This is a genomic window from Brevibacillus sp. 1238, from assembly GCF_029892995.1.
In the GTDB taxonomy this organism is placed as follows: domain Bacteria; phylum Bacillota; class Bacilli; order Brevibacillales; family Brevibacillaceae; genus Brevibacillus; species Brevibacillus parabrevis.
Genome location: NZ_JARXWC010000010.1, coordinates 57,524 through 114,165, shown reverse-complemented (window position 1 = coordinate 114,165; position 56,642 = coordinate 57,524). Strand labels below are relative to the sequence as shown.

At 48.9% G+C, this 56,642-nt stretch carries 59 protein-coding genes, 2 tRNA genes and 1 pseudogene (1 of these 62 cut by a window edge); 39 read left to right on the top strand and 23 right to left on the bottom strand.

Features of this window, described 5'->3' with window-relative positions; translation table 11 throughout:
* The 5 genes from M2298_RS20675 to M2298_RS20655 all read left to right on the top strand — a co-directional run.
* Positions 1-273: the final stretch of a hemolysin family protein gene (locus M2298_RS20675; RefSeq protein ID WP_122964813.1), read on the top strand. It extends 1,050 nt beyond the left edge of the window; only the last 273 of its 1,323 coding nucleotides appear in the window; its start codon lies off the left edge, out of view; it ends in the stop codon at positions 271-273.
* A gap of 123 nt (positions 274-396) precedes the next feature.
* Positions 397-1,404, top strand: a complete 1,008-nt coding sequence (locus M2298_RS20670) for an ABC transporter substrate-binding protein (RefSeq protein ID WP_217023083.1) — start codon at positions 397-399, stop codon at positions 1,402-1,404.
* A gap of 90 nt (positions 1,405-1,494) precedes the next feature.
* Positions 1,495-2,547 carry an ABC transporter substrate-binding protein gene (locus M2298_RS20665; protein WP_122964815.1) on the top strand — a complete coding sequence of 351 codons (1,053 nt, stop codon included), beginning with the start codon at positions 1,495-1,497 and terminating at the stop codon, positions 2,545-2,547.
* A 28-nt stretch (positions 2,548-2,575) separates the two neighbouring features.
* On the top strand, positions 2,576-3,508 hold the full coding sequence (locus tag M2298_RS20660; protein WP_122964816.1) for an ABC transporter permease: 933 nt from the start codon (positions 2,576-2,578) through the stop codon (positions 3,506-3,508).
* Positions 3,501-4,298 (top strand): ABC transporter ATP-binding protein, encoded by a 798-nt coding sequence (locus M2298_RS20655; protein WP_063230093.1) that lies wholly within the window; start codon positions 3,501-3,503, stop codon positions 4,296-4,298. The genes M2298_RS20660 and M2298_RS20655 overlap by 8 nt, the downstream gene beginning before the upstream one ends.
* A gap of 9 nt (positions 4,299-4,307) precedes the next feature.
* On the opposite strand, the gene M2298_RS20650 is transcribed toward M2298_RS20655, so the two are convergent.
* Complete coding sequence (locus M2298_RS20650) at positions 4,308-5,537, bottom strand: MDR family MFS transporter (RefSeq protein ID WP_280649041.1); 1,230 nt, start codon at positions 5,535-5,537, stop codon at positions 4,308-4,310.
* 132 nt (positions 5,538-5,669) lie between these two features.
* On the opposite strand from M2298_RS20650, the gene M2298_RS20645 reads away from it, so the two are divergent.
* The 7 genes from M2298_RS20645 to M2298_RS20615 all read left to right on the top strand — a co-directional run bounded on the left by M2298_RS20645 (position 5,670) and on the right by M2298_RS20615 (position 12,121).
* Entirely contained in the window at positions 5,670-7,469 is a 1,800-nt protein-coding gene (locus tag M2298_RS20645) for an SgrR family transcriptional regulator (RefSeq protein WP_280649040.1), read from the top strand.
* A gap of 191 nt (positions 7,470-7,660) precedes the next feature.
* Positions 7,661-8,086 (top strand): TerB family tellurite resistance protein, encoded by a 426-nt coding sequence (locus tag M2298_RS20640; RefSeq protein ID WP_280649039.1) that lies wholly within the window; start codon positions 7,661-7,663, stop codon positions 8,084-8,086.
* 151 nt (positions 8,087-8,237) lie between these two features.
* The gene (gene surE / locus M2298_RS20635) at positions 8,238-9,050 is read left to right on the top strand and encodes a 5'/3'-nucleotidase SurE (protein WP_122964819.1); all 813 of its coding nucleotides are present in this window, start codon (positions 8,238-8,240) and stop codon (positions 9,048-9,050) included.
* On the top strand, positions 9,043-10,083 hold the full coding sequence (locus tag M2298_RS20630; protein ID WP_122964820.1) for a hypothetical protein: 1,041 nt from the start codon (positions 9,043-9,045) through the stop codon (positions 10,081-10,083). Before surE ends, M2298_RS20630 begins: the two co-directional genes overlap by 8 nt.
* 148 nt (positions 10,084-10,231) lie before the next feature.
* Positions 10,232-10,714 carry a hypothetical protein gene (locus M2298_RS20625; protein WP_063230099.1) on the top strand — a complete coding sequence of 161 codons (483 nt, stop codon included), beginning with the start codon at positions 10,232-10,234 and terminating at the stop codon, positions 10,712-10,714.
* A 92-nt stretch (positions 10,715-10,806) separates the two neighbouring features.
* Complete coding sequence (gene thpR, locus M2298_RS20620; protein ID WP_280649038.1) at positions 10,807-11,403, top strand: RNA 2',3'-cyclic phosphodiesterase; 597 nt, start codon at positions 10,807-10,809, stop codon at positions 11,401-11,403.
* 49 nt (positions 11,404-11,452) lie between these two features.
* The gene (locus M2298_RS20615) at positions 11,453-12,121 is read left to right on the top strand and encodes a hypothetical protein (protein ID WP_122964821.1); all 669 of its coding nucleotides are present in this window, start codon (positions 11,453-11,455) and stop codon (positions 12,119-12,121) included.
* A gap of 92 nt (positions 12,122-12,213) precedes the next feature.
* On the opposite strand, the gene M2298_RS20610 is transcribed toward M2298_RS20615, so the two are convergent.
* The 3 genes from M2298_RS20610 to M2298_RS20600 all read right to left on the bottom strand — a co-directional run bounded on the left by M2298_RS20610 (position 12,214) and on the right by M2298_RS20600 (position 14,449).
* Positions 12,214-13,092 (bottom strand): M23 family metallopeptidase, encoded by an 879-nt coding sequence (locus M2298_RS20610; RefSeq protein ID WP_122964822.1) that lies wholly within the window; start codon positions 13,090-13,092, stop codon positions 12,214-12,216.
* Positions 13,093-13,249: 157 nt separating this feature from the next.
* Positions 13,250-13,726: a chemotaxis protein CheW gene (locus M2298_RS20605; RefSeq protein ID WP_173599608.1), complete on the bottom strand. Its 477-nt coding sequence runs from the start codon at positions 13,724-13,726 to the stop codon at positions 13,250-13,252.
* Between the two features lie 201 nt (positions 13,727-13,927).
* Positions 13,928-14,449, bottom strand: coding sequence for an ADP-heptose synthase (locus M2298_RS20600; protein WP_217023076.1), 522 nt, complete (start codon positions 14,447-14,449; stop codon positions 13,928-13,930).
* Between the two features lie 112 nt (positions 14,450-14,561).
* Here M2298_RS20600 and M2298_RS20595 point away from each other — a divergent pair, with 112 nt between their 5' ends.
* On the top strand, positions 14,562-15,227 hold the full coding sequence (locus M2298_RS20595) for a TerC family protein (RefSeq protein ID WP_122964825.1): 666 nt from the start codon (positions 14,562-14,564) through the stop codon (positions 15,225-15,227).
* A 160-nt stretch (positions 15,228-15,387) separates the two neighbouring features.
* Positions 15,388-16,554: a tryptophan synthase subunit beta gene (trpB, locus tag M2298_RS20590; RefSeq protein WP_063230105.1), complete on the top strand. Its 1,167-nt coding sequence runs from the start codon at positions 15,388-15,390 to the stop codon at positions 16,552-16,554.
* Between the two features lie 66 nt (positions 16,555-16,620).
* Here the strand turns inward: trpB and M2298_RS20585 are convergent, their stop codons facing one another.
* Both M2298_RS20585 and M2298_RS20580 read right to left on the bottom strand, forming a co-directional pair.
* Complete coding sequence (locus tag M2298_RS20585; RefSeq protein ID WP_173597778.1) at positions 16,621-17,709, bottom strand: HD-GYP domain-containing protein; 1,089 nt, start codon at positions 17,707-17,709, stop codon at positions 16,621-16,623.
* 142 nt (positions 17,710-17,851) lie between these two features.
* Positions 17,852-18,469 (bottom strand): MerR family transcriptional regulator, encoded by a 618-nt coding sequence (locus M2298_RS20580; protein WP_122964828.1) that lies wholly within the window; start codon positions 18,467-18,469, stop codon positions 17,852-17,854.
* Positions 18,470-18,721: 252 nt separating this feature from the next.
* Between M2298_RS20580 and M2298_RS20575 the strand changes: the two genes are divergently transcribed.
* The 3 genes from M2298_RS20575 to fabI all read left to right on the top strand — a co-directional run bounded on the left by M2298_RS20575 (position 18,722) and on the right by fabI (position 20,566).
* Positions 18,722-19,447: a ZIP family metal transporter gene (locus tag M2298_RS20575; RefSeq protein ID WP_242775018.1), complete on the top strand. Its 726-nt coding sequence runs from the start codon at positions 18,722-18,724 to the stop codon at positions 19,445-19,447.
* 71 nt (positions 19,448-19,518) lie between these two features.
* On the top strand, positions 19,519-19,665 hold the full coding sequence (locus M2298_RS20570) for a hypothetical protein (protein ID WP_167470312.1): 147 nt from the start codon (positions 19,519-19,521) through the stop codon (positions 19,663-19,665).
* A gap of 127 nt (positions 19,666-19,792) precedes the next feature.
* Positions 19,793-20,566, top strand: coding sequence for an enoyl-ACP reductase FabI (fabI, locus tag M2298_RS20565; protein WP_280649037.1), 774 nt, complete (start codon positions 19,793-19,795; stop codon positions 20,564-20,566).
* Positions 20,567-20,706: 140 nt separating this feature from the next.
* On the opposite strand, the gene M2298_RS20560 is transcribed toward fabI, so the two are convergent.
* Entirely contained in the window at positions 20,707-23,181 is a 2,475-nt protein-coding gene (locus tag M2298_RS20560; RefSeq protein ID WP_280649036.1) for a UvrD-helicase domain-containing protein, read from the bottom strand.
* A 98-nt stretch (positions 23,182-23,279) separates the two neighbouring features.
* Complete coding sequence (locus M2298_RS20555; RefSeq protein ID WP_122964830.1) at positions 23,280-24,650, bottom strand: hemolysin family protein; 1,371 nt, start codon at positions 24,648-24,650, stop codon at positions 23,280-23,282.
* 244 nt (positions 24,651-24,894) lie between these two features.
* Between M2298_RS20555 and M2298_RS20550 the strand changes: the two genes are divergently transcribed.
* Together M2298_RS20550 and M2298_RS20545 are read left to right on the top strand one after the other, a co-directional pair.
* Positions 24,895-25,668 (top strand): YitT family protein, encoded by a 774-nt coding sequence (locus M2298_RS20550; protein WP_280649035.1) that lies wholly within the window; start codon positions 24,895-24,897, stop codon positions 25,666-25,668.
* 33 nt (positions 25,669-25,701) lie between these two features.
* Positions 25,702-26,610 (top strand): MBL fold metallo-hydrolase, encoded by a 909-nt coding sequence (locus M2298_RS20545; protein ID WP_280649053.1) that lies wholly within the window; start codon positions 25,702-25,704, stop codon positions 26,608-26,610.
* Here M2298_RS20545 and M2298_RS20540 read toward each other — a convergent pair.
* Positions 26,580-26,939: a hypothetical protein gene (locus M2298_RS20540; RefSeq protein WP_122964833.1), complete on the bottom strand. Its 360-nt coding sequence runs from the start codon at positions 26,937-26,939 to the stop codon at positions 26,580-26,582. The genes M2298_RS20545 and M2298_RS20540 overlap by 31 nt on opposite strands.
* 108 nt (positions 26,940-27,047) lie before the next feature.
* Here M2298_RS20540 and M2298_RS20535 point away from each other — a divergent pair, with 108 nt between their 5' ends.
* Positions 27,048-27,893, top strand: coding sequence for a PHP domain-containing protein (locus M2298_RS20535; protein WP_173597772.1), 846 nt, complete (start codon positions 27,048-27,050; stop codon positions 27,891-27,893).
* A gap of 718 nt (positions 27,894-28,611) precedes the next feature.
* Here M2298_RS20535 and M2298_RS20530 read toward each other — a convergent pair.
* The 4 genes from M2298_RS20530 to M2298_RS20515 all read right to left on the bottom strand — a co-directional run bounded on the left by M2298_RS20530 (position 28,612) and on the right by M2298_RS20515 (position 31,431).
* Positions 28,612-29,034, bottom strand: a complete 423-nt coding sequence (locus tag M2298_RS20530; protein ID WP_122964835.1) for a DUF3995 domain-containing protein — start codon at positions 29,032-29,034, stop codon at positions 28,612-28,614.
* A gap of 636 nt (positions 29,035-29,670) precedes the next feature.
* On the bottom strand, positions 29,671-30,189 hold the full coding sequence (locus M2298_RS20525) for a TetR/AcrR family transcriptional regulator (protein WP_122964836.1): 519 nt from the start codon (positions 30,187-30,189) through the stop codon (positions 29,671-29,673).
* Positions 30,190-30,386: 197 nt separating this feature from the next.
* Complete coding sequence (locus tag M2298_RS20520; protein WP_122964837.1) at positions 30,387-30,839, bottom strand: GNAT family N-acetyltransferase; 453 nt, start codon at positions 30,837-30,839, stop codon at positions 30,387-30,389.
* A gap of 82 nt (positions 30,840-30,921) precedes the next feature.
* Complete coding sequence (locus M2298_RS20515) at positions 30,922-31,431, bottom strand: YjcG family protein (RefSeq protein ID WP_063230116.1); 510 nt, start codon at positions 31,429-31,431, stop codon at positions 30,922-30,924.
* Positions 31,432-31,576: 145 nt separating this feature from the next.
* Here M2298_RS20515 and M2298_RS20510 point away from each other — a divergent pair, with 145 nt between their 5' ends.
* Positions 31,577-31,735, top strand: a complete 159-nt coding sequence (locus M2298_RS20510; protein ID WP_167470313.1) for a hypothetical protein — start codon at positions 31,577-31,579, stop codon at positions 31,733-31,735.
* Positions 31,736-31,737: 2 nt separating this feature from the next.
* On the opposite strand, the gene M2298_RS20505 is transcribed toward M2298_RS20510, so the two are convergent.
* On the bottom strand, positions 31,738-32,442 hold the full coding sequence (locus M2298_RS20505; protein ID WP_122964838.1) for an alpha/beta hydrolase: 705 nt from the start codon (positions 32,440-32,442) through the stop codon (positions 31,738-31,740).
* Between the two features lie 246 nt (positions 32,443-32,688).
* Here M2298_RS20505 and M2298_RS20500 point away from each other — a divergent pair, with 246 nt between their 5' ends.
* From M2298_RS20500 to M2298_RS20490, 3 genes are all read left to right on the top strand, one after another.
* The gene (locus tag M2298_RS20500) at positions 32,689-33,288 is read left to right on the top strand and encodes a phosphatidylglycerophosphatase A family protein (RefSeq protein WP_122964839.1); all 600 of its coding nucleotides are present in this window, start codon (positions 32,689-32,691) and stop codon (positions 33,286-33,288) included.
* 803 nt (positions 33,289-34,091) lie between these two features.
* A tRNA-Ile gene (locus M2298_RS20495) sits at positions 34,092-34,168 on the top strand.
* A gap of 44 nt (positions 34,169-34,212) precedes the next feature.
* Positions 34,213-34,288, top strand: a tRNA-Val gene (locus M2298_RS20490).
* Between the two features lie 111 nt (positions 34,289-34,399).
* Here the strand turns inward: M2298_RS20490 and M2298_RS20485 are convergent.
* Positions 34,400-35,542 carry a site-specific integrase gene (locus tag M2298_RS20485; RefSeq protein WP_173599611.1) on the bottom strand — a complete coding sequence of 381 codons (1,143 nt, stop codon included), beginning with the start codon at positions 35,540-35,542 and terminating at the stop codon, positions 34,400-34,402.
* Positions 35,529-35,705, bottom strand: coding sequence for a hypothetical protein (locus tag M2298_RS20480; protein ID WP_173596927.1), 177 nt, complete (start codon positions 35,703-35,705; stop codon positions 35,529-35,531). Before M2298_RS20480 ends, M2298_RS20485 begins: the two co-directional genes overlap by 14 nt.
* Before the next feature lie 325 nt (positions 35,706-36,030).
* Here M2298_RS20480 and M2298_RS20475 point away from each other — a divergent pair, with 325 nt between their 5' ends.
* The 3 genes from M2298_RS20475 (at position 36,031) to M2298_RS20465 (ending at position 37,599) form a co-directional block, all read left to right on the top strand.
* Positions 36,031-36,153, top strand: coding sequence for a phage terminase large subunit family protein (locus tag M2298_RS20475; protein ID WP_217365150.1), 123 nt, complete (start codon positions 36,031-36,033; stop codon positions 36,151-36,153).
* Between the two features lie 39 nt (positions 36,154-36,192).
* Entirely contained in the window at positions 36,193-36,471 is a 279-nt protein-coding gene (locus M2298_RS20470) for a hypothetical protein (RefSeq protein ID WP_173596928.1), read from the top strand.
* 438 nt (positions 36,472-36,909) lie between these two features.
* Positions 36,910-37,599 carry a DUF1906 domain-containing protein gene (locus M2298_RS20465; RefSeq protein WP_173597061.1) on the top strand — a complete coding sequence of 230 codons (690 nt, stop codon included), beginning with the start codon at positions 36,910-36,912 and terminating at the stop codon, positions 37,597-37,599.
* Between the two features lie 52 nt (positions 37,600-37,651).
* On the opposite strand, the gene M2298_RS20460 is transcribed toward M2298_RS20465, so the two are convergent.
* From M2298_RS20460 to M2298_RS20450, 3 genes are all read right to left on the bottom strand, one after another.
* Positions 37,652-38,536, bottom strand: coding sequence for a hypothetical protein (locus M2298_RS20460; RefSeq protein WP_173596929.1), 885 nt, complete (start codon positions 38,534-38,536; stop codon positions 37,652-37,654).
* A 114-nt stretch (positions 38,537-38,650) separates the two neighbouring features.
* Positions 38,651-38,929, bottom strand: a complete 279-nt coding sequence (locus tag M2298_RS20455) for a hypothetical protein (RefSeq protein WP_173599827.1) — start codon at positions 38,927-38,929, stop codon at positions 38,651-38,653.
* 22 nt (positions 38,930-38,951) lie between these two features.
* Positions 38,952-39,155, bottom strand: coding sequence for a hypothetical protein (locus M2298_RS20450; protein WP_229049710.1), 204 nt, complete (start codon positions 39,153-39,155; stop codon positions 38,952-38,954).
* Positions 39,156-39,247: 92 nt separating this feature from the next.
* Between M2298_RS20450 and M2298_RS20445 the strand changes: the two genes are divergently transcribed.
* The 4 genes from M2298_RS20445 to M2298_RS20430 all read left to right on the top strand — a co-directional run bounded on the left by M2298_RS20445 (position 39,248) and on the right by M2298_RS20430 (position 42,811).
* A complete protein-coding gene (locus M2298_RS20445; protein WP_173596931.1) occupies positions 39,248-39,589 on the top strand; it encodes a hypothetical protein in 342 nt (113 codons plus the stop codon).
* 135 nt (positions 39,590-39,724) lie between these two features.
* Positions 39,725-40,564, top strand: coding sequence for a hypothetical protein (locus M2298_RS20440; protein WP_173596932.1), 840 nt, complete (start codon positions 39,725-39,727; stop codon positions 40,562-40,564).
* A gap of 461 nt (positions 40,565-41,025) precedes the next feature.
* A complete protein-coding gene (locus M2298_RS20435) occupies positions 41,026-41,436 on the top strand; it encodes a hypothetical protein (protein WP_173596933.1) in 411 nt (136 codons plus the stop codon).
* A gap of 250 nt (positions 41,437-41,686) precedes the next feature.
* Positions 41,687-42,811: a DUF4238 domain-containing protein gene (locus tag M2298_RS20430; protein ID WP_173596934.1), complete on the top strand. Its 1,125-nt coding sequence runs from the start codon at positions 41,687-41,689 to the stop codon at positions 42,809-42,811.
* Positions 42,812-42,932: 121 nt separating this feature from the next.
* Here the strand turns inward: M2298_RS20430 and M2298_RS20425 are convergent, their stop codons facing one another.
* On the bottom strand, positions 42,933-43,448 hold the full coding sequence (locus tag M2298_RS20425) for a hypothetical protein (protein WP_173596935.1): 516 nt from the start codon (positions 43,446-43,448) through the stop codon (positions 42,933-42,935).
* Positions 43,449-44,016: 568 nt separating this feature from the next.
* Positions 44,017-44,979 (bottom strand): hypothetical protein, encoded by a 963-nt coding sequence (locus M2298_RS20420; RefSeq protein ID WP_173596936.1) that lies wholly within the window; start codon positions 44,977-44,979, stop codon positions 44,017-44,019.
* 1,799 nt (positions 44,980-46,778) lie between these two features.
* Here M2298_RS20420 and M2298_RS20415 point away from each other — a divergent pair.
* The 5 genes from M2298_RS20415 to M2298_RS20395 all read left to right on the top strand — a co-directional run bounded on the left by M2298_RS20415 (position 46,779) and on the right by M2298_RS20395 (position 50,828).
* Entirely contained in the window at positions 46,779-47,018 is a 240-nt protein-coding gene (locus tag M2298_RS20415) for a hypothetical protein (protein WP_122964845.1), read from the top strand.
* Positions 47,019-47,367: 349 nt separating this feature from the next.
* Positions 47,368-47,691, top strand: a complete 324-nt coding sequence (locus M2298_RS20410; RefSeq protein ID WP_173596937.1) for a hypothetical protein — start codon at positions 47,368-47,370, stop codon at positions 47,689-47,691.
* Between the two features lie 807 nt (positions 47,692-48,498).
* Positions 48,499-49,152, top strand: coding sequence for a glycosyltransferase (locus M2298_RS20405; protein ID WP_173596938.1), 654 nt, complete (start codon positions 48,499-48,501; stop codon positions 49,150-49,152).
* Between the two features lie 126 nt (positions 49,153-49,278).
* On the top strand, positions 49,279-49,494 hold the full coding sequence (locus M2298_RS20400) for a WYL domain-containing protein (RefSeq protein WP_173596939.1): 216 nt from the start codon (positions 49,279-49,281) through the stop codon (positions 49,492-49,494).
* Between the two features lie 827 nt (positions 49,495-50,321).
* Positions 50,322-50,828, top strand: coding sequence for a hypothetical protein (locus M2298_RS20395; protein WP_173596940.1), 507 nt, complete (start codon positions 50,322-50,324; stop codon positions 50,826-50,828).
* Between the two features lie 543 nt (positions 50,829-51,371).
* Here the strand turns inward: M2298_RS20395 and M2298_RS20390 are convergent.
* Positions 51,372-52,163, bottom strand: coding sequence for a VanW family protein (locus M2298_RS20390; protein WP_173596941.1), 792 nt, complete (start codon positions 52,161-52,163; stop codon positions 51,372-51,374).
* Between the two features lie 321 nt (positions 52,164-52,484).
* Positions 52,485-55,373 (bottom strand): BMQ_0737 family morphogenetic spore coat protein, encoded by a 2,889-nt coding sequence (locus M2298_RS20385; protein WP_173596942.1) that lies wholly within the window; start codon positions 55,371-55,373, stop codon positions 52,485-52,487.
* Positions 55,374-55,521: 148 nt separating this feature from the next.
* Here M2298_RS20385 and M2298_RS20380 point away from each other — a divergent pair, with 148 nt between their 5' ends.
* The 3 genes and pseudogenes from M2298_RS20380 to M2298_RS20370 all read left to right on the top strand — a co-directional run bounded on the left by M2298_RS20380 (position 55,522) and on the right by M2298_RS20370 (position 56,511).
* On the top strand, positions 55,522-56,025 hold the full coding sequence (locus M2298_RS20380) for a hypothetical protein (protein ID WP_173596943.1): 504 nt from the start codon (positions 55,522-55,524) through the stop codon (positions 56,023-56,025).
* A gap of 181 nt (positions 56,026-56,206) precedes the next feature.
* Positions 56,207-56,290 (top strand): annotated as a pseudogene (locus tag M2298_RS20375) (ASCH domain-containing protein); the annotation flags it as partial.
* A gap of 11 nt (positions 56,291-56,301) precedes the next feature.
* The gene (locus tag M2298_RS20370; RefSeq protein ID WP_280649034.1) at positions 56,302-56,511 is read left to right on the top strand and encodes a GNAT family N-acetyltransferase; all 210 of its coding nucleotides are present in this window, start codon (positions 56,302-56,304) and stop codon (positions 56,509-56,511) included.
* The last annotated feature ends 131 nt before the right edge of the window (positions 56,512-56,642 follow it).

Genomic DNA, 56,642 nt, shown 5'->3' with positions numbered 1-56,642 from the left:
GAAGTAGAAAAGAACGACGGCATGTTGTCGCTTGACGGCAGAATGCTTTTGGAGGAAGTGGGCGACTACCTGGACCTCGATTTGGAATCCAGCGAGGTCGATACGCTGGCCGGGTGGATTTACATGCAAATCGACCATCCGCCCCGCGTAGGCGACCGGGTGCGGGAGGGCAAGTTCGAGTTTGTGGTGGGCGAAGTCGATCACTACCGGATTACCAGGGTTCTCGTGAAAAAAATGCCAAATGCAGAGGAAGAAACCGGAACGGAAGATTGATGAAAAAAGCTTTTCAGGACGCAATAATATGCTATAATGGGACACAAGTTGCACAAATGCAAGATGCCTTGTTACCAGAGGGTGATCAGGCACAGAGAGCAGAGCTTAGAGGAGGAAGTACAGATGAGACGAGCAGTCAGTATGGTACTGACCACTTTGCTGGCCATTTCTTTGGCAGCATGTGGCAATCAAACAGGTGGACAAAATGAAGCAACAGCGACCAGTTCCGGCCAAGGCCAAACGGTGAAGCTGGGCTTGACGCAATTCGTAGAGCATCCCGCTTTGGATGCGATTCATCAAGGAATCTTGGATGGCTTGAAACAATCCGGCTACGAAGAGGGCAAAAATCTGGAGGTTGACTACCAGAACGCCCATGGCGATATGAACAACACGGTATCGATTGCGCAGAAGTACGCCGGAGACAAGAAGGATTTGGTCGTAGCGATTGCGACTCCATCCGCTCAGGCTGCAGCCAAGGCGATTACCGACAAACCTGTTTTGTTCAGTTCCGTAACAGATCCGATCTCGGCTCAGCTGGTCAGCAGTCTGGAAAAACCGGACAAGAACGTGACTGGAACGAGCGACAAAGTATCGATGGAACAACAATTGAAGCTGATCAAAACCTTCCTGCCCCAGTTGAAAAAGCTGGGCGTGATCTACACCACCTCCGAGGTCAACTCTGAGGTACAGGTAAAAGAGCTGGAAGAGGCAGCGAGCAAAGAAGGCGTAGAAATCATCAAGGCGGGCATTTCGCAGCTTTCCGAGGTGCAATTGGCAGCTCAGGGACTTGCTGGAAAAGCTGACGCCATGTTCATTCCGATTGACAATACCGTCGTGTCCTCTTTTGAGGCTGTACTGGGAGCAGCGGAAGCGAACAAGATTCCTGTTTTTGCTTCCGACACAGACACCGTAAAACGCGGCGCAGTAGCCACGTACGGCATCGACTACTACCAGATTGGCAAGCAAACAGGCGAAATGGCTGCCCGTGTCCTCAAAGGACAAGCGGTTGCAGACACTCCTGTCGAAATTTCAAAGCAGGCCGACCTGTACATCAATGAAACAGCAGCCGGGAAGTTTGGTCTCACGATTTCAGAGGCACTCAAACAGCAGGCGAAAGAAATCACCAAGTAAAAAGAGAGCGTCAAGCTCTCTTTTTATTCTTTTAAAACTGTTTTATCCGTGTTAAAATTAGAAAAAATTTTTCAAGGGGGCATTTATCACATGTTCAAACAGAAAAAGACTATTAGAAAAATTCAGAGTTTTTTATTTCCTTTGCTGCTTTTGTCTGTTACCGCATGTGGACAGCAAAGCGCTACCCCGGCGAGCAACGAGCAGACTCCACCTGCTTCGAACCAGCCGGCGCCAGCTGCTGAAACCAAACAGTTTAAAATCGGGATTTCTCAGTTCGTAGAGCACCCGGCATTGGATGCAGCACGCGAAGGCTTTGTGGCGCAGCTTGCCAAAAACGGATACGAAGACGGCAAACAAGTGAAAATCGACGTCAAATCAGCGCAAGCGAGCATGGATACAGCAATCTCCATCGCGCAAAAATTCGAGTCTGACAAAGTAGACCTCGTACTGGCGATCGCGACGCCGACCGCTCAGGCTGCTGCCCAAACAAGCAAAGACATTCCGATCTTGTTTACGGCAGTAACCGATCCGGTAGAGGCAGGTCTGGTAAAAGCGATGGATAAACCGGGAGCAAACGTGACAGGTACTTCCGACATGAACCCGGTGGAAGAGCAATTGAAGCTGATCAAAGAATTGAAGCCAGATGCGAAATCAGTTGGAGTTATCTACAGCTCCGGCGAAGTGAACTCCAAAGTGCAGGTAGATGCGGCGAAAGCAGTAGCGGACAAGCTGGGCCTGTCCATTCAGGAAGCAGCGATCACCAGCGCAACAGAGGTGAAGCAAGCGGCTGAGTCGATGGTAGGCAAAGTAGACGCGTTCTACGTGCCGACAGACAACATGGTCGTATCGTCGATTGCAGCAGTCCTGAGCGTTGCCGAAGCGCAAAAAATTCCGGTCATCGCAGGGGAAGAAAACTCCGTGAAGAGCGGTGCGATTGCTACTTACGGAATCGACTACACCAAGCTCGGCGAACAAACAGCAGACATGGCAGCAAAAATCTTGAAGGGCGAAGCGAAGCCGGCAGACATGGCTGTCGAGATGCAGGCAGACATGAAGCTCGTATTGAACAAAAAAGCAGCGGAGAAAATGGGAGTGACCATTCCGCAATCCATGCTCGACCGCGCTGGCGAAGTGATCGAGTAATAATCGCAGCAACAGGAGGATTTCTTCTATGAATTTGGCAATAATGGGAGCCATCGAGCAGGGCTTGCTATTCGGAATTTTAGCTCTGGGCGTGTATTTGACCTTTCGCATTCTAAACGTACCTGACTTGACGGTAGATGGCAGCTTCGCCTTGGGCGGAGCGATCGCAGCCAAGTTTATCATCGATGGAACCAACCCGTACCTGGCTACTCTCCTGGCGTTCATCGTCGGGGGATTGGCAGGGGCATTTACCGGCGTTTTGCATACAAAAGGAAAGGTCAACGCACTGCTGGCAGGGATTTTGACCATGATCGCGCTGTACTCGATCAACCTGCGGATTATGGGAAAGGCGAATTTGCCTTTGCTGCGTGAAGATACGTTGTTCACCTATGTAAAAGATTTGAGCATTCCCGACTTGACGGTAGGCGGCGTCACTTTGCTGACTGGCGTATCCATCGTATTTTTCGTCGGAGTTCTCGTGCTCAAGCTGGTAATTGACTGGTTCCTGCACACCGACCTCGGCCTCGATCTGCGGGCGACAGGGGACAATCCAAAAATGATTCGCAGCTTCGGAGTGAATACGGACACGACCACGATTATCGGTCTGGCGCTGTCCAACGGTCTGGTAGCTGTGTCTGGCGCTTGGGTTGCCCAGTTCCAGGGCTTTGCCGATGTCGGCATGGGGATCGGGATGATTGTGATTGGTCTTGCTTCTGTTATTGTCGGGGAAGTGCTGTTCGGCAGCTCCTCCATTTTCCGCGTCACACTCGCTGTCATTCTCGGTTCGATTGTGTACCGTTTGGTGATTGCCCTGGCTTTGCAGGCGGGATTGAATCCGTCCGACATGAAGCTGATTACCGCCTTGATCGTGATTGTCGCATTGACTGTTCCGACCGTTGCCAAAGGAATCTGGAAAAAACAAGCGGTACGCTCGGTAAGGGGAGGAAACAGCAATGCTTAAAATTTCCTATGTCAACAAAGTGTTCAATGCGGGCACCGTCAATGAAAAAATCGCGTTGCGCAATGTAAACTTGCACGTCAAGCGCGGAGAGTTCATCACCGTAATCGGCAGTAACGGAGCCGGAAAGTCGACGATGATGAACATGATCTCCGGCGGGCTGTTCCCGGACAGCGGAACGATCACGATTGACGGCAAGGATGTCACGCGCCTGGGCGAGCACCAGCGGGCCGAATTGATCGGCCGGGTGTTCCAGGACCCGATGGCAGGTACTGCGCCGAACATGACGATTGAAGAAAATTTGGCGATCGCGCTCGGGCGTGGACGCCGCCGCACGCTAGGCTTCGGAGTGAACAACCACAAGCGCGAGTTGTTCCGCGAGCAGTTGAAGCAGCTTGACCAAGGACTGGAAAACCGTTTGAAAACAAAGGTGGGATTCCTTTCCGGCGGTCAGCGTCAGGCGCTCAGCCTGTTGATGGCTACATTTACGGAACCGAAAATTTTGCTGCTGGATGAGCATACGGCAGCGTTGGACCCGAAAAGGGCGCAGCTCATTGTCGAGCTGACCGACAAGATTGTCGCTCGCCACAAGCTGACGACGATCATGGTCACGCACAACATGGAGCAAGCGCTGAACATGGGGAATCGCCTGTTGATGCTGCACGACGGCGGGATCATTCTCGACATTCCGGATGAGAAAAAACGAACCATGAAGCCGCAAGACTTGCTGCGCGCCTTCGAGGCAGCCCGTGGCGGAGAGAGCTTCAGCGAAGACCGATTCTTGTTGACCTAACGCTTTTCATCAGCCTTCCTGCGCGAGCGGGAAGGTTTTTTCTTTGGCGGTCAAATAGCGGTGCATGGCGAACGCTCCAATGACCAGGATGCCAGCGACGATCGTGAACAGCAGCGTGCCGCCGTAGTGCAGCAAGACCAGACTGCCCAAATACGGGCCGCACATGCGGGAAATATCCCAGTGTGTCCCGGTGATGGCAAAATATCGGCCGCGCATCGAGGATGGCGCAATCCGCGTGACAAAAGCGAGCAGTTGGGTCAAGCCGACGCTTTCGCCGATGACGAGCAGCACTTGCATGGCGAGCAGAAGCGGCAAGGAATCGATGTAGGCATAACCGAGAGCGACGAGGAAGAAGCAGCCGTATGATGCGGTGATGAGCCAGCGAGCGGGCATGTGCTGTGTCCACTTGACGAGCAGAAATTCAAACAGGATGAGCAAAATCCCCTTCACAGCGATGAGCAAGGCGAGAGCTTGCAAATAGTCGGGCAGCGTATTTTTCATGTGCAGCTGCAAATTTGTTTCGGTTTGCGCATAGAACAGACTGATCGGCAGTGAAAGCGTCATGATCGCCAATGCCGGGCGGTATGCCTTCCATGCTCCTCTACTGAAGCGTGGCGCTTTCTCGTGAGCTGCTTCCGCCCATTCCGGCAACGGCGTTTGCGGGATTTTCCACAAGACCGCCGCCGCGTAAACGAAAAGCGAGATCGCGGTAAACAGAAAAGCCATCGCCGGATTGTACTTGTAGAGAATCACGCCAAGGAGTGGCCCGATTGCCGCCCCAATGCTTGAGGACGTATTCAACAGAGCAAAAGCACTTGCCATTTGCCCAGGCGGGATCGTATCGGCCAGATGGGCGCGGCTTGCCGGGATGAACAGGGAGCGGCCAGCGCCGTTGAGCACGTACAGGACGGCAAAAGCGGCGATAGAATCGGCAAAAGCCATCCCGAGCATGGCGAAGCCTTGAATCAGCAAGGCAACGAGCAGCATCGTTTTGCGCCGAATCCGGTCAGTCAATCCGCCCGCGAACAAGGTCAGCAAAATCTCGGAAAACGGCTGCAAGCCGATCACCAGCATGGTGAGTGTGACGGAGCCGCTGATGTTTTCGCTCAAGTACAGGACGAGAAAAGGCGCGATCATCGTGCTGGACAGGGAAGTGAGCGTTTCCCCGAACAGACGAACCCACAGCAAGGCAGGGTATTCCGCGATAAAGTTGCGGAAGGAAGCGGGTAGCAGATGCATAGACGTGTGTCCTTTCTCCGGAGGTTCCGGCTTGGTGGTTGGTTCTTCGAATTGTAAGCTGGCGGACGACACAGAAAAAGCGTACGATTAGGGGAATCATTTTTTCATGTTTTTTATTGGCGGTGAAATGAGATGCAACTGGTTGAACAATATCTTCGTTTATGTGCGCTGAGGCCAACCGTTTCGGTCGGTCGTCCGCTGGAGATCACGCTGGCAGAAGTCGCGGCGATTTTGTGCTGTACGCTGCGCAATGCCACATTGACATTGAAAAAAATGCAAGCCCGCGGCTGGCTCGGCTGGCAGCCGGGACGAGGCAGGGGGAATCATTCCGTTCTGACCCTCCTTTTGGAACCGGCAGATTTGCTGCTGTCTGTAGCCAAGGAGCTTGCCCAAACAGGGGAAATTCGCGCGTCCCAGGAACTGATGCAGCAATACGGGGAGGCGTGGCCGACTTTTTCGCAAAATTTTTCACTCTGGATGAAAAGTCAGTTTGGAGCGCGGGTGACGCGGGAAAAGGGTAGTAATAGCCGAGTCGATACATTGCGCTTGCTGCTCGATCGCCCGTTTGAAGCACTGGACCCGATTCACGTTTTGCTGCGTTCGCAAACGCATTTGGTCAAGCATCTGTTCGATACGCTTGTCCGGTTTGATCCGCTCACGAAGCGAATAGAGCCGCAGTTGGCCTTTCATTGGGAGACGGACGAGAGCGGAAAGCACTGGACGTTTTACTTGCGAAAAGGCGTGCTGTTTCACCATGGCCGCCTGCTGACTGCTGACGACGTCCGTTTTTCCTTGCTGCGCCTGATGGAGCAATCGTTCAAGCATCGCTGGCTGGCTCGTTCTATCGAGTCGGTAAACGTCTGTGATGACTATGTCGTGACGATTGAGTTGAAAGAGCGGGATGAGCTGTTCTTGCAAGCGTTGAGCAAAGAACAACTGTCGATTGTCCCGCGTGACTACACCGAGCAGATGGGAGAGCAGTTCTCGCGGTTGCCGGTAGGGACAGGGCCGTTTCGCGTTGTGCGCCACGACGATTCCATGCTTGTCCTTGAGGCGTTCGCGCCGTATTTTGCCGGGCGGCCGTTTTTGGACAAAATTGAAATCTGGTGCGTCCCTGGCATGGGGCAAGCGGACTGGGCAGATGAGAGCGTGCTGACTGTGGCGAAAGCGAGTTCGCTCCAGGAAGCGGAGGCAGAGCCTGCGTGGAACGAAGTCGCCCGTCAGGAGAAATGCTTTCAGTACGTCAGTTTGAATGCAGCCAAAAAAGGCCCTTTGGCGGACGCTTCCTTTCGCAGCTTGCTTGCGGAGCTTTTGGCTGGCCCTGCGCTCAGGGAGGAGTTGCAAGGCGGCAGGGAGCAGGCGGAAGTATGGGGAGGATATCGGCAGACGGCAGGCTCCACTCCAGACGATCCAGCGGAAATCGCTCGCCTGGTAGATGCAAGAGGCTACGGCAAAGAGACGCTCAGCCTGTACACTTATCCAGACGCGGATCACATCGAGGATGCCGAATGGATTCGGGACAAGGCCAAAGCGTACGGCATTCCGATCGAGATTCAGTACGCCACTCCGGAAGAACTGGCTTTACCGGCCTTGCTGCAACACGCTGATCTCGTCGTCGACAGCGCCAATGTGGACGAGCGAACGGAGCTGTCGCTCGTCGAGTTTTTGCTGGCAGAAGCTTTGAGCATCACGCACCATCTGACTGCACACGGCAAAGCGGAGCTGGAACGGCTGATTCGCAGCTTGGGGCAAACTACGCTGACAGAGGAGCGTCAGACGATTGTGCGCACGATGATGGAAAAGCTGATGGCTGATCATATTTTTGTGCCCCTGTACGCCAATCGCGTCGAGATGAAAGCACACCCTCGTCTGTCGGGAATCAGCCTGGACGCGTACGGCTGGATCGATTTTCGGACGGTCTTTGGGCGATAATCGCATTCTCTGCCTTTGTTCATATAGGGAATGGCCGACTTCGCCCGCAAATGTGGCGAAATCGCGCCTACCAGCCAAAGAGAAGCAAAAATTTGTCACACATTCATATGAAACCGCTTTCCTTTTTTATCGTATTATTAGATGTATATATCATCGTTTGTTTATTACTTGTTCGGAGGAGGAACGACACGTTGTATACCAAAACGGAAAAAGACAAACATATTTTGTTTGCATCCTTGCGCTTGATGATTTGCGTCGGGCATGCCGACGGTTATATAGGTTCCCGGGAAGTTGACCGCATTCATGACATTGTCAATTCGGAACATTTTACGCTAAAAGAGCGGCAAATCCTCATGGATGACATCGATTACCCGAAACGTCCCGAGGTGATCGTAGAAGACATGGTCGACCTGAGCCAGAGCGAGAAGCTCGTCATGATGCGCAAGCTGTACCATATGGCGCTGATTGACCGGAAGCTGTCGCCGCTGGAGACGAAGGAAATCGCGCGCATCGCTTGCCTGATCGGCATTTCCCAGGAGAAGCAGGCGCAAGTGGAAGAATGGATTCGCGAAGGGATCGCCTGGCGCGATCGCTGGAAAGTGATCGTCGGCGACTAATTACGACCCCAATCGCATTGGGGTCTTTTTTATTGTCCAGATGTGTCGCAAGTTGCGGGCGGGAAGCTTGGCTTGGCAAAGCTTTCTAAAGTACAATAAAAGGAAGTGTGAAGCAAATGCGACTAGGCGCCACGATGAAGGAGGAGATCTTATGTTGCGAATTTTAGTTACGAATGATGACGGCATCGAGGCATTGGGCATCAAGCGGCTGGTGGAAGCGCTGCTCGTACTGGACCAGGCAGAAATCTTTGTGGTGGCTCCCGATGAGGAAAAAAGCGGCGTTGGCCACGGGGTGACCTATCGCACGCCACTGGCAACGGAAAAACGCGACTTTTACGGTCTTCCCGTCAAAGCGTGGGCGGTGAACGGCAATCCCGCCGACTGCGTGAAAGCCGCCTATCATTTGCTGTTTGCGGCAGAAGAAAAGCCCGATATCGTGTTCTCGGGAATCAACGTAGGGACGAATTTGGGGCGCGACATATATTACTCCGGCACATGCAGCGGGGCCAGAGAAGCGGTTATTTTGGGAGTTCCCGGCGTTGCCCTGTCCTATGACAACTGGTACGACCAGGAAAATTACGGCGACGTCGTACAGATGATCGCGCCGCTCGTGAAAGATTTTGCGGAGCGAGCCGGAAAAGGCGAATTGGCGCCAGAAGTTTTCTGGAATATCAACATTCCGCACGTCCCGCTTGCGCAAGTCAAAGGGATTGTTCCGGCGACGCTTTCGCTGCATCATTATGAGGACAAGTACAGCGAAGCAGCAGAAGGATATTTTTTGATGCGGGAGTACCCGCAGGTGATGCCGATTGCAGAGCCGTATGACTACGACCTGGTGAAGCATGATTACATCGCCGTCACGCCTGTCCATATCGATGCCACGGATCGTTCGCTGCTCAAGCAGATGGACGGCTGGCCGCTGATGCAGCCATGGGAAAAGCAGGGGGAGCAGCCAGATGAATGAGGAGTTCAATCCCGTGCTTGCCCCGGACCCGGCTCTGCGCTCTCCCGTCAAGGAGACGCAGGGCGAGGTTCTCGATAAGCACGATTTTTTCGACTTGTACCAGCTCGCCAGCGAAGCGGGGCTGCCTTATTTTGCCCGCATGAACGGAACAGGAGAGGTCGAGCTGTACCTGGTGTTTGAATCGGTGGACGCTTTTGTCGAGCAGACGCGGGATGCTGTCTCTGTTGAGTTCAAGACGTATCAAGGCAAGCTTTTGGGCGTGATCTGGACGCTGTCTGATCCGCTCCAGCCGCTCGGCTTTCCGCTCACTTTTGACATCCAGCTTGCGGAGCAGCGGGGAATGGCGTTGCGAATGCTGGAACAGCCTTGTACGCTCCTGCACTATTTGGCTTACGGGGAAGGCGAGCTGACGCATATTTACTCCGAGTCCATCTTTTTTTCCGCAGGAGAAGTCGAGCGCACCCGGGAAATGATTCGTTCCCTTTTTGAAGGGAAAGTCGAGACGATCCCGCAGGAAGCGCAGGTGCGCGAGGAAGAAATGCGAAGCATCGCGGCACTGTCTTTTCCCGACACGGTTTTCACGGAAGAAGGGCTGGCTTTTGTCCTCGACTACAGACGGATGCAGGCCGTACATGGCGAAGAAGGCGCCCAGCACCTGCTGATGAGCACCGTTCGCCAGGCTGTCTGGGTGATGCGCAGACACGCGCGCAGCGAGGTGCGGGAGTCCGCGTTTACCGTATGGGTGGCGGAGCGCGGCGAACTGCTCGATCTGATTGTCACCCCAGGGCTTGGGCACTTGTTTGAGGTCATCCACATGGCAGAGGAGGACGCCAATCCGTTTTCCCGCTTCCTGTTGACGCTGCCGGAATATGTGGAGACAAAAGAAGTTTCTGCGCTCGGTCTGGGCGCGTATCCGCTTTTGCGCTATGAAAATGGCGTACTCTATCATTTGGAGCTGGACGAAAATGTACAGGCGCATCTGCAAACCCTGTTCGTGAAAGCGTTTCCGGGCATGCCTGTTCCGTATCAGTAAATGTTGCAACATTGTGAAATAGCATTTTCATAGGAATCTTTTGCCCTTCGATGAAATAAGGGTAAATAAGTCATTTTTCAACAAAGGATACGACAAGGGGAAGTACGAAGTAATAAAGCAGATAATCCGTTGGGGAGAGGTGACGACGATGTACGCTGTAGAGCCCGATTTGTTCCAGGCTGTTTCCGATTGCGCTCACCGTTTTCAAGGGGAGATCGAACAATTGGCAAAGCGTCATGCACTAACGATTGAGGGAGGTCTGCCTGCGCTTGAATTGCAGGTGCAGCCCCAATGCCAGGCTTTGCTGGAGTACAACTTGTGGGGGGAAGCGGGACTCGTCGCGATCCACGGCAAACTAAACTTGCGGGGCGGAGTAAAAAAAGATTCATTTTCCATCATGATGAAATTCTCGCTGTCTCATGATCCGGAACTGGACATCGAGGGCAAGAAACTGCGGATTGAGGAAATTTTGTACGGCGAAGCTGACCTGTTCTGGAACATACCTCCGGCGGGGCATGTCGGGCACGTCGAGCTGACACTTCGCTTCACCTATCAACCTGGCTCTGGACGACTGGGCGAATATGTGCGCAGCGTTTTGGGCATCGTAACCGGAAAGATGATGGCTGCCTAAAGCGGCGTAGATGGTAAAATGGCTCTCCGTCACAGGAGGGCTATTTTTCGTTGAGGCAAGAAGGCAGTCAAAAGGAGGACGAAAAGACGTCTATGCGTTTGTTCGTGGCATTGGATATTCCAGAAGAAGCGGTTCAATATATTTCCGCTGTCCAAGAACGGCTCAAGCCGGAAGTGATGGCAGACAGATGGCAGCCGCTGCACAATCTGCACCTGACTCTGCATTTTCTCGGAGAGGTGGACGAGCGGCTTGTCCCGGCTGTTTGCGAGGACATGGACATCGTCAGCGCGATTATCGAGCCGTTCACCTTGCGCATCGGCGGCTTTGGCGCATTCCCGCACGCCCAGCATCCTCGCGTCTTGTGGCTCGGACTGCGCGGGCAAACGAATCCGCTGAAGCAGTTGCATCTCTTGCTCGCCAGACGTTTTGAGCTGCATGAGGGCGTGGCGTATGACCGCAAGCGCTATCGGCCGCACATCACGCTTGCCCGCGGGCCGCAGGCAGGAAGCGAAGGACTGCCGCTCATGGACTGGAACGAGCGGTTTTTGGCTCCCGATTCGCCGCGCTGGAAAGTACGGCATGTCTATCTGTACCGTTCGGAGCTTTTGCCAGAAGGAGCCGTGCATACCGTGATTCATACGAGCACGTTTGATAAAGATCACAGCAAAAAACGAGCGGTACCTGAATAGACTAAGAAAAGGACCAGGGGAAAGCTTTCCAGAAAGCGGTGGAAAACGGATGGGTGAGTTCACGACCGGCATTCTTTATCCACGCAAATACGAACCGAAAGTGCTGATTGCCTTGTCCAAGTCTTCGCAACCGTACTTCCACAGAAACATCAATGGCGACTGGAACGCATTTTTCCTGCAGGATGAATGGATTGAAACCTCCTCGACGCTTGATTTTTTGCTTACACTGTCGAAGCAATTCGTGCCGCTGCTTTGGTTTCATGATGCAGAAGACAATGGCTGGGGGTTTCGTCTGTTCGATGCTGGCTTCGAGGTCTCTTCGGCGACGATCAGCTATTCACTGGATGTGGAGATGGCAGAGGCGGAGTTCGGCAGACTTTATCCGGAGATTGACCTGCAGGAAAGAATTACAGACAGCGAGGACGTTCGGCAAAAGTATGAAGACATACTGGACCGGGTTGTGCGTTCGGAGTTGTATCGGCGAGAGGTAGGGAAGGGAATTACCCGCATCAAACCGCAATCCTTCAACCGGATCGCGGGCCCCAAACAGGTGCAGCAGCTGCGCTCGCTGTTCGACTTGCAACTGCTGACAGACGTAGACGATGAGACCGGGGCTTCACTATTGTACGACTCAGTCGATCTTTTCAAAGAGATTTTAGGGATTGAGGAAATGGTATGGGTCAATTATGCGTACTTGGCAAGCGGAGGCAGGGAGTAACGACAGAAAAGGACGGGGGCAGATGGCTCTCCCGTCCTGTTTTTGTTTGAGCGGTTGGTTGAGCGATGCTAGGGGCGAAGGAGCGGGGCGGTTCAGCCGCCGACGAACATGCCCTGGATGATCGGTTCCTTTTCCGAAAAGCGAATCGGGATGGAAATCGCCGCGTACAAGTTCACGGCATTCGACACTTGAAAATGCAAGTGAGGCTCGCTGGAGTTGCCAGAGTTGCCGCAACGTCCGATGATTTCTCCTGCCGACACGATGTCACCGGGCTTGACCGTGATGGAATGCTGCTTCAGATGGGCGAGCAGGCTGAACTCGCCCTGCCCGTGAGCGATCTCGACGAAGTTTCCCGCAGGCTGTTCCTCGTTCATCACGCCGACTGGCGCGTTGTCCGGCACATCGCTTGCGACCTTGACCACTTTTCCGACGCACGGAGCCACGATGGGCTGATCAAAAGCGTAATAGCTCTCGTTGACAGCAGGATCGCCGTGACAGGAGCGCCCTTCTTTCATGATCAAAAAGTCGTAGGCGTAACGCTGGTTGTCGTAGGCGTAGTGATAGTTGATCAGTTCGTTTTTCCCGCCCCAAAAAGTAAACCACGTTCCCTGAAAAGGCAGGCGGTACAGATGGCGGCTGCAAGCCTGGTCTGTGTCGGGATGAGACGTCAGGTGGGAAAGGCGCAGCCCGTGAATGATCCCGTCTGCATCGATGGCGGCAGACAAGCCCTTTTGTCCGTCGCAAGCCGTCCAGACGAAGCGCGTCATCGCATTCAGCGGCACGACAGACAGTGGCTGTTCCTCGTAGCATTCCAGATCGCGATGAAAATCGGCGGCGAAGGAAATAAATTCTTCCCTGCTAACCTCGTCCCGAAAAGCGCTGCTGCACATGTCATACAGCGCCGAGTATTGTCCGCTGCTCAAAGCAAGCGGGATGGCACGAGCCAGCGGGAAAAGCGGGTGAGCAAGCATCGAAAATCACGCTCCGTATGCAAAAAATCTCAACAGCTAGTACGAACCAGGTCGCGCTCAAGTTTCCTGGCGTGACATCCTCGGCAAAAAGGAACAGAGTCAGCAAAAAACCAGTACCAACGACGTGTACTGGTTTCCTTCAGCCATAAATGTCTGCTTATTTTTTCCACTGACCAAAAATTTCATCGATATTCAGCAGCATGATCAGCTTGTCATCTAGACGGGCAATGCCTTGCAAATACTTGCCCTCGACACCCGCCACGATAGGGGGAGCCGGTTCGATCAGGTGCTGCGGAATGTTCATGACTTCGGATACCGCATCGACGATGATCCCGATGTTCAGCCCTTCCAGCTGCAAGTCGACAAAGCGGGTGTCGTCTGTTTGTTCCAGCGGCTCCAGGCCAAACATTTTGCGCAGGTTGACGATCGGCAAAATTCGTCCGCGCAGGTCAATGACGCCTTCTACATACTCAGGCGATTTGGGGAAACGGGTGATCGGCAATGGCTTGATGATTTCGCGCACCAGCGCGATGGACAGCCCGTAATACTCACTTCCCATTTTAAACAAGATCGATTGGGCCGTTGCAGCTTCCCCCTCCCAATCTGTGCCGCTGTTTCGCTTTGTCAGTTCCATCTATACAATTCCTCCCCGGACCACTTTCCTATGTCTTTACCCATATTGTACCATGGACAAACCTGTTGGGCGGCATTTTTTCCATCTTCGTGCCCGGTTTGCCAAGCGAGCAATTTTTCTTAGGAGAAACAGCCATAATAGAAAACGAACAGACCAACAAGCGAAAAGGCTCGTCAGTCTGTTCGTCTGTTTTTTGGCGCATTACGGCTCGCGCAAGTCGTTGAGCGAAATGCCTTGCTCCAGGGCGAAATCAAAATCATCCACATCGTAAAATTGAACAGGCACGATATATTCCAAAATCCGATCCTGAAAATCGGGCTGGTCTGTGAGCAGCGGGACTTCAAAGCGTACGGACGTCAGCAAAAGCTGCGTCTCGACAGGATCAAATATTTCTCCCCACATGGCATTGTCCTCTACCTTGATGACGGTCAGCGTAACGCCGTTCGGAAAGGCAAAAGGAACTTTCGACCAAGGGGCAATCAGTCCTTTTTCCAGTCGTTTGCGATTGAATGGATCGGCAAAAAACTGGCTCATTTCCTGCATGACCCGGCGCACATACTGATCGTCACCGGAGTAGGGCATGATTGGCTCAGGACTCTGGATAAATTCGTCCAATTCATAGATTGTCGACGCGGGTATCAGATATTCTACCGGTTGCGATGGGACCATCAACTCCCCGTAGATAGCCAACATAATCGCTTCAATAACGAATTGTTTCGACATTTCGACAACCCTCCTCGTTACCATCATACTGAAATCGCGGAGTGACAACAAGCCCGGACAAGCTGTTCATGGCAGTAGCAGAACCGAGTAAACCGAAACGGAGGAACTATCCTTGGTTGATCCTGACTTCTTTTCTTCGCTCTTGCTGATTATCACCATCAACATCGTCCTCAGCGGAGACAACGCAGTCGTCATCGCGATTGCTTGCCGCAGGCTGCCTGCCGAGCAGCAGAAAAAGGCGATCGTTTGGGGAACGACGTTGGCTGTCATCGTGCGGGTGATTGCGACGATTCTCGCTGTGTACCTGTTGAAAATTCCTTATTTGTATTTGATTGGCGGGACGATATTATTGTGGATCAGCTACAATTTGTTGCGCGAGGGAGACGATCAGGACGACATTGATGCCAGCGAGGATCTGGTTTCTGCCGTGAAAACAATCGTAGTTGCGGATATCATGATGGGGCTGGACAACGTGCTTGCGATCGCGGGCGCAGCCCAGGGAAACATTTTGCTGATTGTCATCGGATTGCTCATCAGCGTCCCTCTGATGGTCTTTGGCAGCCAGCTGATCCTTCGCGTGATGGAGCGGTTTGCTTGGCTCGTCTACTTCGGCTCGGGTGTGCTCGCACTCGCCGCGGCCAATATGATTTTGACGGAGGAAACGGTTCGGGCCTGGGTCGATCCGTATCCGGGGCTGGCTTTTTTGGTCAAAGCGGTGTTGGTTTTGGCGGTATTGCTGTTAGGGTACAGGCAGCGGTCAAAAGGAAAAGCGAGTTGACAAGCGGGAGGAATGAAGCGGGAAGCAGCGCGTTTGTGCTCCCCGTTTTTTGTGAAAAGGAAGTTTCAGAATAAACTTTACATTCATTGACAAATCCGCTTTCTATCTTATATGATTGAAAAAATTAGAAGAGTCTAGTTTTAGCTGAGGAGAGATGAGCATGTCATTGACAGAACAGACGAAAAAAGGATACTTTGGCGAATTTGGCGGAAGCTTTGTGCCGCCGCAGCTTCAGGAAGTGCTGGATTATTTGGCGGAGCAGTTTGAAAAGTACAAGGACGATCCCGAATTTAACGAAGAGTTCAAGTATTACCTGAAAGAATACGTGGGGCGGGAAAATCCGCTGACCTACGCCCGTCAGCTGACAGAAAAGCTCGGCGGCGCGAAAATCTACTTGAAACGCGAAGATTTGAACCATACAGGTGCACATAAAATCAACAACGTCATCGGGCAAATCCTGTTGGCAAAGCGCATGGGCGCGCATCGCATTATCGCGGAGACTGGCGCGGGGCAGCACGGTGTAGCTACCGCCACAGCTTGCGCGATGTTCGGCATGGAATGCATCATTTACATGGGTGCAGAGGACATGAAGCGCCAGTCCTTGAACGTGTTTCGGATGGAGCTTTTGGGGGCAAAAGTCATCGGGGTGTCCAAAGGACAAGGCCGACTGAAGGACGCCGTCGATGAAGCGCTGAACGACCTCGTGGAAAACTACGAAAATACGTTTTACTTGTTGGGCTCCGCTGTAGGGCCGCATCCATTCCCGACGATGGTCAAGCACTTCCAGGCGATCATCAGCGAGGAATCCAAGCGCCAAATTTTGGAGAAGGAAGGTCGCCTGCCTGATGCCGTGATCGCTGCGGTAGGTGGCGGAAGCAACGCAATCGGTGCGTTCGCGCATTACATCGACGAGCCTTCCGTGCGCTTGATCGGCGTCGAGCCTGATCAGGCACCGACTTTGAACGAAGGGGTTCCGGCAGTGCTGCACGGGTTCAAATGTCTGGTGCTGCTCGATGAACAAGGGGAACCGAAGAAGACGTACTCGATTGCAGCCGGTCTGGATTACCCGGGAATCGGCCCGGAGCACAGTCAGCTCAAAACGAGCGGACGAGCCGAATACTACACAGTGACGAACGAAGAGGTGCTGGCAGCTTTTCAGGAGCTGTCCAAGGCGGAAGGCATCATCCCAGCGCTGGAGAGCGCCCATGCAATTGCCCATGCCCTCAAGCTCGCCCCGACGCTTTCGCGGGAGCAGATTTTGATCGTCAATCTCTCGGGTCGAGGCGACAAAGACGTCGAGCAAGTGTTCCGTCTGTTGAACGAATAGTTGCCCATATAAAAGAAAAGAGCAGCCTTCTTCCAGCGAAGAGGCTGCTTTTTTATAACAACGTATCTATAGCGTTTTGACGATGGTCACGCTCATCCAGTCTTTGTCGTACAGGTTGATCTCAAAAGGAGAAGCGACCTCTGAGCCGTCCTCGTTGGTCAGGATGCGAATGATCGGCCGATTGACCGCGAGCGGATTGACCCGCGAGACGACCCCTGTATGCCCGGAACTGAGCAAGACGGTAGAGGAGATCGGAAAAATCGCGACATGCTGCAAGAACAATTTGAGCAGGTCGAGGTCAAAATACGTGTTCCCCGAAGCAAACAAATACTCGGTCGCATCGCTCGGCGAGTAGCTTTTGCGAAAAGGACGCGGGGAGATCAGCGCATCGTACACATCCGCGATCGCGACAATCCGCGCGTATTCGTGGATGTTTTTTTCACAGAGCTGACGGGGGTAGCCTGTCCCGTTGTAGCGCTCGTGGTGTTGCAGCGCACAGTGCGCGGATACGACAGAAATATTGTGCTGGCTGCGCAAAATGTTGAAGCCGTCTTCCGTGTGGTATTGCAGGCGCTGCCGTTCTTCGACGGTCAGTTCCTTGCGCAAGCTCCACAGTTCCTTTGGCACCTGCGTCATTCCGATGTCGAACAGCAGAGCGCCAATCCCCAGCTCCATCATTTGCTGCTGGTTGTAGCCTTTGGCCAGACCGACGACTCCTGCGAGCACAGCAACGTTGACGGCGTGGTGAAAAAAATAGCCGTCCATGACATGAAGATTGGACAAATTGACCAAAACGTCTTTGCGGCTGCTCAAGTCCTGCATAATTTCCCGGAACACCTTTTGAAAGGTGCTCCCGAAATCAGGAAGGGATGTGCGGCGCTTGATCTGCGGCTGATCCATCAGCGTCGTCATTGTTTTGTAGACGGTATCGACGGCTTCTTTGCGCGTCTCGTCGCGGATCGTGTCTTCGGGTATGATGTCTTCGGTGCGCTTGTCCTGAATGTAGAGCGTATCAATCCCCAATTGTTTGAGACGTTCAATGTAGCGTTCAGTCAGTTGTACACCCAGACCTAAGAGGACGTTTCCGTTTTCCTGAAAAATGCTTTTGGCAATGATATCTCCCGGCTTTACTGAAGTAATATGCAATTTTCTCACAACGAAAGCCCCAGTCCTTTGTCGATAGAATGTAAATAGTCCTGATTTTCAGTCACATCGTATAGTCTAATTCTATCATATGGAAAGACCGGGACACTACCGCTTCCTGTCACTTCGCCAAATTGTCGTTTTTTTCCACTTGTTACTGCTCGGCGGCGCGGTCGGAGCGGGTAAACCAGCGGAACGGATTCAACGACCAGCGCGGCTCGTGACGGGCGTAGCGCTCCTTGCGACGAGTCAGGCGCTGCTGCATCAAATCCATTTCAAATGTGACGCGGCGCATCTCCAGGCGCAATGATTCCTGCATTTCCTCGATATCCGCGATCTTTTGCAAAATGGTCGATTGCATGCTGTTCAAAGACGACAGCTGCGTCAGTTCCTGCTGAAACTTCACCAGCGTCTCGTGGACGGCAAGCTCCATTTCCCGCATGCCGGACTCCACCTGGGTGCCCGCACTGAAAGCTACAGCCGTTTCTTCCGCGCTGGCGCACTCCTCGACTGCCAGCATTTCTTCCGACAAACGGCCTTCATCTATGAGCTGTCGCTGAATTTCTTTCAGGGAGCTGTTTCCGCTATCTTTGCGCTCTTTTACTTCTCGCAGCAGGGCGAAGCCTGCTTCACTGATCAAATAGTGACCCTGCGGATTTTTCAGACGTTCCTTGACAGGTACGAACAAGTCCAGCCAGTTGCGCAGCGTACGAACGTGCACGTCAAGGCGATCAGCTACCTCTTTCGAAGCCATCCAAACTTGTACATCCATCCCGAATCACTCCTTTTTCCCCTGGGTATTCCCGGTGGACTCATTATAGCACCATTTTTTTCCGGGTAAGAGAGAATCGACAAAGGTTCTAAAAAGTAGTGGCATTTCGTCTGATTTGGACAGACCGTTGTTTTTTGTCACAGAGTCGCGAGCAGGACGAAATGGCTGCTTCCACTCATAATGGCCCGGACAGGCGCGTACATATGGAGGGAATACACGTCCCATACTCATGCGGGATGAGGAGAGGACTGGATGATGCAACCTGTCTTTTGGGTAGTTTTGCTTGCGGCCGCGCTGGCAAGCTGCGTGGGCGGACTGTTGCTTTGTCTGCGCGTCTGGTCGCAAAAGGCATTGTTCGCCATGATCAGCGCCGGAGCGGGCCTGCTTTTGGCGATTACGTTTCTGGACTTGATGCCGCACGTGCTCCAGGGCGCGAATATGCGGATGATGCCGTTTGTGCTCGTCGGTTTTGCGGCGATGTTTGCCCTGGAATTGCTCGGGAAAGCCGGAGGAGAAATCGGTTCGACAAGCATCATCGGTGTCGTAAGCGGATTTTTGCTGCACGCCTTTGTCGAAGGAGTGTCGCTTGTGGCAAGCTTGACGGTGGATTCGGAGGTAGGCATGTCCGTCCTTTTGGCTATGCTGCTGCACAAAATACCGGACGGGGTCACGGTCGCTTCCCTGATGCTCGCGGCTACAAACTCGCGGAAAAAAGCGCTCTGGGCCGCGACCTCCCTGGGGATTGCCACGATTGTCGGAGCTTGCAGCTTCGGAGTTGCCGAGCGTATTTTTCCGCCGAACTGGTCGGATGTGATGCTTGCGATGACCACGGGAATTTTCCTGTACGTGTCGGCCAGTCATCTGGTGCCATACATTGTGCAGGCGAGGCGAGCGGAATACGGTGTCTACTTTTTTGGTTCCGTCCTGGTCTATATCGTGTTGTCTGCTTACTTGCACGCGAATCATCTTCATGCATAAACCAGGGCGCTCCTTGCCAGCCTAATGAACAGAATGGCATGACAGATTGACGCAAAGGAGCCTTGGTGAGCATGAATGAACAAAATCGTAATCAAGTCGACGAAACCGCGCAGGCGGCGAGCGAGTTCCCGGTCATGGGAACTTCCCTGAATCCTTTTGACGAAGCGTGGGGGACGTTCGTTCCCACCCCGAGCGAGTCTTCGGCGGCGACCGAGTAGTTCGCCAAAGCTGATGAAGCCGATGTCGAAACGAAGCGTTTCCTGCTCTTTTCACGCGCCCCTCTCGTAACGAAGGACAAGATCGGTTATAATGGCGGGGAATAGCTTGGGAAGGGGCGAATACATAATGAATACACTGTTGCAAGGCAAAAATATCGTAATCATGGGTGTAGCGAACCACCGCAGCATCGCTTGGGGCATTGCCCAATCTTTGCACAACGCGGGAGCGAACCTGATTTTCACCTATCAGGGAGATCGCCTGCGCGAAAACGTAGCAGAGCTGTCTGCCAAATTGGGCAAGGAATCTTTGCTGGTGAACTGCGACGTGACCAAGGACGAAGAAGTGGAAGCAGCATTCGCGACGATCCGGGAAAAAGTGGGCGTCATTCACGGCTTGGCACACTGCATCGCGTTTGCCAAAACAGAGGAGCTGGAAGGCGAGTTCGTCAATACTTCCCGTGACGGATACGCATTGGCGCAGGACATCAGTGCATTCTCGCTGGTAGCGGTAGCGCGTGCCGCTCGTCCGCTGATGACAGAAGGCGGAAGCATCGTGACCCTGACCTATCTGGGTGGCGAGCGCGTGGTGCAAAACTACAACGTCATGGGCGTGGCAAAAGCGGCGTTGGACGCATCTGTACGCTACCTCGCGAACGATCTCGGCAAAGAGAACATCCGCGTGAACGCGATTTCCGCTGGCCCGATCCGTACGCTAGCGGCAAAAGGCATTCGCAATTTCAATGCGGTCCTGAAAGAAATCGAAGAAAAAGCTCCACTGCGTCGCACGATTGACCAGACAGAGGTTGGCGATACAGCCCTCTTCTTGTTCAGCAATCTCTCCCGCGGCATCACGGGCGAGATTTTGCACGTAGACGCTGGCTACAGCATCATCGGCGGCTAAACGGTAAACGGCTCAAACGAATAACAGGCTCCCTCCGCTCGCATACTATACAAAAATGCGACGAAGGGAGCCTTTTTATGTTTCCGTTGATTACAAACATGGAAGAATTTTTGATTTACATGGGCGGCGGCTTTCAGTATTTACCTGCCCATTTCGGAGACGAAGCGGGAGGGACGGGTCTTCCGGCCGAAGCGCTCCCGGGGGATACCGATACACAAACTGCGCCGGGCACGGGTAATCGCCACGTATAAGAGACGGCGTTCTTCTTCGATGGCGGTCGTTTGCCCTTTGCGCAGCTCATCCAGCGTGTACTCGTGAGGGAGAGCGCCTTCCACCAGGTCTGGCAGGAAGACATGGTCGTACTCCAGCCCTTTTGCCCGATGAATGCTTAATACGTGAACAGCTTCACCCGGGAGTGGCCGCATATTGCGCCACTCTTTTTCCTGTCGCATCATCTGCTCGATGTAAGCCAAAAAGTCGCTGATCGTGGCGTGCCGCTTGGCGGCGGCGAGAATTTGTTGTAGCTCGTCGCTCCAGCGTTCCCGGCCATCTTCCCGGTCACGGGCCCGCTTTTTTAAGTAGTCGCGCAGCTTTCCGTCTTCGTAAATCAGTTCCAGCGCCTGGGCAGGGGGGCAATCCTTGCAGGCGGCGAGAATGTCGTTAATTACTTGCATATGTTTGCGCTGGTACGGTTTGAGCTGTGTCAGGTGGGGGAGGATATGCAAAACGGGCTTGTCCTCCAAAATGGACTGGCTGCGCACGATGTTCCATGTCTCGGCGGAAATGTACAGCGTCGGCAAGATTTCCCTGAGCGCATCCGTGTCGTCCGGATTGAGCGCCAGCCGCAAGTATTGCAAAGTCCAGCGAACCGTCTGACGCTGGTAAAACGACTCTTCCTCCTGGGTGTAGTGAAACGGGATGCCCGCCTCGCTCAACCGCTCCAAAAGCGGGCGCGTCGACTCGTTTGTCCGGTAGAGGATGGCGCATTCGCCTAAAGCCGTTCCTTGCTCGCGCCGGTGGATGATTTCATCCACGATCCGGGATGCCTGCTCTTCTTCGTCGTCCGGTTCAAACAAAAACGTGTCGCCTTCTTCGCGGTGGAACGAACGGCACGCCTTGTCCCAGCGGGCGCGATTGTGACCGATGAGCGAATAGCCGAGACTGACGATGGAAGAGTGGGAGCGATAGTTCACTTCCAGTGTAATCGTAGAGGCTTGTGGAAAATCTTTGGTGAAGCCCAATATGTACTGGGGATCACTGCCGCGAAAGCCGTAGATCGACTGATCGTCATCGCCAATGACGCACAGGTTGTTTTGGGGTGCGCACAACAGCTTGACCGTCTCGTACTGGATGCGGTTAATATCTTGAAACTCGTCGATCATGACGTGGGTAATGCGCTCCTGATAGCGCTGCAGCAAGCTTTGATTGTCGCGCAAAAGCTCGTAGCAGCCCAGCAGCATGTCGTCGAAATCAAACCATTGATGCTTTTTCTTCGCCTCTTCGTAGAGCGGATACAGCTGTGCCGCGCGCTTTTCCGCATCGGTCGCCAGTTCGCGGTAGGCAACTTCAGGCGGGAGAATGTATTCGTTTTTCCAGCGGCTGACGATGCCAAGCGCTTCGGTGATGTCGGTTTCCTTCAGCACAGCCAACTCGTCATGTCCGAGCAGCGATCCGGTTTCGCGCAGGAGCCGCCACTTTTGCCAGTCTTTTTTCAAAAGCCGCTGCTGGTCCCAGTTGTTTGGCTGATGATGCAAGAGCATGCGATAAAAAATACTGTGAAACGTTCCGGCAATCAGCTCGCGGGCTTGACCGGACGGAAGCTGCCTGGCAATGCGTAGACGGATTTCTTCCGCAGCTTTGGTCGTAAAGGTCACCACCATGATCCGGTTTGGCTCCACGCCGAGATCTTTGATCAGATGGGCGGTGCGCGCTGTCATCACGCGGGTCTTGCCGCTGCCGGCTCCGGCGAGAATCAAAAGCGGCCCATCTGTCGCATGCACCGCCTGCTGCTGCGTAGGATGGAGCGGTTGGTCAAGCTGTTGCTCCGCCAAGTGCGCAATCGTCTTTTTCGGCATGAAGCGCTTGCGAAAGACCGGGGGCTTTGGCGGAGGCGGAGCTGGTGTGACACTGCTGCCAATCGTCCGTTTTTTCGGGAGACGAAAGGAACCGATCGTTGTGGTGTCGGTTTCCGTTTCCGTGCGATGGTCTTCGCCGGATGCTTTTTCCGTCGCGCGGCCGAGCGAATCGTCAGCTGGTGCGCCAGTTGCAGAGCTTGTACCATCTGTATCTGCTGGCGTATGCTCTACAGCTGCGTCAGTGCTGGCGACAGCAGCGGTGCCAGTGACGATAGGGTGGAGCGCAGCCGCGGCCGTCTCGTCCAACGCTTGCAGCCACTCAAAAGTGGCAGGACTGTTTTGCGGCAAAAGCGGACAGTCTGTTTCCAGCGAATGCGCGAAATAAGGCTCAAAGCTGATGCCCGCAACCAGGCGCAACGGGGAGCCGCAGGCCGGACAGCGAACCTTGTCCTGTCGGGCTGCCATGCGCCAAAACGGTATGCGGTTGTAAGTGTCAGGCTGCAACAGGATGGGTTTGTTGTCTAGTAACGCATAGTTCATGTAGGCACCTCGAAAAAACAGCTTCTTTGTCAACGGTCTGACTGTGGAAACAAGAAGTGCCCCCTGGCTTGAAGGGGACACTTGCCAAATGTTGTTCGCTATGACTGGGCGTGCAGCAAAATCGTGTCCTCCGGAAGTGCGGCCGATTCTTCCTCATCCAGATGGGTGATCGCCACGCGTGTGATCCGGTGATTTTCCAACTCGCTAATTGTAAACAGGTAGCCTTCGTACATGACGGCTTTGCCTGATGCCACTTCTTCGTTCAGTTGGCTGTAGAGCCAGCCGGCAATCGTATCGACCTCATCGGAGACGATCTCGATCGTCAGAAAATCGTTCAACTCGCTCAAGAGTGTTTTTCCAGAAACCGAGAGGGCATTGCTCGCACTTTCTTCAATTTCAGGCCGTTCATTTTCGTCAAATTCATCCTGAATGTCGCCGACAATTTCCTCCAGGATGTCTTCCATGGTCAAAATCCCTGCTGTGCCGCCATACTCGTCGATGACAATCGCGATTTGCGAGCGGCGCTTTTGCATGAGCCGCAGCACGTGGCTGATTTCCATGGACTCTGGCACCGTAAGCAGGGGACGAAGGAAATCGTTTAACTCGGCTTTCCCGGTTGTCAGCGCCGACAGGAAAAAGTCGGAAGTGTGCACGAAGCCAATCAGCCTGTCTTTGTCTTCATGGGCGACAGGGAAGCGTGAGTGGCGGGATTCCCGGATGATTTGCAAATTTTCGTCAAACGTGTTGTCATCGTACAAGCAAATCATGTCGATGCGCGGGATCATAATTTCCCGGGCAAGTCGTTCGGAAAAATCAAAGACGTTGTCCACCAGGGCCATTTCTGTCTGGTCGATGTGGCCGCTCTTATGGCTCTGATTGACCAGCAAGCGTATTTCTTCCTCCGTGTGGGCCGGGTCGCTCTCCGTAGCAGGCTCGATGCCCAAGCGGCGGATAAAGAGGTTGGCCGCCCCGTTCAAAAACCAGATGAGCGGGTAGCTGAGCTTGTAGAAAAACATGAGCGGAGCAGCTGTCCAGAGCGAAGTCGCTTCCGCTTTTTGAATCGCGAGCGATTTGGGAGCAAGCTCTCCGAAAACGATGTGCAAAAACGTAATGATAGCAAACGCGATGGCAAGAGAAACAGGGCCTACCATATACGGCGGGAATTGAAAGTATGCCATCATGGGTTCGACGTAATGGGCGATTGCAGGCTCGCCAACCCAGCCTAATCCAAGCGATGCCAGCGTGATGCCGAGCTGGCAGGCAGACAAATAGGCGTCGAGCTCCCGGGTGACCTTTTGCGCGTAGTGGGCACGCTTGTTGTTGCCTTCACTGACGAGCTGGGCCAAACGAGTTTGGCGAACTTTAACCAGCGAGAATTCTGCTGCGACGAAGAAGCCGTTCAAAAGGACCAAAAACACCACGAGCAGCAGATTCAGCGTAATCTCCCCTATCGGACTCTCCAAGCGCACCTCCAGCCTTCCGCGGTGCGAAAGGTGGAGAATTCACCTCCGTTACGCTAATTGTATTTTAAATGTACGAACCAAAAGGAATAAACATTCGTAACTTCCTTGTTACAGGTAAGTATACCAATAGGTCAACCGAAGAGTCAAAACGTTCCGATTTGCCCGGGCGCATTTTGCACATTGTCCGGACATACGGGAATCCCTCGATTCATACACATAAACGAGCAGTTGTCCGAGGGAGGGGAGGCGTGTGTACTGGCTGCAAAAAAGCGTGGCGATCGTCATGGGGAGCGTACTGGTTGCCATTGGCGTCAATCTGTTTTTGGTGCCGCACCGCCTCATGGACGGAGGGATGATCGGGATCGGGCTGTTGGCGACGTATTACATGCAGTGGCCGCCCGGGATAATCATGATTGTCGTCAGTATTCCGGTGTATGTCATCGTGTTTTTTTACGATCGTCGGCTGTTTTTTCACAGTTTTCACGGGATGCTGATCTCAGCCTTTTTGATCGATGTCCTGTCCGATTTGCGCGATTTCAACAGTTGGTCTATGGCGATTTCGTCTGTAACGGGGGGCTTGCTGATCGGCATGGGAGTAGGCTTGATGCTCGCCTTCGAAACGAATACCGGAGGAACGGATCTGGTAGCGCAATTTTTGGCCCGGCGCTTTCGTCTGCCTGTGGCTTTGCTGATCCTGGTGATTGACGGTCTGATCGTGGCCTGCTCGCTGCATACGATCGGACTTGTGCGCACCGCCTTTTCGCTGCTGACAATCGTCGCCGTCGCAGCCACGACACACATGTTCAGCGGGATCGGGCGTCCGCACCCGCCCTATACCATCGTTGGCCCGCTGCACACTTTGCGCGCAGAGCGGAGCAAAGAACGGTTGCGAGCCTTTCCTGTCTTGCCGGTTTTTTACAGGAAAAGACAACAGCCCGCATCTGTACGCGCAAAACAAACCGGAAGAACCAGGGCAGGGGAAGCAAAGTTTTTGGAGAAAATAAATAGGAAAAGGATGAAATGAGGGGCGAACATTGTGTCTACACATACACCGCAAATGATTACGGAGCGGGTCGGCTATTTTCCCGGTCACGTAAACATCGGGTTGGTGATAGGGGAGAGCGGGGCCATCCTGATTGATTCCGGGCTGGAGGCGCAAACGGCGAAGAAAATCAAAAAAGGGCTGGACGCGATAGCCCAGCCCTTGTGCGCGATCATTCAAACACACGCTCATGCCGACCACTTCGGAGGAAACGCCTACCTGCTCGGATGCTGGCCCGAAGCCAAAGTATACGCACCACCGCTGGAAGAAGCGATCATTCGCTATCCGATTCTGGAACCCATCTACTTGAACATGGGAGCAGAACCTCTTGCCGATCTGAAAAACAAGTTTTTGCTGGCGCAAGCTTCCCGGGTGGACCACCTCCTTCCATTAGAAGGAACGATTGCAATCGACGGTGTGCCTTTTACGATCCTTTCTCTGCCGGGGCACAGCTATCAGCAGGTCGGTCTGATCTGCGACGACATATGCTTTGCAGCCGACAGCTATTTGGGTGAGGAAGTATTGGAAAAGCACAAATTGCCGTTTCTTGTGGATGCGCATGAGACGATGAACAGTTTGCACAAGCTCCTCGCGACCACATGCACAGGATATTTGCCAGGTCACGGAGCGTACACCACCTCCTCTCAAGGTGCGGTGCACAAAAATATGGAATGGCATGAACGGATTTACACTGTCATCGAAGACATTTTAAGAGAGGAGCGCGGAGTAGAAGACGCTCTCGCCCTCCTGTGTGAACGCTTGCACATTTCCATAGAGAACGCCGGAAGCTACGCCTTGTTTCGGACGGCTTTCATGGGCTATCTCGTCGGACTGGTAAAAGAAAAGAGAGTGACCTATCGGTTTGGTGCCAACAGATGGTTGTGGAGCACGGTTCAGGATGGACCAGACGAAGAAGAGAGATAATCGGCAATTTCGGCCAATTTATGCTCGGCTGCTTCCCGAACGGATTTGGGGATGAAAAAAATCTCTTCAGAGGTGTTCATATAAAATTTTGCTTCCAGATACGGATGGCCCAGCTTGACTGTCATCTCGCCTTTTCCAGTGGACGAGGTGGTAAAATTGGTGGGAATGCGCAGGAAATACGTGCTGCTGCTGGCAGAATCGTACATGACGACATCGTACGTGGGCATGCCGTCCCCGCCTGATCGGTGAAACCCCTGCTGTCTGAGCATTTTGTCGACATAGGAGAGTGGCTGCACGACACCGGTCAGGGTCTTGTTTTTTAACCGCATGGACATCCTCCTCGGCTCAACCTGTGAGAAATTCGGGTTTGCTACCATCCTATGTGCGGTGGGCAGATTTCAGACTTGAAGAAAAAGAAAAGAAGGAGTGGAGAAAATATGCTGTTGCAAGCAGACTTACATACACATACGAAGGCGTCGGACGGGACTTGCGAACCTGCGGAAAACGTGCGCCTGGCGAAAGAAGCGGGACTTGCCGCTCTGGCGATTACCGACCACGATACAGTGGCGGGCGTGGCAGAAGCGATCGAAGCGGGAGCGAGGCTCGGGGTGGAAATCATTCCGGGCGTGGAAGTAAGCTCGGTAGGAAACGGGCAAGACATTCACGTGTTAGGCTATTTTGTTCCGTATGAGGATCAGGCGTTTCAAGAGCGACTTGTGGGCTTGCGAGAAACGCGCCACCAGCGCAACGAGTTGCTGATTGCCCGCCTGCAGGAGCTGGGCATTCCGATTACGCTGGAAAACGTCTACCGCCGCAAGCAAGGCACAGATAAAAACATCGGTCGCCCGCATATTGCCGAAGAGCTGATCGAGCTGGGCGTCGTGGCCACAATCGAAGAGGCGTTTGACAAGTATTTGGGCAAAGGGGGAGCCGCTTACGTCAATCCTCCGCGCATCTCGCCTCAGGAGGCGATCACGCTGATCAAGGAGGCGGGCGGCGCGGCTGTGCTGGCGCATCCAGGTTTGTATGACGATGACGAGCTTGTACGCGAGCTGATCGTCTTCGGGCTGGACGGCATCGAAGTCAACCATCCGGACAACGATGAGCTGCAAAAGCTGCGCTACAGCAAGTGGGCACAAGAGCACGGCCTCGTCGTGACAGGCGGTTCCGACTTTCATGGCTGGCGCGGCGAGGAGCCTTTTCACGCCATGCTCGGCTCGCACACGGCGCCGACAGAGGCGGTAGAGCAGTTGCGTGAGATTGCTCGGAGGCGGAAGGGGTAACTGGAGCAGATGGGTTTATATGTTGGAGTGAAAGGTAATAACGCAGTAGTTTAGTCTGCCTGTTGGAGTGAAAGGTAGTAACGCAGGGGCTTGGCCTGTCTGTCGGAGTAAAAAGTAATAATGCAGGGGCTTGGTCTGCTTGTTGGAGTAGAAAGTAAGAACGCAGCAGTCTAGCCTGTGCTGGTGGGGTAAAAAGTAATAACGTAGGGGCTTAGCCTGTCTGTTGGAGCAAAAAGTAATAACGCAGGGGTTTGGCCTGTCTGTTGGAGCAAAAAGTAAGAACGCAGGGGCTTAGCCTGTCTGTTGGGGTAAAAAGTAATAACGCAGGGGCTTAGCCTGTCTGTTGGAGCGAAAAGTAAGAACGCAGGGGCTTGGCTTGTCTGTTGGAGCGAAAAGTAAGAACGCAGGGGCTTAGCCTGTCTGTTGGAGCGAAAAGTAAGAACGCAGGGGCTTGGCTTGTCTGTTGGAGCGAAAAGTAAGAACGCAGGGGCTTGGCTTGTCTGTTGGAGCAAAAAGTAAGAACGCAGGGGCTTGTCTTGTCTGTTGGAGCAAAAAGCAATAACGCAGTAGCCTCCCCTGCCTGTTGGAACAGAAAAGTAGAAAAGTAGCCCCTTATCCGTCAGACGATTGGCTGAACCGGATGAAGGGGCTTTTTTGTCTGGCAAATTACATATTGCCTTGTGCCTGGGAAATGTCGGCAACTACCGTGACTGGCGGATTACAGAACCGTCAGCAAAAACGCCATTCCGAGCCACAGGCAGAGCGGAGTGAACAATCTGGTGTCTTGGCGGCCGAAGACGGTGTGCCGGACTTTTTTAAAGAAGCCCACGTAACGAAAGTCGCCGACAGCACGCAAGAAAAAAACGGCAGTACCGAAGATGCAGCCCCATTGAATCAAGGCGGGCGCCATCAGCGGCGCTAAATAACCGCTTTGCGCGAGCAGCAAATAGTCGGCGAAAAGCAGCAGGCCAGCGACTATGAGCGTCCCGATCTTTCCGGGACGAAATAGCGGGCGGGAATCGTGCGCAGTAACGGGGATGGCCGCAGTGCTTCCCCAACGGCCGCCGAATGCCCAGTACACATGCAACAATGACAGAACGGCCAGGATAATCGCAGTAGATAAGACGACGAATGTGGTCATGCGAGTGCCTCCTTGGTGAAAGCTTCGTGGGCGTTTTTTTGCAAAAGATACGCAAGCGTATGTTTCGGGCGCGAGAATCCCCCAGTGCAGGGAGGGGGCAGAAAGGGACGTTCTCAGGTCGTCGGATAGAGCCATATGATACATCATCGTACCCGGCATGAAGAAGTTCGCGCAGCAAGGATGTTTTCATGTTGTCAGATGGAGTCATATGGTCATGATCGTGCCTAGATCGAGGAAGTTCCGCAGAAAGGAGGCTTTCATGTGTCAGATGAAGCTGTACGGTACATCACCGTGCCCAGCATGAGGAAGTTCGCCGCAGATAGGGACTTTCTCAGGTCGTCAGATGGAGCCATATGGTCATCATCGTGCCTAGATCGAGGAAGTTCCGCAGAAAGAAAGGATGCTTTCATGTTGTCAGATGAAGCCATATGGTCATCATCGTGCCTAGATCGAGGAAGTTCCGCAGAAAGAAAGGATGCTTTCATGTTGTCAGATGAAGCTGTACGGTACATCATCGTACCCAGCATGAGGAAGCTCACTCAGAAAGAAATGCTTTCATGTTGCCGGATGGAAACCATATGGCTCATCATCGTACACAGCCCTACCTCTACGAAGTCTCCACAGCAAGGCAAGCTTTCACGTTGTCCATTTCAAAAAATGCTGCAACGGCGCAGCGATGTCAAACGGCTCGTCCAGCTCCCCGCGCACCAGCCAACCGATGTAGACGAGGTAAGCGAGGTGAGCGCGGGCATTTGCTTCGTCCGGGGAGAGTCCTTTTTTGGCATACAAGGCAGCTACGTAGCCGATTCTGCGTTTTTCAATCCCGGCAACGCGCTTGCCCAGCTCCGGGTTTTGCTTGGCCCAGGCGTACATCGCTGCTTCCGTCTTGCGCTCGGTTGCAAACACGAACGACAAGAGCTGCTCCAACGTAGCCTGCTCGGCTTCCGGCGCAGAAATGATCCGCTCCGTGGCGTGCAGCTCCCAGTAGTCGATCATGGCGTTCAGCAAATCTTGGCGGTCGGCAAAATGGTGGTAGAAACTCCCCTTGCTAATGGACAGCTTCCGCGCAATGGCTTCCACGCGCACAGCTTCCACTCCCGCCTCCGCCAACGTATTCAGCCCTGCGCGAACCCAATCTTCTCGCGTATATTGCATGCTTCACCTCTAAAGATACGGTTGCGTATGTTTTGCTTCTATCCTAATCCAGATGGCAAAAATCGTCAAGAGCAAAACGCCCTCCGCCTGCTTTGACAAAGAGGGGAGGGCAAAAGAAAAGCTCAGGTTGCTAAGGAGGCGACCTGCCAGTGGTTTATGTAGCGCAAGGAACGTCTGTGATGCCTGGGACAACGCATCTATCGCAAAGCTTTGACCATCGCGATATGCTCAATGCCTGCTTCATCAAAAACATCTCCGTGCGGCTCGTAACCGAGCTTTTCGTAAAAACGCTGCGCGTGCGTCTGGGCGTTTAGTTTGAGGCTGTCGAAGCCGAGTTCTTTCGCCGCGTCTTCCATCACGAGCATGATCTGGCGGCCAAGTCCGGTTCCGCGTTCGCTTTGCAGCACAGCGACGCGCTCGACTTTTCCAACGCCAGGCGTGTACGGACGCAAGCGGCTCGCTCCGACTGGTTCCTGTTCGTTGTAAGCGACGAAGTGCACCGTGCCGCTGCCCTGCTCGTCATGCTCATCGATTTCCAGCTCGGCAGGAACCTGTTGCTCGTCGATGAACACTGCTTTGCGCACCGTGAGCGCATCTTGCATTTCTTTTTCCGAGCTTACTTTTTGAATCGCATAAGATTGTTGTTTCACTGTGGGGACACGTCCTTTTCTGGTGGCAGTAAAAAGATCCCTCCCGGCAAGTCAGGCTCGCGAGGAGGGGAAGAGAAATGCTTTATTTGTTCAAGAGGAATGTCTGGTAAACGCTCCAGATTCCGTCTTCCAGTTGATAAATCAGGTGGAAGCGATCGATCTCGCTGGTCAAATCGATTTTGGCCATGCTCAATTGTCCGGTTACATCACGCAGCTCATCGTCGGACAGATCGCGCCCGATGGTCAGATGCGGAACGTACGCATACGTTTCCTTTTCCGAAACACACTTGTTCACGATTTGCTCGTGCAGTGCGGTAAAAGGCTCTTTGTTTTGCACAGCCAGGTAGATCACGTTTGTTGTAGGATGGAAAGAAGATACCCGATGGAAGTGCGCTGTAAAGCTCTCCGAAGAAGAGGCAACCTGCTCCAGATGGCTCACCAGTTCTGGCAGCTTGGCTTCATCGAGGTCAAAAGCTTCTTTCAAGCGGATATATGGAGGGACCAATGCGTATGCCGGGTCATAACGCTTCCGGTAAGAGTTGGCTACTTCCTGCACCTTGCTGGATGGAAAGACTACGATACTGTACAACATAAGAACCACTCCTCCTTACTATCTATCATGCTCTACAAGAAACTATTTTAACAGAAAATTCTTCATTTGTGTAATGTTATGCGCCGATCCGTATATTCCAGCCGCGTCAGGAAACACTGTGTAGTGCAAGGAGGTGCCGCGCTGCATGTACACGGCCATGATGATTACATTCATTTTTCTCGTCCTGCTTTTGTTGTCCGTCCTGACCTTCACCATTTTGACAGCGATCCGCAAAGGAGAGTTCGAAGAAGCACTCGTCTCGCCTTTAAAAGATGAAGGTCCCAAGGAAGAACAGCCACGGTAAGTTTACCCGTAAAGCGTCCGTAACATGCGCGGTAAATTTTTCTGCCAGTGGCCCCATGTATGGTCACCCTCGAATGTTTCGTAATAGAGGGTGGCTTTTTTCGTTTGCAAAATCGCCCGCAGCTCCTCGTTGGCTGCGTACAGGTTCAAGACGCCGCGAGAAGAGTTCACGGCTGTTTCTTCTGTCCCAATCTCCAGGTAGAACGTTTGGGACACGGTGAGATCAGCTTGGGCGATCCGGCGGTTCAACTGCTCGTCCACAGCACCTGACTGGCTGGCAACTTGTCCAAACGTATGCGGGTAAGCAAGCGCGGTGAACAGCGAAACGACGCCGCCAAGCGATTCACCCAGCAACGTGCGTCCGTTGCCCAATGGATGCGTGGAGTAATGCGAATCAATGAAGCTGACCACTTCATCCGCGAGAAAACGGGAATAGGCAAAATGCTCTTTCCCATCCGGATGGTAGCGGTCGAAGCGTTTGGCTTTGTCGACGGGAAGAAAAACGGCGAGCAGGTCGGGAATTTCTTTGTCCGCAATCATCTGATCCAGCAAGGTCGCCATTCTGCCCATTGCCAAGTAATCGTCGCCATCCTGCACGTAAAGAACCGGATAGGAGTAAAGCGGCGAGTAACGTTTCGGGGTATAGACAATCAATTTTTCCGGCGTTCCGAGCAGCCGGCTGTCCAAGACGATTTCCTCAAGGGCCACAGCAGTGTCCTCCTTCTGGGTGTTCTTCGCAAAATTTATTATACAGGAGAGCACATAACCTGCCCAATGCTTTCGTGTGCCCCAGCGCATCGTCGCGAGCTAGTTTGCCCTTCAAGCATTTTGCTGTGGCGGAGCGGAAGGGCGAATTACCAATTATTTGGGCGAAAGATTGTCGCAATTTTGTCACCATGTGATACTATGGTAGGAAACGACTTCACTCGATTTGTGGAAGGGGTTGTCTCTTATATGAAGAAGCAAGTACACAGCATCGAAGTCAGAAACGCTGCTCTCAACCGTCTGGCAGAACGTGGCGTCACGGTGGAGGATATCGCTGAGATTGTCTATCTCATGCAGGCCCCCTATCACCCTGGCCTGACGATAGAACCGTGCATCGAGAGCGTAAAAGCCGTCTTGGAAAAAAGGGAAATGCAGCACGCCATCTTGGTAGGCGTTGAGTTGGATACGCTGGCGGAAAAAGGACTGTTGTCCGAGCCGCTCCAATCGATCATCGCAACGGACGAAGGCCTGTTCGGATGCGACGAGACATTGGCACTAGGCTCCGTCTTCGGATACGGCAGCATCGCAGTTACCACTTTTGGTCACTTGGACAAACATAAAGTGGGCGTCATCAAAAGACTGGACACCAAATCGGAGGAGGGCCGCGTCCACACCTTCCTCGACGACCTCGTAGCCAGCGTGGCCGCAAACGCCTCCAGCCGCATGGCTCACCGCATGCGGGATGAGCAGGAAGCAGAACAAGCCCGCTTGGAAGCCGAAGCACTCAAGCGCGGGGAAGCCAAGCTGCGCGTGGAGGAAAAGGCCGGGGGAACCGAGCAGGCGGGGTAAATGCGTTGCTGCGTAGGTTGGCGGTTTTGATGGTTGAGAGGATTTAGGTGGCTTGGATTGTTACCTACCTATCTTTGTGTGGTTGTTTTGGGCAGGGATTAGGGAGCAGGGGTAAGGTAAAAGAGCAAGGAAGCGGAATTTTGTTGGCGGGATTGTGAAAAGCCTGTCGGTCTTGAAAAGGTAGTAGATTGTGAAAAGGTAGTGCATTGTAAAAATCTAGTGAATATCCAAAAAAATAGTAAATTGTATAAAGTAATCAAGAGCCATTTTTTCGTTGGTGCTGTTCCCATTTGGTTGCCGCTTGCAGGAGCGAGTGGCAGGAAGGGTGGGGAGAGGAGCGGCGGGGGGATGGCTTTTTGGGGTTCGGGGGGTGAGAGTAGGGGGAGGGGGAAGTTAAAGTGTTGGAGTAGGGGAAGAAGAGGGATAAAGAGCAAGGACAAGAACAAGAACAAGAACAATGCGACGGCACTCCCTCCCGACTCCCACTTTTCATTCCCCAAGCCCCAAAACTGATGGATGTAGCAATGATTTAGGAGGGTACTTAGAAAAGGAGGGCAGTCAGTAACAACTTGGAAAAGTAGAGGAGTGGAGGGCGAGAAAAAATTTATCGGTTATTTTTCAGCAGAAAGGGGAGACAGCTTGAGTTTTACAGGTGGTGAATACGCAATAAAGTAGGTTTTAAGGGGGTTTTTCAAGTTCTTTTGGTCAGAGTGAAAAAAATTACAAGAAATTATTCATTTCCTCTTGAAATCCAATTTAGGATGCTGTATAGTAATAAATGTGATCGACGTCCGGTGCGATTGGGGCCCTTAGCTCAGTTGGTCAGAGCGGTCGGCTCATAACCGATTGGTCGTAGGTTCGAGTCCTACAGGGCCCACCATTAAGTGAGTACATACGTTTCACAAGGTCACATACATATCCCATGATCCGGTAGCTCAGTTGGGAGAGCACCATCTTGACAGGGTGGGGGTCGCTGGTTCGAACCCAGTCCGGATCACCATAAAACAAACGTTAGAACCCTTGGTAATCAAGGGTTTTTCTTATGTTTATAACGACCCCACTAGTTCCCTTTTGTACGAACAAGAGCAAATTGGTGCCGAAGTGGTGCCCTTTATTCGACTAAAGATTTTTTGGTGCCATTTGGTGCCGAAAAGAACATTTCCCCGAAAGCATCCGCTGTTTCCTTTTGCATGTGTGGAGTAACATGTGAGTAGCGATCCAGCATCTTCACACTTGACCATCCCATACGTTCCGCTATTCGTTTATTGTTCTCTCTCATTTTTAAAAGCATAACTACATGAGTATGACGTAGATCGTGAAATCGAATTCTTTTCAGTCCTGCTTTTTCAGTAAGGCGATAGAATGTGCGATTGATGTTGCGTGGTGAAACTGGAGTGCCTAGCTGTGTGCAAATCACCAGGTCGTTATCCTCGTAAATATCTCGATTTGCCATCTTTTCCTCTTTGGTTCGGTGCCGCAGTTTCTCCAGCTCAATTGCTGTAACCTTATCAATACCGATGGAGCGTATACCTGATGCTGTTTTTGCTCCAGGCTCAAGAGTCTTTCCATCATGGTTAAGAATCTGTCTAACGGATAGAGTCCTGTTTTTCAAATCTAGATCCTGCCACCGTAAGCCCAGTATTTCTCCTTGCCTCATTCCGGTTGTTACTGCAAGCAGGAGAGCACAGTAATAGCGATCCTCTTTGGCAACTCCAAGAAGGAGGTGCGCCTCTTCATCTGTCCAATAGAACATTTCCTTTGTTTCAGCTTTGGGGCGATCAACAACAGCAGCTGGGTTTTTTATGATCATGTCCCACCCGGCGGCCTTTTTCAGTGATTCGTTGATGATGGTATGTACTTTTTGGATGTTCTCCCCAGAAAGCCGCTCAGACTCGTGTAGTTCATTATATAGATTTTGGATGTGCCGAGGAGTGATGTCGGCAAGGGCTAAGTCTCCCAATGCTGGTAGAATGTGATTATTTACCAATCCTGCATAGGTTTCAAGCGTGCGCGATTTGACTTTTGTTTTCTTGTCTCGAAGCCAGTCAACCATGAAGTCCCGATAAATAGTTTTGGAGGCATTGAGGTTCAATCCTTGTCCGAGTTCATTCAAAAGGTCACGTTGGGCCGCTTCAGCTTCTTTTTTCGTTTTGAATCCTCTGCGCTTGATTCTTTTCCGCTTTCCATTCTCATCAATCTCAATTGTGAAATACCAGGGATTCTTTTGAACGCTTTTGTCTTTAGTTACTGCCATCTTCCATTCCTCCTTGTTTGACCCAGACATTTAAGCTCAGACCATACTTCTCTTTTGCGAATTCTGTTAGGCCGGGTATCAGCCATTCTTCAATTGGTAATGCTCCGTTTGTCTCGGTGATAATGAAGTCGATCTTCCGCTTCCTGTTGTTGCTTTTCGTCATCTTTTTTCGCTCCTTTATGAACGAATTGCTCACCATCCCCCATGTAGTGTACAGTTAGAGCCAAAAACTCATATGTATCAAGGCTTCACAGCCCACTGTCCTCTAACTAGCTGACACTCACGACTGTCCTCTAATCTGCTGACAGTTCTGTACCCTACGTAGAGGACGGTACTGTCCTCTAATCCGAGGACAGTCAAACTTTTTCCTTCATTAGAGCACGAAGCCTAAAGAAAATCTTTAAAGAAAATATTAAAGAAATATACTCGCGACATGTCACTCGTATTTAGAGTGGCATTTTTTATTTAAGAGAAAGGAGAGGGTTAGCATGAGTACAATCGATCATCCAAAGCTAATTGCATCCGAATGGGTAGATGAACCTCCAACTATGATGGTGTACCCAACTGAGCAGATGGCTGAAGCATTTTCTAAGGAACGATTAGCAAGATGATAGATACAGGGAAGGAGTGATAGAAAAGTGGTAGCGAAGATGAAGCACATGCTGATGATATGTAGCATCGTGTTACTAATCTATGGATGCGGTACAAGCAGAGAGTTTCTAGTAGTAAAGTATAACGACCAAGGCCAGGTCATCACAAGCTATCATGTCAAAGGCTTTCAACCGACAAAGGATGAGGATGGAGTCTCTTTCTTTATGATGCAAGATGGACAGCAGCTATTCATACAGGTCAGTGGCAATGTAGATGTGATTGAAGTAAATGGCAATGTACAAGCCACAATGGAGAGGTTGGGAATCAAAGATGGGTAACTACCTTGGCTGGTTGAGCAAAGAGCTAAAACGTGACTATCTAATTGCGAAACTCAGCTCAAAATCGATGCTAGGAATATTTACGGGTCCTTCTGGAAGCCGGGAAGACTGCGGGTGAAGCGAGCCCCGAAATCTCGCTAGATTTATTTTTGAAAAATTACTTTCGCTTTTGCTTAATCCGATCCAAGAGCTGACATTTTCAAATTTTGGCTTCATCTGATGACCCGAAAATTGGTATCCCTATGATACGAGTTTAAAACGAAAGTGAGGTGGGAAAATTGGCGAGGCCAAAGGCGAAACCAGAAAATCTACAAGATAAAGAAATACTGACGTCAGAATTGGCGGCAATTGTAGGGAAGACTCCCCAATGGATACGCCAATTGACGAGAGACAAAGTGCTACACCAGGTAGGCAGAGGTAAATACAGTCTCGGAGAAGCTGTTCAAGCGTACTGTCTGCCGCTATCTTGTTCCAGCCCAGTATGCCTGGAAACTGCTCGCTCGCGCAGAAGCCGAGGCGATCACATCGGCAGGGATGCAGGTCGTATCAGTTTTCCAGCGCGGAACTAGTGATGCTTCTGGAGGAGCAGCCAACGGAATACGGGACGGCAAAGCAGCGCTCCAGGAAGCCAAGCAGATCGGTCAGCCTTTAGGTACTGCCATTTATTTTGCTGTGGATTTTGACGCACAGCCAAAGGATTACGCATCAATTGAGGCTTACCTGAAAGCAGCAGCCAAGGAGCTGCCCGGTTATGTGGTGGGTGTGTATGGCTCTTATGCTGTCCTTGAGGAAATGGCGAAGCGAGGGGCCTGCAAACATTTCTGGCAGACCTATGCCTGGAGTAGAGGAAAGCTATCCAAAGCGGCTAACCTCTATCAGTACAAAAACGGGCAGACGCTTGCGGGGCACACAGTAGACTACAATGACGCTCTCGGTGGTGAGGGTTGGTGGAATACTAATCCACCCGCTGTGGAAAAACCTGTGAACAAGTTTGACAAAGAGTCGGCAGAGGAAGTAATCGCGATTCTTGGCTCGGTCTGGATGGCGAGTGACAATGATCCAGGTGTGAGAGAAGCAGCTCACTACGCTGCTAATGCTTTACGTGATGCTGTAGGTATACCAAATTAAAAAATTGATAGCCCATCCAACAAATGTTACTCTCCAGGATGGGCTATCGTTATTATTCATAAGGAATTTCAAATATTATTTTTTGCGTAGACACTTCTTCAAAAATCCAATTATTACCTGATTGGTTTATTAATTTTAATTTGACTGGGTTTGGCATTGCACCGAGAAGTTCAACTACAAGTTCTTCTTGTAGGTTTTCTCGAAAAAAATCTTCTAATGTTCTTAGTTTATTTATTATTGTGTCAAAATATCTCACATCCTGTATCGGATCTCCAGATGATGTTATACCGAGACCTGGCGGCATTATCGCAAATTTCTCACCACTACTTTTCGTTAATTCCATTAGTACCAAACTTCCAGCCTCTCTTGCATCCAAATGTTGACTTTCAGTAAGTGCATGGGTTACTCCTGTTGAATCGGGAATGATGTAACTCTCTATTAACTCAGGCCAGTTATCATATACAGTCTGTAGGATGGACTTGTGTGTCCATTCTTTATGTTGATAAATGTTAATTAGAAAAGCAGATTCCGGCATCAAGTAAAGGAATAGTAATGGGCCAGTCCGCTCTATATAGCGACCAGTTTTCTCAAGTCTATCCCCGAGATGAAGATGTAACACCCCCCAGTCATTAAACATCCCGTCGATCTTAGAGATATTTTCAACCTTCTTACTGAGATAAGGTGATATATCCTTACCATTTTTTAGCGTTTCGATCAATTGATTAAGCCCCGCTAAGTGGACTGTCGGGCAACTGAACTCCTTTGATTTGTACACTTGTCGTCCTTGAGTTTTACCACCAAGTTTTCGTAAAAAGGTAAAGTATTTTATTATCTTTGCATCTTCTCTAAGACCACTTGAGAATTGCAGACCTTTATCTAAAATCCTCTGGGACATAATGCTCTTCCAGTCCGAAACCAAGTCCATTTCTATATTCATCACTTTCCCCTCCTTTAAGATAGAGAATAACAAACAAAATAAGATATAATTTTGTATCTCGAGATAATTAATATACAGCAGCCCTCCTTCGGAGCAATCCGGGGAGGGCTTTTTTTATTCGTCCAACTTTTTAGTTATGTGATTTGCGCTCTCGTCAACCACTAAGACTTCGTCATGGTAAATTCTGAAATGAGCAACCTCACAACTTTTGCTAACGAAAGATATTTTCACGGAATTATTATCAATGTGAAGGACATTTACCTCATCGATGTTGACCAAAGTGATAGCTCCATCTAATGTGATGGTATTATCAGGCGGTGATAAATCTAATTTAATGGCATCGATATGTTTTAAAACCTGATAGCTAAATACGGTTGGACTTTTAATAAGCATATTCTTCCTCCTGATAACTCGACTATTTGAATATCTTTTTCAACAATACGAACAAATCGAATGTGGTCCGATGATAGACTTTGTTGTAAGCATACTTTTTCGGATTGCGCATCCATCCCCATCCACGAGGCATCTTCAGACCGTATCCGTGAACAATCTGCCGTTTCAAACTGGTTTTGGCCGCTAATCTCTTTTTCAGACTCGGCTTGCGTATGCCGAATTTCAAAGTGATCACTCCTTTAATACAGTATAACTAATCATCGGAATCTTTTCTAATATTTGGTTTGGGTGTATGATTGAAAAAAGTGAGGTGATAGAATGACCTATAATTTAAAAGATGTTGGCGAACGTGGTATTTCACTGAGTCTTGATCTTGGAGAAAGACCCCAAGTTCTATTTACTGGTCCTGAGTGGAAAATGGAAGATGGAATGAAACTTGATGACGGTCCAGGTTGGTCTATGAAAACTTCAGGCCCCGATTGGGAAGGCATAAAGATGGATAGTGGTCCTGAATGGGAACTTAAAGTATCCGACTCTGATTGGAACCTGAGCCTGGACGGCGGTGTTGGTTGGCAAATGTACGGACCACCAGAATGGGGATGTAGTTCACTCGTAGTTGGACCACCTGACGGCTGGAGAATAACTGTGCTGCCCCACTAAAAAGTGGGGCTTTATTTGTAATCTCTAACTTTTTCTCTTCTGTAAAAAAAGACTTTTTCACATGAGAATATTCAAAGTTAAAGTATGTAACTAAAAAAGTAAATGAAATATCCTTTTGTTAATGGAGTGGTAAGTATGAACGAAATACCTTTCTTATCAATTTTTGCTAGAGATTACCCCTTAATTATGATCATTGGCTTTGGGGTATTCCTGATTTCGACAGTTGTAAAGCTAATCAAAGCATTCATTAGATATGTAAAAAAGTCTGACTTCGATAAAATATTCGATACAAAGGATCAACAAAGTTGGGAAACCGGCTATAAACAGCTAATGTTTACACTGATACTGATTATTTTCTCGCATTTACTAGGTGGAGGAATAGCCCTTTCAATAGCAGAAAATGACAACGATTCATATTTTTTAATTTGGCTTGGCGTGCTCATTATTATAACCTTATTAATTAGTTTCAGTATCATCATGGTCCATTTGGCTATAAGAAAGATCGTGGCATTGTACTCAAAACTAATTCGTAAAGAAGAATATGAACTTGATTACAGCAAAAACAAACGATATTATAAATTTCTGCTTCTGACACACTTCGTTAGTGCTTACTTTTCCATATATTGCAGTTCAGCATTTACAACGTATCGTCTAATGATCAAAGAAACAGATTGGCTGTCTCTACTCGGCTCAATTTTGGCAAGCACACTTTTTGCTTTAGTCTATTTTCATTTTTCAATTCATTTGTATCGTGATGAATTTAAAATAGAGAATCCCGCCGGAAAGAATTCATATAAAATGATTATCCCACATATAGAAACAGTGCAAAATCAGCCACTTTTTGTTTTGTATTCCTTAGATTCAAATCGGATTGTTTTGGGCAATAAGCCAACTGAGATTGAAAGTAATCATCTTTACATTTACGACAGGGATAAACATAGATATCTTCTTTTCATGCGGCAAGAGAGCAAATGAAAAAAGCGCTATTAAGCGCTTTTTTTTAAGGTTTTAGGAATCTAATAATCCCAAAAACTAAAGTACCTAAAGCAAGTGCCGTACCTATATACCAGAAGATTAATTGTAATTTTGCTTTTCCCACTGTATTCTCAACAAAATCTTCAGTTGTAACTTTATCTGATTTCACAGTATCACGTATACTCTGTAGTTGTGACTGTCCGTGGCCGACAAGAAGAATGTCTCTATAACGTGTCGCATTTAAAAGCTGAATGCCAAGTTCGCCTTAACAATTTTCTGTACGATGCCAAGCAGCAAGCGAACGGGCGTGCATAGAATGAACAGAGAGATAGCAGCAGTAGACAACCCGCCTTTTTAAAATGGCGGTGTTGAGAAGACGCTGCAGTCTTGAAAGCATTGCATTGTGAAAAAACGTAATATACAATTAGTCCCAAATGTTATAGATAAAGGGGCTAGTGTTCGTGAAAAAATACAAACTCGTTATGGTTACTGGAGTACTATTGAGTTCTCTTTTGTATGGTTGCAGCGTTGATTCGACGACATCAACAAAACAGGCAGCGATTAGTCAACAACAGGAAGAGGAGACCAAAGCTGCAATCCAAGAATTTAAAACATATCTGGAAGGCAGCTTTAAGGAAACGTCCTGGTACGCGAATATTAAGGCAGTGGATATGACAAAGATTGATGACAAATTCAAAGTAACAGTCACAACAGACTTAGCGAATGATGTAATCGGTACTGAAAAAGGCGATAAAATAATTGGTACAGTTCTAGGGTGGGGAAATGCACAAGATAGTAAATACAAGGTTTCAGAGGTTATTGTTAATGGCTCCGGCGGTGTAAGTATCGCTCAAAAACTAAACCCTTTATAAGTTACAACCCGCACCGATAATAAAGGGCGGGTTGTTCTTGCTACACTGACCGATGAAGATAGCCAGTGGATTTCTATGAATCATATTACGGTTTAAAAAGCGAATTAAGGAGGACTATAAGTGACAAAAGAAGAGTGTTGATGACTTGAAAAATCACAAACTTTTAAAATATAGAGGATTGTAATGGAATAATATTGATATGAGTATTTCAATAATACATAATTAAGATAAAAAAATTTAAGGTGAAAAAATGGCGGAAAAAAACAGACAACATTATGTTCCAAAGTTTTATTTAAGAAATTTTTCAGATAGTACAAAGGCAATAGATACCTATAATATTACCAATTCGAAATATATACCGAATGCTTCCATCAAAGATATGTGTCAAAAGCACAATTTTTATGGTTCGGATAAAAAAGTAGAAAACTTCTTAAATGAAGAAATAGAAGCAAAAGCATCTTCGATTATTAGAAAAATTCTTGATAAGAATGAATTTCCGAATAATGAGGAAGATTATTTACACCTTGTTATGTTTTTACTTGTTAGTGAGGCAAGGAATTTGAAACATGCCGACTCCGCTAATAATGTGGCAGATTTTGTGGCAAAAACATTAATGAAAGAAGACCCTGCTTTTAAAGACGTCGATTTAGAAAAATTTAAAATCGAGTTGAATGAACCGGCTAACCACAGTATTAAAGCAGCTATTGAGGGTGTACCTTTTGTTATTGATCTAGAACCACTTCTAATTGTAGAACAAACAGGAGCAAGAAGATTTATTACGTCAGATAATCCTTTAATTCGGTATAATTCATTTTATCTTACTAAACGATATCCGGGAGGATTTGGTTATATTAATAGAGGGATGCAATTCTTTTTCCCTATATCACCCCAAAAATGTATATTGCTTTATGACAGTTTTTCCTATGAAATTCCCGAAGCAAAAGATAACGTATTAACTTTACGGAAAGCAAGAGATGTCGATCAATTAAATGAGTTATTTTACTTAAACGCATATAATAACGTGTTTTTTAACCAAAAAACTAGAAGAGAATATATTGAAGGAATTCATTTTGGGAACAGACGAACACCAAAGATTAAAGAGTTAGAGAGAGAAGTTGCATCCTTCAAGTCGGCTGACTCAAATGGTAGGCTCATTCATATTAGCCAAAATAAAATATCGAAGAGAATTAACTTTCCATGGATTAAAATCTCCAAAGATGCCAATAAATTAATAATTCCGTCGCACATGGGTGGAATAAATAGAATGGAAAACGCATATATTAGGGAATTTTTACAAAAAGAAAAGACTATGTTTGAGAAAAATCAACCGTCATTTAAAGAAAGATACTATAGAGCAGATAAAAGCCAAGATTAAAATTCCGTAACTGGACAAAGAGCGGCCTTCTGCGATCGCCAGTTTTCGTTGATTTTATACTAGCTGGCTAGTAAACAACCCGCCAGGCTTAACATCTTGGCGGGTTCTTAAAGGCAAGTTACTACTCGGTAATGTTAAAAACTTTAAGCAATTCTTGTTCATATTTTGAATTTCTTCCTATAACAAAATTAATGAACTTTTCTTGATCAAACCATAGGAAAAGGTCGATGACATCGAGGTCTTCATCTAAACGATGTCCTACATTTCGTATTTTTAGAACACCTCCTCCTTCTAACAAGGCATTGCCAGTAATAGTTATGATTAGATCATGTATATCCTTACTTGAATCAAGGCTGGTAAAGGCCAAAACATTAGGAACTTCGTGATTAGGGTTTATACTATTGAATTGCTTCGCTGCTTTGTGAATGTGAGCTGAAATGGAATTATAGACCGGGTCATCCTTGTGGCCCTCGAAATCATCATATTCAAGAGTTTTCTCTTCACAATAGAATACTCTCTTACTGTGCATTAAAACATCAAAGTCAGGTGTTTTTGTGGAACCTTCTTTGATTTTCTTTACCTCTAACCCATACCCACTTAAAAAAATCTTTACTACTTCCTGTCCATAGTCTGCCATATGATCACCCTCAATTGATAAATTTTTTATTGGTCCTCTTTCTATGCCCACGAGGCCTTGGTGTATCCATCCACTTCTGGATTTGGCCCCGGAGCTAGAGCGGGCCACTTGCAAGAGTCTTCAGTGGCACGGGGAACTGTTCTCGCTCAAGATAAATCTTGATGTATTGTTTGGACTTGCATACCATTCGCTAAACTTCTGCCATAACCTTAATGGCGTCTAAAATTGTACTAAGGGGACGGGTTTTAGAGGATATATGACATAAAAGCCTAAACTAGGCGAGTATCTTCATGTTGTCTAGAAAACCATCTAATGATTTGCTGTGCTATTACATCTACAAACTTTGCAAAGTCATGGAGCTGATCTTGAGGACATTCATCCCCCTTTGCTTGATAATTCGTTTTTGCGTGTGCAAACATGTTTCTTGTATTGGAAATAGAATTAGCGATTTTTTCAAACGCTTTCTGGCGATCATCAAGCTTACTATCGATGTTAATTTTTATATTTTTCTTAAGGAACTGTGGTAAAAAGTTTTCTAATTCGAGTAAGTCACAACAAGCTTCGATTGTTAATCTAATAGCAAAAAATCCTTTTGATTAGTATTTCTATGTTCTTCATAAATTTTCCCTAATTCTAAAATGTAATTTGCATCTGGGGTTAAAGCTCTGGGACTAGATAACTTATTTACAGTTTTTTCGATCAGGTCTTTGCGTATTACTGTTTGTGATACGTACTCAATAACTCGTGTATAAGCTAAAATTAAATTTTCTGGAGTATGGGAATTACTACTTGAGTTATAGATTTCTAACAGTTCATTAATTCCTTTTCCATAAATTAATGGTCTGAGCTTAACCTCAATGGGGTTTTCAAGATTTTCTGGTTCAACTTCTTCCCATGGGTCATAATCTGGTCGAACTCCTATATGGAGTTCTAAACCTAAAGTTGATCTGAGCTCGAAAACATAAGAATTAAATAGTTTATCGATTACTTCATTTTCTATTCCATCTGGACATGAAATTAATATGAATACATCGTCGCTATCGACTGGTGGAACATATTTGCTAAACTTACCTTCAATTGTAAGTAAGATGCCGAAACTAGTTAGTCCGTGAATTATCTCTAATGTATAAATTTTCTGCGAGACAGAAATAGAACTCTTCAAATTACTTATCTCATATATTCTATTAAAGAGTCCCCAATTATCAGTATCTATTCTAATTAATGCAGTGTTGAGACCTATGAATTTGAAATTACCCATAATCTCGCCATTTTTCGCTTCGTTAACTATTTCTAAGATGTAATTAAGATTACAGTCATAATCATAGGTTGCCCTTGGAAGCCACAATTTTACTGATGTGTTGTAATTAATTGGCTTGACAGGACGATTATTATCAAGCTCTTCTTCATCGTCTCCTTCCTCAACAGGATAATAATAATGATCTAATTCAATTTCAATTTCGTACTCCTTACAAAATTTAAAAAGCGCGTCTAATTCTTGTTTTAAATTTGGTGGTTCGAATATGACTTCCATGATTATTTTCACCTCTAGGAAAATAGTACCACGTACAAAGTGTTAGAGTAACAATTAAGAAAAATTAAAATTGATCAGAGCAGTACCGCGAATGGGATGCATTTATTTTAGAAGATAAACTGACCCTTATTAAGAAAAACAAGATACAAATGTTTGCCTCTGGTTTTAGAAATAGATGTTCCAAAAACTTCAAATCATGATGAAGTTGTGAAGGAAAATGTCCTACAACAAGGAAGCAAATAGAGTCCGATGATTTCTTGACATTGTAAAGAAATCATCTCAAATCTAGTAAAATGCTCTTAATTGTACAAATTCATATTCTTGTCGTAGTATTATTCAATAAAAGATCAAATGCATATGATTGTTGCATAATTTTTGATGCGAAGTCCACATAAAACTTCTGCAACTAGCACAAAAGTTGACAGATAAATTAGCTAATGGTATTATTGCATCAAATTAATATTGTACGTAGCGGAAGTACCGCACGATCATTCTTCTCTAGCAGAGAACCTGCAGAAGATGTGTCGTGCGGTTTTTTTTGTTACAGATGGAAGGAGTTGAAAGAAATTGTAAATTATTTCGGGAAAAGTAAACGAAAGTTCTTGTTTTGTGGTATAATAAACTTGTGTAAATTGATAAAAGTATAATTTTCTCATACAACAGGATGGTGATTGACATCGAATGCAAGCATGTGGATTTAGATAAGCTCTCTGCATTTTTAGGTATTAACCTCAGATCGGTTATTGGGATTAATCAAGATCAAAACTACGTTCCATAAATAGTAAAGCAAGAAGCATCTTTAATTCCTTCTGTGTCAGATCACGACCAGCTACAGACAGTTTAATCTGAGCTAATAACTCTTCACCTAATAAAAAGGAATGTTGTCATCTACCGGCAGAAAAAGAAGAAATCTTAAATGATTATTCTACTTCTTGAAACCAAGAGACATACAAGCCATAGTGCAGTTAAACGATTTGACGATAGCTTAGGTGATTAGGGTCTGTCGCTCATATAGGATTTTTAAGCGTGTGTTCCCTCGATAGTTAAAGGGACAATCATGAATGGAAAAGTGGTGCCGAAAGTGGTGCCGAAACGTAAAAAAAGACACCAATGAGAGCTAATGCCTAACAAACATACAAACCACTAAAATGCTGTAATATCAACGTTTATCTAACTTAAACAAACTACAACAAAATAGGTCTGGCGTCTTGACAGGGTGGGGGTCGCTGGTTCGAACCCAGTCCGGATCACCATATAATGAATGCTGAAACCTCTTGGTAATCAAGGGGTTTTTCTTATTGTTGTCATTTGGTTGTTTCATTGGTTTTGATACGAATTTGTATTTTGATACGAACCTAGGCTATTTTCGGGTTTTGTAGAATATATTACCAAATCCATCCCGGGTGTCTCTCTGGAGATTAGGCAAAGGTTTCTATATGTATCTAATGTAATACGGACATTGGCCAGATCTAGCATTTCTAATACAACCTTTTCGAATTTACTCCTTGTTTCAATAGCAAGCTTGCATGAGGATGACGGATATCATGGAATCGAATTTTCCGCAAAGCTGTCTTCTGAGTGAGGATGCCAAAAGACCTATTCAACTTGCGTAGGGATAGTGAAGTGCCACCAGAGGTACAAATGACCCACCCAAAACCTCAATACAAAGGGCGGCGGTTAGCCACCATTTTCTGATAAGATCGATAAGTCGCCAACTGTTCGTTTCCCACCTGCTTTTCATTACTGTGATATAATGAAAATAAAAACAATGGGGTGTATTGTTGAAGAGACAATTTTTGATGATTGTAAGTGATGTAACCAAACCACAAATAGATAGCGCCAGCGAAGCAGTAAAAGATTTTAACGAATTTATTGACTTGATTCCAATTGAGTCTAAATCTGATGGAGGCTATAGCCTGTACCTCGATATTCAAAAAGGCGATGTTCCGATAACAGTTTCAGATACACGAAAATTCCTGAGAAATTGGTTTATGCCTTTAAAAATAGAATGTGATTCAAATCCACGAGACTTTTATTAAAAGTCTTTTTTTATACAAAGTAAGTAAAAGTAAGTAAGAGGTGTGGGGCGCTGGTTCGAACCCAGTGAAAACTTCTTTTGACTGTTCCTTGATGAAGCTGATTGTCGAGTGGCTCCCCGATTTATCCAATCGGCTGTTTTGTTATCACTTGCTACGTGGATTCAAATGTTGCATTCAAATCCTGTAAATATTTACGCTTAATTGGCCCGTTGTAAATCTCCTTTGTTATCCGTTGATGGAACGCCGTGTGCGATGAAAGTCGCCTGTACGGTGTAGGCTCGTTATAAACCGAGAAATAGAAAAGGGATAAGGCGAGAATAGCGATACGACACCACCAACATTCACATTTGTGAATCACGATTATCGGATTGGAGCCACAGATGCTGATCTGAAGTTCAATGTGAATGAGGATGGAACCCTCTATTTTGTTGTAGTTCCTAGCAATGCTTCCGCACCGAACAGCTCTCAGATTAAGGCAGGAACTGACGGACAAGGGAACCTTGCAGTAGATAGTGGTTATATCGCAGCGAGTTTTAGTAGCCCAAATAATGTCCATCTAAGTGGATTGACTCCTGGTCATACCAACTACACTCTTTATGTAACAGCTGAAGATGCAGCTCACAATGCTTCTTCGCCTATCGGTTTGCCTTTCTATACTGGTACTGCAGATTAGACAGCGCTCCATCAGTCATTACTTTCGAAGTCGCTCAACCGAGCGGCTTTTTCTTTTGGAAAGGGGGAAGGAACACGGTTGTTCTAGAATCACTTGGAAGTTGGGTGCAAAATACGAGTAAAGTCTTGGATCAGACAGTGCACCTGTCACATTCTCACCAGACGGGCCAGTAATGGCAGCAGGACATGACGCTTCAACAACTTATGCATTGATTCCGCTAAGTGCTAGTAGAATTGTGTCACTTGGATCACTCAGCAGAAGCGTTTTCCAGAAGATATGGAAGACGGGTGACGTTGCTGACCCAGCGTACCCGCATAATTTGATCAAGTTGATTGAGACGGATAGGCCAGATAAGTATGATGTTGATAAGCCTGACAATTTTATCGATAAAGAAACGTCTACGGCCTTGAAGCTGGAGGGCTGGAAACGTGAAGCCGGCTTGAAGGCAATTGACAGTGTTTGACTGCCAAAAGACTACTGAACAACTCGAGCGCCTGGAAAAAGCGATTGACCAACGATCCAGCAGGCGGACTGAGCGAGTTGCCCTGGCTCATGTTTACGATGCCTGACCGGACAACAGAAAAAACAACGCGACAAAAACACAGCCCTCCGTCCAGGGGATAACCGGGGGGAGGGCTGTTGCCTGTTTGAACAACTCCATGAGCATTTCATCTATCTTTTGGCAACCATTGAAAACAACCCTAAATAACCTCAAAGTGGCAAGTGTAATGTATAAAATCAGGTATCTCAACGATAATAAAACAGCCTGAAAAGACTTATTTCCTATGAACAGAGGAGCAGATGAATATGAAAATCAAACGGATGCTTGCGTTACTGTTGACCTTGGCACTCGTTTTTAGCATGATGCAGGCAGTAGTATCCGTGCAAGCCAAAGAGGGGAAGGCCGCTGATTCAGTTTGCCTCAGTCCCAAAATGGTGCAGTTGAAGACAGATATGCAGAAAGTCTGGATCGACCATACAATATGGACGAGAAGCTACATTGTCAGTGCCATATCGAATCGTCCAGACCAGAAGGACGTTTTGGACCGACTTTTGCAGAACCAGCAGGATATCGGGAATCTGATCAAGCCTTATTATGGGGAAGCCGCCGGAAATAAGCTGGCTGATCTTCTCAGAGAGCATATTTTGATCGCTGGGAAAATTGTAGCGGCTGCCAAAGGGGGCAATCAGGCGGATGTGAAAAAGCTGGAGGCGGACTGGCATAGAAACGCTGACGATATTTCGAAATTTTTAAGTGCAGCGAATCCGAACTGGCAGTTTAAAACGCTGCAAGATATGCTTTATGCGCACCTTCAATTGATTACGGAAATAGTTCTGAACTGTCTCAAAGGAGATTGGAAAGCGGATATTGCAGCAACGGACAAAAACGAGATCCATATGATTCATTTGGCGGACATTTTGACAGAAGGCATCGTCAAGCAATTCCCTGAAAAATTTTAACCGGGTAGCTATAGGGCAGTTCGATGCTTCTGCAAAGCTCTACAAGTGTAGAGCTTTTTTTATTTGCATGTTCGTATTATGTTCGCATATAATACAAACAAACGTTCCTGTTTGGAGGCGAACAGCATGAAAAGGCAACTGCAAAGAGCCATACAACAGCGTCAGCACATCCGGATTATTTACCTTGGCAGTGACGGCCGCACTACACAGCGAACTTTGCGTCCCATCGAAATTTCAGACGACCGACTGAAAGCGTACTGCCTCACGAGAAAAGCGCCGCGTGTCTTTGTAATCGACAACATCCTTGCGGTACAGTCAGTGGCGAACCGCCATGCCGTCTGATCTCTTGTAACATATGGAAGGGTTGGTGTGTTGAGAGGGCATTCCAGATAGACAATCCGTTCTCGATCCGATTTGTTCTGCCGGAGCAACGAGAAGGGGTCCTTCAGCTGAAGAAAGACAAGAAACTGGTAAAATGCCTCTTTTAAGTGGGGTACTTCCCGTCAGAAAGGTTCATATTTTTTCGGATCTCGACCTGGTCGTTCCACTACGGGAACGTCTCTGTGATGTACTTCTTATCTATGTAACGGCTGGACATTTTTGTGATGCTCTGAAAGTGGATTAGTTCCAGCTGTGTAACATCGCCGCTGAGGATGTTTCGCGCTGCGATTTTGAAAAAATTTTCCGCTCACGCTTCTTCATGCCTGTTACCGGTTACCTCTCGTCGTTTATTAAAATCTTTCTCCCGATGTCCTTACTTAGCGAAGGCGCTATTAAGCGCTAAACTAAGGAGGAGATTGTGATGATGAAAAAATTTCTGAATTGGGCCCGTCGTTATGGCAATTGAAATGATCATCCATTGGTTTAACTGATCTTCTGGCATGGGGCTGGAGATTCAATTATCCCGCCATTCATCAAATCGCGCGGGTTGAAACGATAACTTTAGTTAGCTGCAAGATAAGCTTGCTCCCTTTACCCTAAATCTGCCCGTTGTAAATCGTTATCTTCTTATTTGTTGATGGAACGCCGTGTGCGATGAAAGTCGCTCGCACGGTGTAGGTCCAGGGTGACCCGGAAATAGCTTATCAGTAACAATCGAACAGACAGCACTAAGTGCGGAGCAAGTCCAATTTAGATGGAGGTGGTCAGATAGCGACTATGCCGATTACATGGTGGCTTATGTAAAGGGGCAGGAATACAGGGTCTTCAATTACGGGGAGACTTATGGATTTGGTGCTATTAAAACATTACGTGCGGATACTAGCTATGACATCACGCTTCATTTTTACAAGAATAATGTCAATATCGCCCAAGGCGAACTGCATATCGTTACACCGCACGATGATACAATTGCTCCAAACGTGAATGTAATGCTTGGAAATCACACATCGACCACGGCAGATTTTGAGGTTTGGTCAGATGAGCCCGGGACTATTTACTATATCTTCGTCAGGGACGCGGATTTTAACGTTATGCCTAATAAAAGTTTGATTATGGCCCGGAATGATCCGAGAATCGTACGATCTGGACAATTGAATGTAACAGCCGATCAACGGAAACAGGTGCTTTTGGATGGATTTACTATTACCGAGCCAGGATATTGGACACTTTATTTAGTATCGGAGGATTCGGCGGGTAATATTTCAAGTATCCAAGGAGCAGGGTTTTCTCTGTGAAAAACGTCGATACTTTTTTCAGCAAACGGGATGTGACTGCTTGCGGTCAACAAAACGGTCATGTCGTTTGTTGATCCAAACAAATTAGTCGTTGGCGGCTGATCCTTAGGATTTATCTGGGGTTTTTTCTTGGAAAAGCTTGAGTAAAGTGCGGAAGAGTCGGTCAACCGAGCGGCTTTTTTGACAAGGAAGATGAATAAAGGTAATGAGGACATTTGCCAATAACTGCCCTAATCACCAGAGGAGCAAGTCAGAGAGAGGCACAATCGAGCTGGACTTCCTTCCTTTATGGCTTATGGCTCGCAACGATTTCGGTCGTGCCAAACATGCAGATTGAACAGCCTGAAGTGGCTGAACGTCTAATCGAGTGTCAGCTAACGGATAGAGACATTTTGGCTAAAGATTTTTTTCATTCGTATCGCAAAAAAGGGGGCAGGAAACAGGGCAGGCAAGATAGCAAATGTTTTGGCAGAACGGAACAGCGGGTGTTGAGCATTCAACAACTTTTGCATTACGGCAAATCAAGATAGGTTCTTGGTGCCCCTACCGAGTTATTTCATATTTGACTTCAGAATAATTGTGAATCATCAATTCTTCATGCAGAAGATTCCCGGTTCGTTTATCAATGACTCTCCTCCATATTTCGTTCTCTCTAAAATTCTTCCCGTCTATATGATGGAATTGATGATTTCTTTCTTCCAAATGGTAGGAAAAGGGCAACTCGTTTTCACAAAAAACAATTCCTTTTAGATGTTGGTCGGTTAGCCAAACGTGAAATTGAAATTGATTATTGGTGGGATTAAAGAAACGCAAATCCACGTAATTAAAAAATACGCTTGCCCCACTCCCGAAAGGCAAGACCCTATGCTCGTCTGGAAACGGATCAAAACTATGATGATGTCTCTCCGTGATTTCTAACGGTGTATGCAAGGCAAGCCAAAAAAGCAAATTCGCTAACTGGCATAATCCTCCCCCAATACCTGTCTTCACTTCACCTTGCGATAACAACAATCCGTCAATATACCCTTTGCTCGCTTTCGGTTTCCCGATTAAATGCCAAAACGAAAAGGTTTCACCTGGCTTCAAAACAATCCCGTCCATGGATTTTAGGGCAATGCGTAGATTGGTAATTTTATTTTCCTGTAACATCGGATCGGATGTACCCAATTTTCTCCTTAAAAGCGATTGATGGCGTTTGACTACATGGGGGAAGCGATCAACCATTCGCTTATTGGCAAAATTCACAAACAGATTGCGAGTCGTTCTCTTTAAACGAAGCTGAAGGATTCTGAGTTTGTAGACTAAAGGCATTTTAACTGCGAGCTGTTTTATCATTGAGGTCACCCATTACCAATTTGATTTTTGCGTGCGATGGAGTTGCGGACAACTTGAACGGACAACTTGAACAGTTGCGAAGGTCGGGAGTAATCCCAGACTGCTCCTGCTAACCGAAAATTATACCATAATATGGAATCCTGATGTTTTCCATTTCGCGCTTCTTGCGATACAAAATTTTGAGCGCGGCGATCACTGACTAAAATGGGACTATCCGGACAGCAAACAGAAGGCAGCCGAGCTTGGAACGAGAATGAAAAGTCCGAAGCGCCAGCTGCCTTTTTGCAAAAAACGCACGTCTCCCGGCTTGACGATCGTTGCTCATTGCGGGAACAGGCTCGGGCATTGCGGCGGGAAAGCAATGGGCGGGCAACGGAACGATGGGGTCGGGACGGGAACCGGGAACGAGTTCGGACGAGGTGCGCAAAGTTTGGCGAGCACTTCCAGCTTCACATCCGTTTCCACCTGGATCTGCATGCAGATGACGATGTCCATGGCGACCCTGCCGTCCAACAGTACATGGCTGCTCGGCGTACACTCGCTGGCGACGATGTGGTAGCGGATGTTGGAGGCATTCAGAGGCTCGGGCAAACAAAGCGCGATTTCGCTGTCGAGCTGGGCAGGAGCCGAAAATTCGCACAGCAGCGCGCTGTCGGCAAATACGCGGATCAACTGCGTGGAGCGAAGCAGAAAGTGGACGATGCCCATTCGCACTGCGTTTCCGTAAACGAGACTGGTGTCGCGGCGGATGCTGATAATCGAGCAAGCAGCGTCTGAACAGCACGGTGGCTGGACGTGTCCGGATGATGGTGGAACAAGCGGCGTTGCACATTGGATATCGATACGCTGACCGGCCAGGATTGCGGCTTCCACCAGCGGGCGGCACTCGTCTGGAATCCGGACTTCGTTTCGGCCCGAGAGCGCAGTGTAGACCCAGTCGTATATTTTGGGGACGCGGATGCAGACTTCGAGGACGTTGATAGGGATCGGCGGAGCTGGCACGATGATTTTGACGATAAATGCGTCCAGATTCCCTCCAAATAAAGTCTGCGCTGCCCCTGGAGTAATGGGAAACGGAACCGGATCTGTTTCAGGAGTGGAAGTAATGCCTGTCACGTAGGCGTTTCCCGATCCATCTACGGAGATGCCGAAAGCTTGGTCGTCTTGCCCGCCTCCCAAGTAGGTGGAATAGCGGAGAGCGTTGCCTGCGGTGTTCAGGCTGGTCACGAATGCATCGTGGCTGCCGCCCCCGTAGTTGCGTTGAAAGGCATTCAGTGTGATTGGAAAAGGGACGGGTGCTGTTTGCGGTGTGTTGGTGATACCCGCCACGTAGACGTTTGGCAAGGAATCAAGTGCGATCCCGAAAGCCTGATCGTCCTGACTGCCGCCCAGATAGGTAGAAAACACAAGCGCGCTGCCTGTCGGGTTCAGCTTGGTGACAAATGCATCTAAGAGCCCCCCTCCGTGGACCGTCTGGAAGGCGCCCGGGGTGATTGGAAAAGGGACGGGATCGGTCTGGAGGGTAGCGGTGCTTCCGGCCACGTATGCGTTGCCTGCCGTATCCATCGCGATGGCAGCTCCTGCATCGTTTTGCCCGCCGCCCAGATAGGTAGAGTAGACAAGCGTGCTGCCAGTGGCGTTCAGTTTGGCAATAAACGCGTCAGAGCTGCCTCCCCCGTAAAGCGTTTGGAAGGAACCCGAGGTGATCGGGAAGGGAACGGGATCGGTCTCGGGAGTAGAGGTACTTCCCGTGACGTACGCGTTTCCCAAGGAATCGACCGCGATGGCGGCCCCGGAATCGAACGATCCTCCGCCCAGATAGGTAGAGTAGATGAGCGCGTTGCCCGCGGCATTCAATTGGGTGACAAACACATCTGTGTTCCCTCCAAACGACGTTTGAAACGCGCCGGGAGTAATGGGGAAAGGTGTGAAATCCAATTGAGAAGTTGCCGTAGTGCCGACGATATAGGCGTTTCCGGCGGCGTCGACGGTAATACCCGAGCCGAAATCGATGGAATCCCCGCCAAGGTAGGTGGAGTAAACGAGGGCGTTGCCCGCAGGGTTCAGTTTGGTAACGAATGCATCCAGCGCTCCGCCAAAAGTCGTTTGAAAGGCCCCCGGAGTGATGGGAAACGGAACCGGATTCGTTTGAGAGCTGTTCGTGTTGCCTGTGATGTAGGCGTTTCCCAAGGAGTCGACGGCGATCGCCGAACCTTGGTCGATCCCCCCTCCACCAAGGTAAGTGGAGTACAGGAAAGTGTTTCCGGCGGGATTCAGTTTCGCGACGAATGCATCCGATGTCCCGCCAAATGTTGTTTGAAAGGCCCCGGGAGTGACGGGAAAAGGAACGGCAGCCGTTTCGGGAGTGTTTGTAGAGCCTGTCACGTAGGCGTTCCCCGCTGCATCGACCGCGATCGCAAAGCCGATCTCGAAATTCCCTCCGCCCAAATACGTGGAGTACTCCAGCTCAGGATCGATGACGAGCGGGTAATGCGGATCGTAGTCAGCTCCGATCTGAAAGCGGATGACGGGTGCGCCATCTAGTTGCTGTTCGAGCAAAAAGGAACTGCCGACGCTTGCCTTCCGCCCGCCGATCTGCTGGTAACTGAACGGACGTGCTTCGCGAAGCTCCCCGATTTCGGTGTGTATGAGGAGATTCCCTTGCTCATCCAGAGACAACGATTTTGCTCCGCGATAGGCAAAACGGATGTCTGCCACCTTCGCACCGGGCTGAACGACAAATTCGTATTTGATCCGGCCGTTATCACCGTGAAACACGAGGTCAATTCCCGGCCACAGCTTCGGATAGACGACGTGCTCATACGTAGGAATATTTGTATGCCATTTGGAAGAATCGTTGCCCTTCAAATAGTTGACTGTCCTTGTAGCGAGCTTGCGGCCTGTCGGCTTTGCTGCCGGGTTGGAGTCCAAAAACGCCAAAGACAGCCGGACTCCGCGTACCTGCTTGTTCCATTTCTCCGCGGATTGAGGAAAAATAGAGCCGAGGGCTGCTGTGGGCGAAAAATCTCCGGCAGGCTTCTCTTGAAACGTCAGGAGAACTTCTCCCGGCATGAAGTACGCTTCATAATCGGCTCCTTTTACGTAATAATGAAGTCGGGAATCCGCCTGGCCGACATTCGGGACAAAAAAAGGACGACTTTTTCCGAATGTCTGCAAAACCTGCTGCCTGTTGTCATTCGCGATGGGCATCGAATCACTCCTTCCGTAAACGAGGTGCCTTATTGCTATACGTATGTACCGCTGTAGGTGAGTGGACTGGGCGAGTGTTTATTTTTGCCGCATGGATGATTTGTAACATCAGGGACTCTCTTTTTCAGCTTTGCCAAAAGGGCATGGGATGGAGTTTTTAATTTTCGAAATTCTCACCAATAAAGTAATTAAATCCTCCCTGTTTCTTACTCTCCATGAGAGAATGAATATAGCTACCCGTTCGTTCAGGGGGCATCATGATTGCATCACAAAAAAATCAAGCGAGGCGAGCATGGACCAAATCCAAATTTACGTTACAGATAATTCTGAGTGTCTTGAGTTTGAGGCGGAAAGCAGAGGTTGCCGATTTGATGTCTACGTTAAGTTCAGCGATGAGTTATTCAGTATTAAAATTTATGATATTGTGCGGCTAACCCAGGACTTTGAAAGCGAGGTTGCTTCAAAAGGCTTTTACTCTGTTGATCCTAATGTAGTATTAGTTCCAGCGGTGACTAATACGCATATTTGCACAACTGTCATGTCGCTTGCAAAACAGAAGTATTTCAGTCAAATCAAACCGCTTTGTGCTCAGGAAGTGGAAAAAATCATGAAGGATCTCTCACCGATATCTCTGCCCGTCGTTTTACGATAATGGACGATCGGATAATCGGGAGGGGCAGACAGCGAAAGTGCCAAGCTGATTCAAGGAACGTGAATGCAAGCGAGCAGCCATCGGTACATACGTGTCAAAACATATGATTGTTGTGTGTGGCATTGCGGCTGAAGACGACGAGGAACGTAGATAGCTGCGATCAATGGGGGGGCAGTTCGGCATGAAAACAATTACCATTCACCAGCCATGGGTGACGCTGATCGCTTTGGGCGAAAAAAGGTTTGAGACTCGGAGCTGGGGTACGTTTATTTTTATGTGCAAGATATTGTTGTGCGTCCGGAGTTTCAAAAAATGGGGATAGGGACAATGATTATGGACAATCTCATGCTCTATCTAAAAGAGAATGCTCCCGACCAAGCTTTTATCGGTCTCTTTTCGTCTAACGAAGGCAAGAAACTGTATGAAAAATACGGCTTTCAGCAGTACCCTGCTTTAACCGGAATGTTTCGAGTAGCGCCAATTTAGCTAGTTGTAGGCTCCTCCAATGTTGGGGGAGTTTTGATTTCCAGTTGTTTCTAACGACTTAAGTATAAAAGACTACATACGGAACGAGATCCACGACTAAATCCCCCTCCCTAACAATATTTGCTATAATA

Bases quoted from the DNA above. Each gene is read 5' to 3' on its own strand.
- M2298_RS20525 (WP_122964836.1), bottom strand. From the start codon at position 30,189: ATGCAATATACGCGAGAAGATTGGGTTCGCGCAGGGCTGAATACGTTG.
- M2298_RS20480 (WP_173596927.1), bottom strand. From the start codon at position 35,705: ATGACGAAAAGCAACAACAGGAAGCGGAAGATCGACTTCATTATCACC.
- M2298_RS20630 (WP_122964820.1), top strand. From the start codon at position 9,043: ATGAATGAGGAGTTCAATCCCGTGCTTGCCCCGGACCCGGCTCTGCGC.
- M2298_RS20515 (WP_063230116.1), bottom strand. From the start codon at position 31,431: ATGTTGTACAGTATCGTAGTCTTTCCATCCAGCAAGGTGCAGGAAGTA.
- M2298_RS20475 (WP_217365150.1), top strand. From the start codon at position 36,031: ATGAGTACAATCGATCATCCAAAGCTAATTGCATCCGAATGGGTAGAT.
- M2298_RS20485 (WP_173599611.1), bottom strand. From the start codon at position 35,542: ATGGCAGTAACTAAAGACAAAAGCGTTCAAAAGAATCCCTGGTATTTC.
- M2298_RS20530 (WP_122964835.1), bottom strand. From the start codon at position 29,034: ATGACCACATTCGTCGTCTTATCTACTGCGATTATCCTGGCCGTTCTG.
- M2298_RS20605 (WP_173599608.1), bottom strand. From the start codon at position 13,726: ATGGAACTGACAAAGCGAAACAGCGGCACAGATTGGGAGGGGGAAGCT.
- M2298_RS20670 (WP_217023083.1), top strand. From the start codon at position 397: ATGAGACGAGCAGTCAGTATGGTACTGACCACTTTGCTGGCCATTTCT.
- M2298_RS20445 (WP_173596931.1), top strand. From the start codon at position 39,248: ATGACCTATAATTTAAAAGATGTTGGCGAACGTGGTATTTCACTGAGT.
- M2298_RS20560 (WP_280649036.1), bottom strand. From the start codon at position 23,181: ATGAACTATGCGTTACTAGACAACAAACCCATCCTGTTGCAGCCTGAC.
- M2298_RS20580 (WP_122964828.1), bottom strand. From the start codon at position 18,469: ATGGATGTACAAGTTTGGATGGCTTCGAAAGAGGTAGCTGATCGCCTT.
- M2298_RS20660 (WP_122964816.1), top strand. From the start codon at position 2,576: ATGAATTTGGCAATAATGGGAGCCATCGAGCAGGGCTTGCTATTCGGA.
- M2298_RS20665 (WP_122964815.1), top strand. From the start codon at position 1,495: ATGTTCAAACAGAAAAAGACTATTAGAAAAATTCAGAGTTTTTTATTT.
- M2298_RS20380 (WP_173596943.1), top strand. From the start codon at position 55,522: ATGGAGTTTTTAATTTTCGAAATTCTCACCAATAAAGTAATTAAATCC.
- M2298_RS20645 (WP_280649040.1), top strand. From the start codon at position 5,670: ATGCAACTGGTTGAACAATATCTTCGTTTATGTGCGCTGAGGCCAACC.
- M2298_RS20400 (WP_173596939.1), top strand. From the start codon at position 49,279: ATGAAAAGGCAACTGCAAAGAGCCATACAACAGCGTCAGCACATCCGG.
- M2298_RS20425 (WP_173596935.1), bottom strand. From the start codon at position 43,448: ATGGCAGACTATGGACAGGAAGTAGTAAAGATTTTTTTAAGTGGGTAT.
- surE (WP_122964819.1), top strand. From the start codon at position 8,238: ATGTTGCGAATTTTAGTTACGAATGATGACGGCATCGAGGCATTGGGC.
- M2298_RS20510 (WP_167470313.1), top strand. From the start codon at position 31,577: ATGTACACGGCCATGATGATTACATTCATTTTTCTCGTCCTGCTTTTG.
- M2298_RS20430 (WP_173596934.1), top strand. From the start codon at position 41,687: ATGGCGGAAAAAAACAGACAACATTATGTTCCAAAGTTTTATTTAAGA.
- fabI (WP_280649037.1), top strand. From the start codon at position 19,793: ATGAATACACTGTTGCAAGGCAAAAATATCGTAATCATGGGTGTAGCG.
- M2298_RS20395 (WP_173596940.1), top strand. From the start codon at position 50,322: ATGGTGGCTTATGTAAAGGGGCAGGAATACAGGGTCTTCAATTACGGG.
- M2298_RS20650 (WP_280649041.1), bottom strand. From the start codon at position 5,537: ATGCATCTGCTACCCGCTTCCTTCCGCAACTTTATCGCGGAATACCCT.
- M2298_RS20405 (WP_173596938.1), top strand. From the start codon at position 48,499: ATGAAAATCAAACGGATGCTTGCGTTACTGTTGACCTTGGCACTCGTT.
- M2298_RS20535 (WP_173597772.1), top strand. From the start codon at position 27,048: ATGCTGTTGCAAGCAGACTTACATACACATACGAAGGCGTCGGACGGG.
- M2298_RS20610 (WP_122964822.1), bottom strand. From the start codon at position 13,092: ATGCTTGCTCACCCGCTTTTCCCGCTGGCTCGTGCCATCCCGCTTGCT.
- M2298_RS20415 (WP_122964845.1), top strand. From the start codon at position 46,779: ATGATTGTAAGTGATGTAACCAAACCACAAATAGATAGCGCCAGCGAA.
- M2298_RS20575 (WP_242775018.1), top strand. From the start codon at position 18,722: ATGATGCAACCTGTCTTTTGGGTAGTTTTGCTTGCGGCCGCGCTGGCA.
- M2298_RS20600 (WP_217023076.1), bottom strand. From the start codon at position 14,449: ATGTCGAAACAATTCGTTATTGAAGCGATTATGTTGGCTATCTACGGG.
- M2298_RS20455 (WP_173599827.1), bottom strand. From the start codon at position 38,929: ATGCTTATTAAAAGTCCAACCGTATTTAGCTATCAGGTTTTAAAACAT.
- M2298_RS20545 (WP_280649053.1), top strand. From the start codon at position 25,702: ATGATTACGGAGCGGGTCGGCTATTTTCCCGGTCACGTAAACATCGGG.
- M2298_RS20540 (WP_122964833.1), bottom strand. From the start codon at position 26,939: ATGCGGTTAAAAAACAAGACCCTGACCGGTGTCGTGCAGCCACTCTCC.
- M2298_RS20385 (WP_173596942.1), bottom strand. From the start codon at position 55,373: ATGCCCATCGCGAATGACAACAGGCAGCAGGTTTTGCAGACATTCGGA.
- M2298_RS20460 (WP_173596929.1), bottom strand. From the start codon at position 38,536: ATGAATATAGAAATGGACTTGGTTTCGGACTGGAAGAGCATTATGTCC.
- thpR (WP_280649038.1), top strand. From the start codon at position 10,807: ATGCGTTTGTTCGTGGCATTGGATATTCCAGAAGAAGCGGTTCAATAT.
- M2298_RS20500 (WP_122964839.1), top strand. From the start codon at position 32,689: ATGAAGAAGCAAGTACACAGCATCGAAGTCAGAAACGCTGCTCTCAAC.
- M2298_RS20615 (WP_122964821.1), top strand. From the start codon at position 11,453: ATGGGTGAGTTCACGACCGGCATTCTTTATCCACGCAAATACGAACCG.
- trpB (WP_063230105.1), top strand. From the start codon at position 15,388: ATGTCATTGACAGAACAGACGAAAAAAGGATACTTTGGCGAATTTGGC.
- M2298_RS20655 (WP_063230093.1), top strand. From the start codon at position 3,501: ATGCTTAAAATTTCCTATGTCAACAAAGTGTTCAATGCGGGCACCGTC.
- M2298_RS20440 (WP_173596932.1), top strand. From the start codon at position 39,725: ATGAACGAAATACCTTTCTTATCAATTTTTGCTAGAGATTACCCCTTA.
- M2298_RS20625 (WP_063230099.1), top strand. From the start codon at position 10,232: ATGTACGCTGTAGAGCCCGATTTGTTCCAGGCTGTTTCCGATTGCGCT.
- M2298_RS20470 (WP_173596928.1), top strand. From the start codon at position 36,193: ATGAAGCACATGCTGATGATATGTAGCATCGTGTTACTAATCTATGGA.
- M2298_RS20570 (WP_167470312.1), top strand. From the start codon at position 19,519: ATGAATGAACAAAATCGTAATCAAGTCGACGAAACCGCGCAGGCGGCG.
- M2298_RS20420 (WP_173596936.1), bottom strand. From the start codon at position 44,979: ATGGAAGTCATATTCGAACCACCAAATTTAAAACAAGAATTAGACGCG.
- M2298_RS20390 (WP_173596941.1), bottom strand. From the start codon at position 52,163: ATGATAAAACAGCTCGCAGTTAAAATGCCTTTAGTCTACAAACTCAGA.